This is a genomic window from Ruegeria sp. CDSB136, assembly GCF_059610965.1.
On the sequence record NZ_JBXWOP010000004.1, the window covers coordinates 166,915 to 224,367 of the forward strand.

A 57,453-nucleotide genomic window follows, 5' to 3' on the forward strand; every position below is an offset into this window, starting at 1 on the left:
GTGTGTGCGACGTAAAAACTGCGCGCCAGTCCGGCGCATCATCTCAAGTCTTGTGCGAATGTGATGCGGTTACGAGTAGAATGATACGTTATGTCCAACGTCGCGCCGATTTCGACAAGATCGTGGCACGACTTGGCGCTGAGTGTGCGCCTCTGGCTGCACTGCTTACGGATTTTCCAACAGCGTCTACCGGAACCTCAAATCAAAGATCCGGGGACGGTCACCCAGATGAAAACCGCGATACCGGTACTCCCGGCGGAGAAAGCTCGGGCGGCGGAGTTGAAGCGACCGGTCCAAGTGGTGGTCCAGAAACCACAGGAGTAGGAACTCCCGGTGGTGAGCAGCCGGGTGGTGAACAGCCCGGCGGTGAGCAGCCAGGTGGTGAAGAGCCAGGTGGTGAAGAGCCGGGTGGTGAAGAACCAGGCGGTGAAGAACCAGGCGGTGAAGAACCAGGCGGTGAAGAACCAGGCGGTGAAGAAGAGCCAACTTGAGGAACCACGGAAGTTACGGCCAGACGTCCGGGTTTGATCCTAGATAGCACAGTTAGCAGCGCACACGTAGCTCTTCGTGTTTTGAAACCTACCTGAAAAACATGGGTGCAAAGAATTTGCACCCATGCAACGTTTCTCAGCAACTCAAATACGATGCGTTGGGCTCAGCTATGACCGTAAACACCCACCCAGTGGCTAGGTCGTTTTGGGTCCTGCATGCGAAGAAACAGGTACCGCGTCGCTGTCCAGTGCTTGATCCGGTTTGTGAGGTTGTCCAATACCAAATCGCCGTTGGCTGAACGATAAACCAGAACTGCATGCGGCCCCCGGCGTCTGTCCAATACTGTAGCGATTAGCAGTTTGCTTGGATCTACCCCTGCGTGGATCAAATCTCTTTTCTTCAGCAGGGCAAAGTCTTCGCAATCACCGCCTCTTGCCGTTGGCAGTGCCCATTTCTCGCGGGTGTTATACTGGGACTGATCGGTCACTTCGCGGGTCGAGTTATTCACGCGCCGATTAACCTGCTCCACAACCTTCAATTCCTGTTGACTGGACATGGATACAGAACGTTTTCCTACACAGGCCCAATTATATTGACTGCAAAGATTGATGGCGCCGGAAGGTGGCGGTGAAGATGCGACACTTGGAATAAAGCCGCCCTCGGATGCGTGTGCTGTCGGGGCCGCGACAAACGTGCAGATACTCAAGATGCAAACGGTCGTGACGCCCGCCGATATTGGGAAAACTCTGGTGCGGAAGCGCTTCGCAAGTGTAATAAATAGTGACATTCCTACACCCCAATCCTGTGTTTTTTGCACGATCGCGCATTAAACAGGGCCGCACTCCGTCTTGCGAAACGACCTGCGAACATCCCAGCTTGGGCAATCACTTTAAAAAATTGGACAGAAAAAAGGGCGAAAATTCGATCTTCAATCTGACTTTTTCGCGCTAGAAATTAGATGGCGCGGTCACAATTGCGGCGCGAAACCCTTAAGACTGCGCAACTCCATATGATTAAGGTATTGTTATTATTAACTAAAAAAGCGCGACCCGCATAGGCGGGCCGCGCTTTTGAAATGGATTGTGGCATAGGCTGAAGATTGCCGATCTGTCGCCGTATCCTAGAGAAATCTACAAGACGAGCTTTGTAACCTGACAGTTACTCAGTGATTTCAACCACAACCAGCTCGCGCTCGCTCGCCTCACGGGCATGATTCAGCGCTTGCTGGTAGTCGTCCGAGTTGTAGCACTCGACCGCTGATTCTAGTGACGGGAAGCGGGCGACAACATTGCGAGGACGCTCTTTGCCTTCCAGTTGAACGTAACGCGCAGCACGGGCAATAAACTCACCCCCGTGCTTGGCGATGGCTGGGCCGGCCAACTCGGCGTATTTTCCATATGCCTCGGCATCAGTCACTGTTACGTGCGCAATCCAGAGTGCAGCCATTTTATCCTCCCAATACCTGTTCCGCAGCCTTGATCGCCGCATCCGAATTCGAGGCATCCTTGCCTCCGCCCTGCGCCATATCCGGACGGCCACCGCCGCCCTTTCCGCCCAGTTCAGCCACGGCAGCCCGCACCAAGTCGACTGCGGAGATTCGATCCGTCAGATCCTGCGTGACACCCGCCGCAACGGCCGCCTTGCCGCCGGCGTCGGCGATCAGCAGCACCGCCCCTGACCCGAGGCGGGTTTTGTGTTCATCAATCAGCGACGGAAGATCTTTCCCGGAAACGCCGCTCAAGGCCTGAGCCAGGAATTTGACGCCGTTCACCTGCTTGGCCTCTGCGCCACCGCCGGTCGACGGACCAGCCATGGCAAGATCACGGCGCAATTGAGCGACCTCATTTTGCAAGGACTTTCGTTCATCCAGCAGGGACTTCACACGCCCCACAACATCGTCAGGCTGAGCCTTCAGTTCCAACGCGATCTGGGCGACGCGGTGATCCTGTGCCGACAGATATCGGAACGCTTCATCCCCGGTCAGGGCTTCGATCCGGCGTACACCCGCACTACTGGCACTGTCACCAAGCACAACGAATGTGCCGATGTCCCCAGTCTGGCGCACATGCGTTCCGCCACACAGTTCGATCGACCAGGTTTCCCCGTCGCTGCCTTTGCCAGTCGGCGCCTTGCCCATCGACACCACGCGGACTTCATCGCCATATTTTTCGCCGAACAATGCCTGCGCGCCAAGTTCGCGCGCATCGTCGGGCGTCATGATCCGCGTTTCGACGGCCGAGTTCTGGCGAATGAAATCATTCACCTCTCGTTCGACTTTTTTAACCTCTTCCAGTGTCAGAGCCTTGGAATGGCTGAAGTCGAACCGCAGCCGATCCGCTGCGTTGAGCGAGCCGCGTTGCGCCACATGATCGCCCAGCGTTTCGCGCAAAGCCTCATGCAGCAGGTGCGTGGCCGAATGGTTCGCGCGAATTGCCGTGCGGCGGACGTGATCGACCTCAAGTTCGACTGCGTCGCTCTTGGAAAGCGTACCTTGATCCACGGTCACCTTGTGGGCGTAGACTTTGCCGTCGGCGAATTTCCTGGTATCTTCGACAAACGCCACATCATCACGGTCCTCCAGACGGCGAATTTCGCCTGTGTCGCCGACCTGGCCACCGGCCTCGCCATAGAATGGCGTCTGGTTTACAACGACCCAGCCGCTGCCGCCCTGCCCGATGGTGTCGACCAATGAACCATCAACAATCAGCGCAGCGATCTGACCTTCGGCCTTTTCGGTGTCGTATCCCAGAAAATCCGTAGCCCCGGCAGCATCGAGAACATCGAACCACACAGCCTGATCCGCCGATTCTCCGGACCCGGCCCAGGCGGCGCGCGCCTTGGCCTTCTGTTCGGCCATGGCCGCATCGAAACCGTCGGTATCGACTGTCCGACCCTTTTCGCGCAGCGCGTCCTGCGTCAGGTCAAGTGGAAAGCCATAGGTGTCATAAAGTTTGAACGCCGCATCGCCGGGCAGCGGTGCGCCTTCAGGCAGTCCGGACATCTCGTCGTCCAGCAACTTCAATCCGCGGTCCAGGGTTTGCTTGAAACGGGTTTCTTCAAGCAGCAAAGATTCCTCGATCAGCGATTGCGCCTGCCCCAGTTCGGTGTATTGCGCGCCCATCAGTTGGACCAGCGTAGGCACAAGGCGGTGCATAACCGGGTCCTTGGCGCCCAGCAGATGGGCATGCCGCATGGCCCGGCGCATAATTCGGCGAAGAACATATCCACGCCCGTCGTTTGAAGGCATTACGCCATCGGCAATCAGGAACGAGGTCGACCGCAGGTGATCCGCTATAACGCGGTGATGCACGTTCTGGTCACCGTACGGATCCACGCCGGTTGCCTCCGCGGACGCTTCGATCAGCGTCTTGAACAAGTCGGTGTCATAGTTGTCGTGGCTGCCCTGCAGAAGCGCACCAATCCGTTCCAGCCCCATGCCCGTGTCGATCGACTGCATGTCGAGTTCAACCATCGAACCGTCTTCGAACTGTTCGTTCTGCATGAAAACGATGTTCCAGATTTCGATAAACCGGTCACCGTCTTCCTCGGCCGAACCCGGAGGGCCACCCCAGATGTGATCGCCGTGGTCATAGAAAATCTCAGTGCACGGGCCGCACGGGCCAGTCGGCCCCATCTGCCAGAAGTTGTCATTGGTTGCGATGCGGATTATCCGGTCTTCGGGCACACCGACCTTTTTCCAAATCTCAAACGCCTCGTCATCGGTGTGATACACCGTTGCCAGCAAACGGCTTTTGTCGATCCCAAATTCCTTGGTGATCAACTCCCACGCAAAAGGGATTGCATCATTCTTGAAGTAATCGCCGAATGAAAAGTTCCCAAGCATCTCAAAGAACGTGTGATGCCGCGCGGTGTATCCCACATTGTCCAGATCGTTGTGCTTGCCGCCCGCACGCACACATTTCTGCGCAGTTGTAGCACGCTGATAATCGCGGGCTTCAACTCCGGTGAACAGGTTTTTGAACTGCACCATGCCCGAGTTGACAAACATCAGTGTCGGGTCGTTGCGTGGAACCAGTGGACTGGATGCCACCACTTCGTGCCCCTGTTTTGCAAAGTAGTTCAGGAAGGTGGATCGGATATCGTTCAGCGTGGGCATAAGGCTCTCTCAGCGCGCAATCATCTTGGTCTGCGAAGGTTTAGCCCCGTGCCCTCGCAGTGTCCACAGCATTGGTTTGGCGGAACGAAACAAGGCGACCCCGGAGGACCGCCCTGTTCCGTGCTTTCTACATCCTTCTGAAAGGAACCGTGGGATTTCTGTCGTTCGCTCCGGCGCGACGATTACGCTTCGAGAATATCATCCTCGTCCGCATTGGGGGGCATTTCGAAATCCAAGCCGTGAGCCGCCCGTATCTTATCCTCGATATCCAGGGCCACACGGGCGTTGTCACGCAGGAACTGCTTGGCGTTTTCTCGGCCCTGCCCGATCCGTTCGTCGCCATAGCTGAACCACGAACCCGACTTTTCGACCACACCGGCTTTGACGCCGAGGTCCAGCAATTCACCCATCTTGCTGATGCCTTCGCCATACATGATGTCGAATTCAACCTGCTTGAAGGGCGGCGCCACCTTGTTCTTCACGACCTTGACGCGGGTCTGGTTGCCAACCACTTCGTCACGATCCTTGATCGCGCCAATACGGCGAATATCCAGACGGACCGAGCTGTAGAATTTCAGCGCGTTACCACCAGTGGTGGTTTCCGGGCTGCCAAACATGACGCCGATCTTCATGCGAATCTGGTTGATGAAGATCACCATGCACTTCGAACGACTGATCGAGCCGGTCAGTTTACGCATTGCCTGGCTCATCAGGCGGGCCTGCACGCCGACACTGCTGTCGCCCATGTCGCCTTCGAGTTCCGACTTCGGCGTCAGTGCCGCAACCGAATCGACGACAACCATGTTCACGGCCCCTGATCGTACCAGCGTATCGGTGATCTCAAGCGCCTGCTCGCCGGTGTCAGGCTGCGAGATCAGTAGCTCATCAAGGTCGACTCCCAGCTTACGGGCATATTGCGGATCCAGCGCGTGTTCGGCATCCACAAACGCACAGACACCACCGCGCTTTTGCTGTTCGGCAATGCAGTGAAGGGTCAGCGTGGTCTTGCCCGAGCTTTCTGGGCCGTAGATTTCCACGATCCGGCCCATCGGAAGACCGCCAATACCCAACGCGATGTCCAGTCCCAGCGATCCGGTTGAGCTTGCTTCGATGTCCTGCCTGGCGTCTTCGCCCAGCTTCATGATCGACCCTTTGCCGAACTGGCGTTCGATCTGGGCCAGGGCGCTGTCCAGCGCCTTTTGCTTGTCTGCGTTTTTCTTGTCGCTCATCGTCAGAAGATCCGCCATTGTCCTGTCGCTTTCCCTTTTGTCACACCCTTGAACGGGCGGCAATCGCTGCTTTGTTCGCCTCTTGTTCCTTATGGGACCAAAAGTAGAACATTTCAACAAAAACTTATGTAACTCACTGTTCCGGAATTGTGTTAAAGATCCGTTTACGCCAATCTGCGTCAAAGCCGAACGTAAGAAGGACGCAGGTAAATGCTTGTTTTTTATAAAGAACGACTGGCTTTTTTGTCTGTCCCCAAAACCGGCAGCACCGCCTATCACACCGCCCTCCGGGATCATGCGGATATCGTCGTCACTGGCCCGCCTGAACTCAAACATGCGCCCGTTCGCCGCTACGATCGCTTTTTTCAGCACATTTTCCGCAAAGTGTTCGATACCGAGATGGAAATCATGGCCGTTGTACGCGAACCCGTAGATTGGCTGGGCAGTTGGTACAGGTTTCGCAGCCGCCAGGATCGCGTTGGTCATCCGCACTCAACACGTGGCCTGACTTTTGATGAGTTCGTGCAAGCCTACATGCAAGTTCCGCGACCTGAGTTTGCGGATGTCGGCAGTCAAAGCCAGTTCTTTCGCACCCGCAGCAATGGTTTCGGCGCACGTCACGTTTTCAAATACGAGCATCAGGACAAAATTCTGGACTTTCTTCAGGACCGTCTGAGCGTCAAAATTGATCTGCAGTGGGAGAATGTGTCTCCTCCTGGCGACCTGGCCCTGTCAGAAGAAACCGAACAGATGTTCCGCAACATACATGGCGCCGAGTTCGCCCTGCATGACTCCGCGCTGTAAGTCGTTCAATTCAGTTGCTGGAAGACCGCTTCAGTCAACTGATTCAACGAAAACGGCTTGGGCAGGAAGGTCGATCTGGCGATTTCGGGACCTGAACCGCTGAACGCGCCTTCGGTATAACCTGACATGAAGATCACGCTGACATCGGGCCGGGTTTCCATCGCTTTGCGCACCCACGTCGGACCGTCCAATCCCGGCATGACGACATCGGTTACGAATGCGTCGACTTTCAGAGTGGAATCTTCGAGCAGGCGCAAAGCTTCTTCTCCGGAATCCGCCTCGAGCACCTTGTACCCCTTCAACCTCAATGCGCGCGTGGCAAAAGCGCGAACGGGCGCTTCGTCCTCGACCAGCAAGACGACTCCGTCACCCTGTTTTGCATTTTGCGGAATCCGACTATCCTGCTGCGCTAGCACTGGCTCAGCCGGGGCAACCGAAACCGGCAGAAATACAGTGAACTCGGTTCCGAAGCCCTGCGCGCTGTCGACAAAGATGAAGCCGCCGGTCTGTTTTACGATTCCGTAAACAGTCGACAGGCCCAATCCGGTGCCTTCGCCAGTTCTTTTGGTTGTGTAAAACGGCTCAAAAACCTTTTGCAGCTTGTCTGCTGCAATTCCGACACCGCTGTCGATCACCTTGACCGTCACATACTCACCCGGCGGAACGGTCGCCCGGTCCCGCCTAAGCGGCTGGGCCATCTCGATCACTTCAGTTTCAATCCGGATTTCACCGCCTTCTGGCATCGCGTCCCGCGCATTGACCACCAGGTTCATAAACACCTGCTCAAGTTGCCGCTTGTCTGCCCGAACTGGCTTGAGCACCGGATCATGGCTGAGCGTCAATCGGATTTTTTCCCCGACAAGACGGTTCAGAAGATGGATGAGATCGGAAATCGTGTCGCGCAGATCCAACGCTTCGGGTCTGAGGGTTTGTTTGCGGGAAAATGCCAACAACTGGCTGACAAGCGCCGCAGCGCGATTGGCGTTCTGGTTGATCTGAACAAGATCACCGTAGTTCGGATCATTCTGATCGTGCCTCAATAACAGCAAGTCACAGTGACCCGAGATCGCCGTCAGAAGGTTGTTGAAGTCATGCGCAACGCCACCGGCCAGTTGTCCGACCGCCTGCATTTTTTGCCCCTGCACAAACTGGGCTTCAAGCGTCTTCAGTTCGGTCGCGTCGTTCAGAACCGCAATCAGGCAAACCTGCCCTTCATGCAGGACACGGCTAAGTGTAACCTGGATAAAGATATCCTTGTCCTTCCGCGTCAGTTTCAGGAACTCGGAACGCGGGCCATCCTCACCGGCGACCGTGCGTGACAGCCAATCGGGAACCGGCTGCCCCAGCCCCTGCATGATTGCGACGACATTGGTCACACCGGGCTCAATATCTCCGATCAGTTTGTTGGCCAATATGTTGGCTTCAAGAATGCATCCGTCAGGAGAGAGACAAAGAACCGGCACAGGCAAATCCGAGAATGTCATCCGGGTCCGGCTTTTGGGCGCGATTTTCAGCGGCAAAAGGGCAAGATCGCGCACCATACCCGATCGCGAAACCTGAACAAACGTTCCAGGGACAGCGCCCTCACCTGTCTTGATCTGCAGAATGCTGCCCGGCTCGGGAACGTCACCGGCAATGGCCTGATCCAACGTTTCGGGTTGTCCCCCCAACAGTGCCTGCGCAGCGCTATTGGCTTGCAGAACGGATCCGTTTCTACCTTCCGTCAGAACTGGAATATCCAAACCTTCCCAACGCGAACTTTCGTCCAATCCGAACCGCCAACAGTACAACCCATTGCCAAAGCCAAAAACGCTGACAGGGATGGTCGAACCCAGCGTCACGGCATCCTCGCGCGCACGGCCATTTTGGGCGACCTTCGATTGCAGCCGCAACAAGAGTGCTGCGGGGTTGGCAAAGACAGATCGCAGACAATGGTCGAGACGCTGCCCCTGCGTTGCACCAAACCGCCTGACGGCTGCCTGGTTGATGATCTGAATATTACCCTGACTGTCCGCGATCAGACATGGGGACAAGTCATTTTCAACAAACGCCGCCATAACGGATTTTGCGTTTCTTGCGCACCTGTCCGCCAACTGCCCGCGAAATAAGACAATACTTCCAGCAGCTGCCAAAGATCCGCCAACAACAATCAACCCAATCGACCATTCAGACGGAATCGCGTTTAGAAACGGTGCAAAGCACAATCCCAGCGCAACCAAGGCCAGCGCCAACAGGCGCGATACGTAAGGTGTGTGACGAACGGAAGGATCAGGAAAAAACTCAGTGGTGTCAGACATAAACGACTCGGAATGTTGGATACCGAGTATGACGGACCCAATACGGTTAATTCCCGCTTAACATAACATCAATGCAGGACTCTCTCGTTTAGGTTGTTAATGCTCCGTTTCTTGTCGCGTCAAGTGTGCCGTAAAAAACCCATCCGTTCCGTGTGTCACCTGCCATGACTTCTGAAACGCTAGGCGCCAATCCGGGTGCATTGTCTGAAACGCGTTCACAATTGCCTCGTTTTCGTCGACAAGCATAGAACACGTCGCATAAGCCAGCAGCCCGCCTGAATGGGCCAGTTGTGAAATCTGCTCGAGTATTTGTGCTTGAATGACGCAAAGATCCTGCAACTTTGCTTCGGTCAACGCCCATTTTCCAGCCGGTGCCCTGCGCCAAGATCCGCTGCCGGAACATGGCGCGTCCGCCAAGACGACGTCAAATGGGGCTTGCCGCAGGATGTCGTCAGCGGACAGTCGCTCGACGTTGACCCCTGCCCGTTCTGCCCGTGTTGGAATATCCTGCATCCGGGCTTCATTGATATCATGGGCATAAACCTGAACTCCGGGCCGGGCCGCCAATGCCAGTGCTTTTCCCCCGCCGCCTGCGCAATAGTCCAGCACGCGCATTCCGGGTTCAAGGTCGATCGATGCGGCGACTGCCTGACTCGCGGCATCCTGCAATTCGACCATCCCGGACGCAAATGCCCGGTTTTGCGAGATTCTGCGGGCACCCTCGATCACCTCAAGCGCAGTGTCGCAGGCCGGGTGCGGTCTGGTCAGGATGTCGTCCGACTCAAGCACTCGAACAGCCTCAGTCACATCGGACTTGACCAGATTAACACGCAATTGAACGGGGGCCCGGGACTGCAGGGCGTGGGCGGCAGGAATTGCATCCTCACCCAAAGAGGCGCTGAACCTTGGCCAAAGCCATTCCGGGATGTCAAATTCCTCAGCTTTCGAGGAAAAACCCCGGCTTGTCTCGTGTTCGGCAACAGGGGGAGGTGCATGGCGTGCACCGGAAAACAACCCGGCGATATCCTCGCCCTTGGCACGCGCCGACCCGATCATCAGACCCCGACCGGTTTCAGATCCGCCCAGTGCCGAAAACGAGCGCTTGCAGCGCAGGCCGTCAAACACGTGATCCCGCACCCCTGCCCGATCTTTCGAGCCTGCAAACCTGCTGCGCCGGGCCCATCCGGTCAATGCTTTTTCGACCGGTGCGCCATCCAGAATCTCATCCAGTATTTCGATGGCGGCCTGAATGCGGGCGGCAGGGGTCATAAGGCAACTCCGTCGTCAAACGAATGGTCGGAACAGATCATCGCAAAAACCAAAACGGCGCCCGGTAAAGGGCGCCACTTGTTGAACCATCGCAATTACATAACGCGATAATTTGGGCTTTCACGCGTGATCTGGACGTCGTGAACGTGGCTTTCCTTCAGCCCCGCGCCAGTAATTTTCACAAAGGTGCAGTTGCGGCGCATTTCTTCAACCGAAGCACACCCGGTATAGCCCATTGCGGCACGCAGCCCGCCCACAAGCTGATGCACGACAGCGCTGGCCGAACCTTTGTAGGGCACCTGCCCTTCGATCCCTTCAGGCACCAATTTGTCGTTGGCGGCGTCCTTCTGGAAATACCGGTCGGCTGAACCACGTGCCATTGCACCAAGGCTGCCCATCCCCCGATAGGATTTGAAAGAGCGTCCCTGATACAGGATCACCTCGCCGGGGCTTTCGTCGGTACCTGCAATCATCGAACCGACCATGGCGCAGGATGCGCCGGCTGCAATCGCCTTTGCGAAATCGCCGGAAAACTTGATACCGCCATCTGCGATCACCGGAACCTCGCCAGCGGCGGCGGCACAATCCATGATGGCCGTCAACTGCGGCACGCCGACCCCTGCGACCATCCGTGTCGTGCAGATCGACCCCGGACCGATCCCAACCTTTATGGCATCGGCCCCCGCGTCGATCAGTGCCTTGGTTGCCTCACCTGTCGCGACATTTCCCGCGATAATCTGGACTTCATTCGACAGGGCCTTAACGCGCTTTACGGCATCAAGAACGCCCTGTGAATGCCCATGCGCCGTATCTACGACGATGATGTCCGCGCCCGAGTCAATCAGCTCTCCGGAACGCTCGAAACCCGCATCTCCGACCGAGGTTGCGGCTGCAACCCGCAAGCGACCCAGATGATCCTTGCACGCCGTGGGGTTCAGAACGGCCTGCTCGGTGTCTTTCAGTGTCAGAAGGCCCGTCAGCTTGCCACTGCCATCAACAACCAGAAGCTTCTCGATCCGGCGCGCACGCATAAGGCTCTTGGCCTCTTCCAGGTCCGCAGGCTCTTTCAGCATGGCCAGATTGTCCGATGTCATCATCATGTGAATCGGAGTGTCCTCGGACGTAGCAAACCGCATGTCGCGGTTGGTCACGATACCAACAACGCGGCCATCGCCATCGACTACCGGAAATCCGGTGAAATTGTAGCGCTGGACCAACGCCTTGGCGTCCGCAAGCGTCTGATCCGCCCGCAGGGTTACGGGGTTGTACACGATGCCGGATTCAAACCGTTTGACACGCCGAACCTCGCGGGACTGTTCCTCGACTGACAGGTTCTTGTGAATGACGCCAATTCCGCCCGCCTGTGCCATTGCAATGGCCATACGCGCCTCGGTCACGGTGTCCATGGCCGAACTGAGCAATGGGATGTTCATGCTGATGTTGCGCGTCACACGCGTGGTTGTATCCGCCGTCGCAGGAAGGACACTGGATGCCCCCGGAACCAGAAGAACATCGTCAAAGGTGAGTGCCTCACGAATCTGCATTTGCTAACCCCATGCAAAACCCCGTTTGACGGCGACCCTATTGCACGGATTCAGCCCAAGGGAAAGCCCCGCGTGCCAATAGTTTGCCCCGGTTGGCGGGCGCTCTGGTAAAAAACGACGCAAGCTGCGCAAAACGTGCCGCTGAATGCCCTTTCCCTTTGCGCGCAAACTCATATCTTGCCCGGCATACGCGCGAACACAAAAGGCAGGCCTTCTATGACCACCGACCCACTTGTCGTCTTTACCCCATCGGGCAAACGCGGGCATTTCCCCGTCGGCACTCCGATCCTGACAGCGGCCCGCCAGTTGGGTGTGGACCTCGATTCGGTCTGCGGCGGGCGTGGCATCTGTTCCAAATGCCAGATCACACCCAGCTATGGTGAGTTTCCCAAGCACGGCGTCACCGTGTCCGACGGCGCGCTAAGCGAATGGAACGCGGTCGAGCAACGCTATGACGACAAGCGTGGCCTGAAACCCGGTCGCCGTCTGGGGTGCCAGGCATCGGTCCAGGGCGATGTGGTGATTGATGTCCCACCCGAAAGCCAGGTCCACCGTCAGGTTGTTCGCAAGGCAGCCGCCGCCCGCGCCATCATAATGGACCCCGCGACGCGCCTGTATTTCGTGGTGGTCGAGGAACCGGACATGCACTCTCCTACCGGCGATCTGGAGCGGTTGGAACGGTCCCTGCGTGAACAGTGGAAGATCGACGCCGTGACAGCAGACCTGTCGCTGATGTCCAAGCTTCAGCCTGTGCTGCGCAAGGGAAAGTGGGAAGTCACGGTCGCCGTCCACAAGGGCCACAACGATAGCGTCGCGCGTATCGTCGAAATCTGGCCGGGTCTGCACGAAAGCGGCCTTTACGGCCTTGCCATCGACTTGGGTTCGACCACCATCGCCGCGCACCTGACCGATCTGGAAACGGGCGAGGTCAAGGCGTCCTCGGGCCTGATGAACCCTCAGATACGCTTTGGCGAAGACCTGATGAGCCGGGTTTCCTATTCGATGATGAACCCAGGCGGCGATCGGGAGATGACGAAAGCCGTGCGCGAGGCGATCAATGACCTGACTACCTCGATCGCGGACGAGGCCGGGATCGACGCGGCCCTGATCGTGGAAACCGTGTTTGTCTGCAACCCGGTCATGCACCACCTGCTGCTTGGCCTTGATCCGGTCGAACTGGGACAGGCGCCGTTCGCACTGGCCACATCCGAAAGCATGTCCCTGCCTTCCCGCGAGATGGATCTGACCAACATGAACCCGCGCGCCCAGGTCTATATCCTGCCTTGTATCGCAGGCCATGTAGGCGCGGATTGCGCTGCGGTCGCGCTGTCGGAAGAACCCGGCAAATCCGAAGATCTGGTCCTGATCGTGGATGTCGGCACCAATGCGGAAATCCTTTTGGGCAATACCAGCCGTGTGCTGGCCTGCTCGTCGCCGACCGGTCCTGCTTTTGAGGGTGCCCAGATCAGTTCCGGCCAGCGCGCCGCCCCCGGTGCCATCGAACGCATTGAAATCGATCCCATCACCAAGGAACCCCGCTTCCGGATCATTGGATCGGAAAAATGGTCCGACGAAGACGGTTTCGATCTGGATGTTGCCACAACCGGCATCACCGGCATTTGCGGTTCCGGCATCATCGAGGCCGTGGCCGAGATGCGCATTGCAGGACTGTTGGACGAAGGCGGCCTGATCGGATCGGCCGAACAGACCGGCACGCCGCGCTGCATCCCCGAAGGGCGGACGCATTCGTACCTAATCCACGACGCCAGTGCCGATGGCGGCCCGCGCATTACTGTAACCCAGGGCGATATCCGGGCAATCCAACTGGCGAAATCGGCGCTCTATGCCGGTGCACGCCTTTTGATGGACGAAATGAAGGTCGACAAGGTCGACCGCGTGGTGCTGGCCGGTGCCTTTGGCGCGCATATCTCGACCAAACATGCGATGGTATTGGGAATGATCCCGGATGCGCCGCTGGAAAAGGTTTCCAGCGCAGGTAACGCCGCCGGGACCGGCGCGCGCATTGCATTGTGCAACATCTCATCCCGGTCCGAAATCGAACGGGTTGTGCGCGAAATCACCAAGATCGAAACCGCTATCGAGCCGAAATTCCAGGATCATTTCGTCGCCGCCAACGCGATCCCGCACAAAACAGATCCGTTCCCGGAGCTGGCGCAAGTTGTCACCCTGCCTTCGCCCTCGTTCAACACAGGTGGCGGAGATGACGAAAAATCTGGCCGCCGCCGCCGCCGGAGGTCATAATCCGGCCATTGACAGGGGGCCGACATGACCACAGCAAATGAGGAGCAAGCTGAGTATTGGGGAAAATCGGTTCTTGGGGCCAAATGGTTGATCCACGAGGACCAGCTTGACCATCTACTTGCGCCAGTTCTTGGTCTTGTGCTGGAGCGCGCAGCGCTGAAGCCGGGAATGCGGGTGTTGGACATCGGTTGCGGAACCGGTGCCAGCACAATTGCTTCGGCGCAAGAAGTCGGTCGGAATGGCCGCGTTCTGGCTGCCGATTTCTCACAACCCTTCGCCCATCGCACGCGCGAACGTTCCTTAGATCTGGGGCTGACGCAAGTTGAGGTCGAATGCGCGGACGTTCAGACTTTTGGATTTTCCGAAGGGACGCAGGACGCCGTGATTTCCCGTTTTGGCGTGATGTTCTTCGAGGACCCGGTCGCCGCATTCGCGAATATGGCACGTGCTCTGAAACCCGGCGGGCAGATGACGTTTGCAGCATGGGGGGCATTGTCGGACAACCCCTGGTTCAAGCTGCCTCACATAGCGGCCACAAATCAGCTTGGCCAACCCCCAAAAGTAGATCGCTATGCGCCCGGCCCCCTGGCCTTCCACGATATCGAACATGTGACAGATATGATGTCGCACGCCGGACTGTGCGACGTTCGCGGTGAAACCGTGTCCCTGTTCCTTCACGGGCCGGACACGCTTGAGGAAACTGCGGCACTGTGTATGCGCGTCGGCCCGGCCTCGCGGGTCATTTCTCATTTTGGCGCCTCAGACGAAGATATCGAAGCGATCCGGACCGCAGTCGCCGAAGCTTTCTCGACGTACGCCACAGATGATGGCATCCGCATCCCTGCTGCCATCAACCTGTTCCAGGCCCGCCGGGCCACTTGAAGGCCCGAGGATCGAATCCGGGGCAACGCGCAGCATATTGCTTGTGAACTTAGTGCCCTGACTGACAACGCAAACGGGCGATACCAGCGGGCCTGTCGTTTCACGATAACCGGAACATTTCTACTGTGAACGCTCAGCCAAATATCTACCTAGTTACGACATCTAGGACACTGAAGCGGTATCCACTCAGCCCTGAGAACGATCCGGCGTAGTGAGCATGGCGACCTACCGGACGCGTATTGTGCCGCGGCGAACAAAACCGATGGCCCCGTGTTCACGGTTCCCAATGGTCGCGGACAGGCAAGCAGTATAAGGCTGGCATTTTTCAACTGTCCTCCGAGCTCCGAACCGTCCGTCAAAGCAGTTTGCGACGCATCCCGGCTGCTCACTTGTCTTTGATCAGCATTTTTTATAACCTCTTCTCGTGTATTGTTAGATAATTAGAGACTGTGCCCAACGTCTTTTTTTTGCTCTTGTTTCAATAATGTAGAGCATAGCGCAATGACCGTTTTGGGGGTTGCTTATGTCAAAGGTTGGCGACACGAGTACGCTACCTGAAGTTGCTGGTGATGGCGGTGATGACGCGTCACAAATTCATGATTTTCTGCAGTCAGAAGAATGGCAGCAGAAGATTGAAAACGCGCGGAAACAGCGGAAGAAAAAACTTGCGGAACTTGATGGGAACCGCAATGAAAATTCGGGCCGCAAACCTGATCAATCGGGAAAGGATCACTCAACCAAAAGGGTGAATGACTCCGGACCACAGCACTTGTGGGACAGGCTGGAAGAAGCGCGCAGGCGAAGGCAGGCGGTGCTTGCGCGTCCCTCGGCTGAAGCCGAAAAGCATGCGCCAAGTGAGTCGGACGTCGGTGGTGGTGAGCAAGTCGGCTATGGTGCTGGAAGAGCAACTGCCGCGCCTCCTGAAGTCCTGCAAAAGAAAACAAGCTCAGCGGCATCCGGTCAAAAAAGACATCAACAGCTTGCGCCCAGTATTGCGTCTTTGAATGGCGCAAGTTCAGAAAGAAACAGTGGCTTTGAACGTTTGTTTCCGGTTGGGGATGTTCCCGCCAAAGACGACGAAACGAGTATCGAACTTGAGAGTCGTGTTCGCTCGCCCTTAAGTGCAGGCCAGCCGGTCGAAGATGCCGCTGAAAACATTCGCAGAAAGCTTAGTTTCCGCTGGCCCAAACAACAACAACCGCACAGAGGCCGATTTACTTCAATAGCCATTGGGTGTGGAATTGGTGTCGTATTTTCATTTTCGACAATGTTTTTATTGGCCCGGTGGGAATCAAATAGTGGAGAAAAATCATTCGCTTCCAGCAACTTGGATGTGGACACTTCCAGGACCACTACACTGCCGGAAAAGAGTTCTACGCAATCAACCAGTTTGCAAATAAAGGGGCCAGAATTCCCGCCACGTCTGATGGTTCGGTCGTTGACACAATCGGATGCGTCACCGAATGCGACTTCCTTCGGAAAAATTTTTGCAACGAATGAAAGCTCAAGCATAATCGCGTCTGCTCCACTCCCCATGAAGGAGATGTCATCTGATCCCAAGCTGTTCGAAGCAATGCTTCCACCGGTCGCTCCTTCGCTTCGTCCGGATCTGCTGACCCTTGAGACGCCAAAGCGGCCAACCGGAACTCCCGCCACACAGAATCCACAAAGTGCCTTCCCGAATTCTGCTTGGTCACACGATCAATTAGCGCAAGCGTCGTTAAATTTCAGAACGTCGATCATTTTGCCTGATGTTTCTGCGATCTTCGACAGTTTGAAAGCTGTTGTCGCAAATGCGACTGATCCAGGCTCAAGCGCTCCTGAGATTTCAGTCGAGCTGGTCTCATTGGTCTATGCCGAAGACCAACCTTCAACGCTGAAACAAGCTGTAGCGTTTCGGTCTGCACCGAGCGAAACAGAATTTGCACTGAAAAGCCTTGATAATCTACCGAAATTTAACCTCGTCATTCCAGGCAAGGTAAGTCCGCCGGACGCGCCTGATTCAAATGATCGAACAGGAATTGATCTAAGAGAGCTTTCAAAAGCCCCCTTACCAAGAACAGAAGAAGTGTCGCCAAAATCAATTGCCAGACTGCATGACAATTTGGAACCACCTTTAACGTCGTCTGAGACGACAGATGGCGCAGCAAAGCCGCGTGAGGACACTGAATCAGCGGAAGAGATTGCCAGCAGCGGCGGCGCAGAATTTAAGCTGTTTATACCAAACAGCCTTGGCGCACGGACAGTGAACTCAGTGGTCAATAACCTCGTAGCGGCAGGTCATGAGTTAAGTGGAACAGCGCGCGTTGGCTTTGGGGTTAAACAATCCAACGTCCGGTTCTATCACAAGGAAGATGCCGCTCAGGCAACAGCGCTTGCGGAAGATGCCGGTGCTTTGTTGCGCGATTTCACGGGCTCTAAGTCCAAGACGCAAAACGGCGTCGTGGAATTATGGTTGGCCGGCAATAGTGCTACGAAATCCAAAGTGAAAAAGGTTCGTCGCAGCGCTTCTGCGACAGATCAAGTCGATCAGCTAAAAAGGCAAGTTTTGAGCAAACTAAAAACGGCGACAAACCAATGAATACCGGCCAGTTTCTGGCTGTAAGAGGCAAAACGATGTAGGTTAACAATCGGAGATCGGGGTTTAAGATGCCTAACTCTAAACTTGTTGCGATAGTAACTGCCCTATTGTTCTTACTGCCATCTCAGCATGTGCGTGCCGAAATTACATTGGAGCATTTGCTGACGATAGATCAGTTTTTGTCCGAGAATAACATCCAGGCTTTGTGGGATTATCTTCAAAAGAACCCAGACTTGCTATTGGGTGATGACGAATTATCACTTGAGTTGCGCAGTTTTTTTGACACCGTTTCACGGGGACAGGTGGATTACGGCTTTGCTGGCAATGCCGCAAACAGTGCAGAGGTTTCACAAGTTGGCAGCGCAGCGCTTGCCGCTTCTTCCCTGCACTGAAGTCATGACGCAATTTCCAAACATTCGATATCCTAAGAAAGTGAAGATCGCGTATGTTATTGAGCCCCGGTTTTTAGGTGGCACTTCCATGGCCGTCGCTGCCGAACTGCGCGTGGCCGCCGAGTTCGCTGATCTGGTGGTGCATGCGAGGACCTCCATTATGTTTGGCAGCAGTCAGCATGTCGCGCCGGTGCTGCAGCGAGTGTTGGACGAACTTCGTATTCCAATGGTTTGGGACGCCCCCCGGATATGCGCTGATTTTGTTATCTTGCACAATCCGTCTTTCCTGAAGTTTCAAAACTCTTTGAGCGCAGAGATTTATGCGCAGGAAATAGTCGTTGTAACCCACGAAAACTTCTTGCGTCCGGGCGACGAAGAAGGCTTCGACGTTTCAAACTGTCTGGATCAGATAGACTTGTCGACCCTCGCGCTTAGGAAAACGCTTGCGCCAATTTCGTCGTATAACCGTGAGACCGTCACAGGCTGGTTGTCCAAATTTCGCAAGGCCCGCCATTGGACTGTCCTGGAAGATGACTGGTTCAACATCTTTTTCAGTGACAAAGGCGAACCATGCGAAAAGCCAGAGGACCGACGCGGTCGACATTCGCGACCTGGCTTCGAAAAGTTTCCATCTGTCGCCGATCTTGATTTGTGTTTTCCCAAACACGCGCAGGCCAATGTCATTCTTGGTGCGAACGCGTTGATGGACACGGACATCGTTCGTCCGCATTGGACTTTGTTTCCATTTGACGCGATCAGTCTGGAAGATTTTTTTGAGATGATAGATTTTTTTGTCTACTTTACAGCGCCGACTTGGCGAGAGAGTTTCGGGCGCGTAATTGCGGAGGCTATCGCAGCCGGCAAGGTCGTCTTGACGGATCCGGAAACCGCACAGACATTCGGAAATGCCGTAATCCCCTGTAGCCCCGGGGATGTGGACCGGATCATTTCTGACCTGATTTCTTCCCCCGACCGGTATCATGAGAAAGTTGCTGAGGCACAGCCGCTGCTTGAGCGCTACTCGGGCCAAAAATTCAAAGAGCGATTGGGCGCCATTCTGACCGCGGACAGAGAGGCGCTGACATGATTTTTGTTGAAGCGGGTACACTTTCAGTTCGGTCTTTTGACGCACAATTGATTTTTGCTCTGAAACTCCGAAAGCGTGGTTTCGATGTTTGCATCGATGCAATCTATTTTCCTGAGGATGCAGGGCGCGGAAGACACTACGAGGCTGCGACACTTCTCGCCGATACCGAAGAACTCGAAGCGGAAGCCGTGTTTGTCCTCGGCGCTGAAGAAGTAGATGACCGGCTGCTTGCCTCATTGCGACAAAAGCAACTCGGGACGGATGTTCCGGTAATCGCAACTGGCCGGTTCAGTACTCAGCAAAGCTACATTGGTGCAAAAGCCCGTCTCGCGTTTGCACTGGGGCGCGAAGCAACGGTCATTGATCTATCGGACCTTCAGCCGCGTTCCATTTCACCTTCAGCTATCAGCCCCCTGGTAACTGAAACTCGACCGATCACCCGGCCAATTGGTGAATTGGCGAACGTAACCGTCGTGTTGGGTTCCTTGGAGTTGGACGACTCTGAAACGTTGTCCTGTCTTTCCCGGATGAGCAATCAGGGCAGCTATGGCTTTAAGATGGTTGTGAGCGGTGCGCAGAATGAGTTCCTAAAAGCCTCAAAATTCAACGATCTCCCCAGAGTTCTTTATACTGATCTTTCGCCTCTAACCCTCGCAAATTCAACGGATATCCTCGCGATGTTTGGGCATGGCATCGCAGGCGATCGGATGGCCGAGCTTGCGCTTGAAGTGATTGCAGCCGGTGGAGTCGTGATCGACTGCACCGAAGACGAGGTTTTGATATCGTCCGGAGCGCCGGCATTACTTGGACCCAAGACGCTTTTTGCTTTGGATGGATACCTGATCGGCAAAATTATCGGGAATACACCACACATCGCTGACCAAACACGAAAGTCTCCGTGGCTGCGGACAGTAGATATATCCCGGCTCGAAACCGCCGCAGGGCTTAGCGCCAAACCGCGACCACCCAAACGGACGTCGCCGAGAACCTTGTTCTTGCCAACTAACGGAGTTGGGTTGGGTCATGCGCAGCGGTGCACTGTGATCGCCAAGGCTTTGCCAAAACACATGTCCCCGGTGTTCGCGGCCTTCCCAAGTTGTGTTCCTATGGTTCGACGCGAGGGGATCGACTGTATACCGCTGGTCGCCCGATCAGACGTAAACGACAGTTCCAACGCGAATGACATCCTGACCTACCGGCGTCTGAACGCCGCATTACAAGAAGGCGACCGGTTCGTTTTTGACGGTGGCTATGTGTTCGATTCCGTCAATCGCGTAATCCGGGAACACAGATTATCCGCAGTCTGGATCCGCCGTGGCCTTTGGCCCAAGGGTCGGTCCCGACATATCATGCTTCGTCGTGAGGGCATATTCGACCGGGTCATCGTGCCGTCAGAGGCTTTTGAGGAGCTTAACGACGCTTACAGTTACGGTGAACATGTTCACAACATAGGGCCAATTTTTCGGCAGGTAGTGCAGTCGCCCGAGGACTCCGAAAACCTCCGGACGCGCCTGGCCGAGCGGTTTGGTCACGATTTTAAGCTACTGATTGTCAGCATGTTAGGCGGAGGAGTTGCCTCTGACAGGTCCGCTCAACTGCAAGCTATCTCAGGAATGCTTGAGTGCCGCGCAGACTGCCTTCACCTGGTCGTAACCTGGCCCGGTAGCGCGGTTCAGGCAGCCGCGTTTGGTTGGAAAAATTCAAAGGTGGTTAATACTTTAGAGGCTACAAAGCTATGTCTATCCGCCGACTTGGTAATATCTGCCGCCGGGTACAATTCGGTCCACGAGATCCTCTACCACAAGATTCCCGCAATACTTATCCCACAGTCTGCGCCTTATTTGGACGACCAGGAACGACGCGCAAGAGCACTATCTGACCGCAATCTTTGTGCAACCATTACGGAAGCGGAATTCATGAAGCTGGAACGAACGGTACAGGTTTGTCTGGATGACGGGGGCGCGGAAGACTTTCGTACAACACTGCAACAAATTGAGCTGCCTGAATCCGGTGTGTCCGCAGCTGCAGATATCATAGCGACGAGCTGAAAAAATGGCTGAAAACAACTGGTACAAGATAGTCAACACCTTCACGCCGGAAGTACCGGTTGATTTGGATGATGTTATCCTTCGAGATCGAGCTACGCGGCAATTTGGAAAAGTTCTGTTCCCCGATATGGACTTACTTCCGTCAACCGCACTTTGGGAACGCGAAGTTGAGGACCACACATATATTGGCGTCAGGATCGTTGAGCCCTCGAAGTCTCCATATACTGTTGCAAGATTACTCGCCGCCGCAGCAATCGAAAGAAATGTGGTTCCGATCATTCTGAGCCGAGTAGACTATTGTGGGCTCGAACAGTTTGGTTTTCGAATTGAACGCATCCCTGACGAGGAAACAGCGGCACGAACCGCTGAGGAAGAGGTCAGGAAATTCTGGAACTTTGCTATTGTTATCGACGGTCACGACGTTGCCAGATTGAGTTAGGCAGTGTTGAAAACATGCCGATGTTCCTGATCTGAACATCTGGTGCAGAAATTCAAAGGGCTTCCGAGACTACCTCCAAAACAGGATCGTCAGGCTGGTTCAAAGCCCCAAAGATTGGTGTCACTGTGCCTATTTGACGACCAGGTTTATTGCGGCACTCGATCAATCGGGCCAAAAGAGGTAGCTGGTTGAAGACCACAGGTCAGCGGCGCAGACACCGTCAAATTGAAGAACCAGAGAATCTGATCGAAGATAACGCTGCATAATCTGCGTTTATCAAAACTCAAAATTTGCGCAGTGAAGGCGCACTTTATTAAAATTTTATAGACGCTTATAGTATTTTCTTGGAGCGGGTAACGGGAATCGAACCCGTAACAAGAGCTTGGGAAGCTCGTGTGATACCTTTTCACCATACCCGCCTCTTTGGCTGGCATAGCATCGTCGCCGGATCGGGATCAAGCAGGATCGTTACTCGGTGCGGGCACGCAGGCTTTCAATCAGCGATTGATCTACGTCTAATGCCTTGCCCGCCGCGTCCAGTGTTTGCCGGTCAAGGTGTTGCGGGTTCAGATCAACATCTTCTGCAAACGCCTTAACAATGACGTTCATAGCATTGATTCTTGCGTATTTCTTGTTGTTCGCGGGGATCACATGCCACGGCGCTTTCAGCGTCGAGGTTTTGGCCAACATTTCATTCACGGCGACCTCGGTTATCTCCCATTTCTCACGATTACGGAAATCTTCGTAGGTCAGTTTCCAGCGTTTCAGCGGGTTTGTCAGCCGTTGGGTGAAACGTTGCATCTGCTCATCCTCTGAAATGTGAAAGAACAGCTTCACAATCCGGGTCCCGTCATCCACCAACATGCGTTCGAAATCGTTGATCTCCTGATATGCTTCGCGCCAGCGTTTTTCAGGTGTAAGCTCCTCGATCCGTTCGACCAGGACCCTGCCATACCAGCTTCGATCAAATGCGGAAATTGCGCCCGAAGGTGGCAGACGTTCCCAAAACCGAAGCAGGTAGTGCCGGTTGAGATAGTAGTTTCGAGGCGCTCCGATCGGCCAGACCTTGAAACTGCGCGGGTCCAGCGCCTGACTGATCCGACGAATGGTTCCGCCCTTCCCTGCGGCGTCCCAGCCATCGAACACAATCACGCCTTTCAGGTCGTGGAACAAAAAAGCCTGCTGTATCTTTGCAAGCTGCGCCTGAAGCCCCTCAAGCCGCTCGAAATACTCCTTTTTGGTCAGTCTCTTGCTGAGGTCCGCATCGGACAGTTTTGGTGGAATATGTTTGGTCATGAAATCACCTGATCGCAGCGTTCCGATCACGATATTCTGCGGCAGCATGGAAAAACAGCATTGATCAATATCAAAAAGAAAAGGCCGGGTGGAGAACCCGGCCTTTTGAAAAAAGTCGCAAACGGTTCAGGCGCGGCGACGACGGCCACCACCGCGACGGCCACCTGCAGCACCGGCTGCACCGGCTTCTTCCGGGTCTTTGTTGAACCGGATCCACTCTCCGCCATGCGCGTCATTGTTGGTCAGCAGGTTGGCAGCACGAATGGCCTCCATTTCCTTACCAGCGCGTGGCTTGGTCGAGCCCAGACCGAACATCTGAACAAAGGCCTCATCATCCATGCCCTCAGGCAGGATGATTCCAGCCGCCGTGACCTGCTCTTTCTTCTCTGCGATCTTCTTCTGCGTCACCGGCAGCGCGACCGGGTTCATGATCGCCGAAGTCATGCCAGCGCCCATCGCCATCGGCAGGAACGCGTTGTTGATGCCGTGGCGGTTCGGCAGACCGAACGAGATATTCGACGCACCGCAAGTGGTGTTCACGCCCAGTTCCTCGCGCAGGCGACGGACCAGAGCGAACACCTGCTGACCAGCAGTTGCCATCGCGCCGATGGGCATGACCAGCGGGTCGACGACGATGTCATGCGCAGGGATGCCGAAATCGGCGGCGCGCTCAACAATCTTCTTGGCCACTTCGAAACGGACATCGGGGTCTTCCGAGATGCCGGTGTCATCATTCGAGATCGCAACAACCGGAACGTTGTATTTCTTGACCAGCGGCAGAACCAGTTCCAGACGCTCTTCTTCGCCAGTGACCGAGTTCAGCAGCGGGCGGCCCTGAGCTGCCTCAAGACCGGCTTCCAAGGCTCCGGGAACCGACGAGTCGATGCACAGCGGCACTTCGACCAGACCCTGCACCAGTTCGACGATCTTGCGCATCAGCGGCGGCTCGGTCTCGTTCGGGTTGGGGTTCGAGTTGTAGACAACGCCTGCGTTGATATCCAGAACGGTCGCGCCTGCAGCAACCTGAGCGATGGCGTCCTTCTCAACGGTCGAGAAGTCCCCCGCTTCCAGTTCAGCGGCCAGTTTCTTGCGGCCGGTCGGGTTGATCCGCTCACCGATCACACAAAACGGTTCATCAAAGCCCAGAACGGCGGTTTTTGTTTTTGATTCTACGACTGTACGGGTCATGTCCGTTCCTTAGGAGTTTACAGGCTGTGCCGAAGCGCCGCCGTTGTCGATTGCCCAGTTGGCGTTGGTCTTGATACCACCAAGCGGGAAGAAATGTACGTTGGTGATGTTGAAGTCAGGGTTGGCGGCCTTGTGGTTGGCCAGCTCGGTCACAACATCGGTCGGCTCATAGGGCAGCAGAAGCTTGGAGACATCCATGGCACGCTTCTGCAGAACCTTCAGAGACGGACCAACACCACAGGCAATCGCGAATTTGATCAGCGTCTGCAACTTGGCTGGTCCAGCGATACCAATGTGGATCGGCAGATCAATGCCCGCCGCTTTCAGACCGTCGGCCCATGCGATGATCGGCTTGGCGTCAAAGGCGAATTGGGTTGCCAGCGCCATCTCCGCGTCGGTGGTTTCACTGAACTTCTGTTTCCAGCGCAGCGCGTCGTCGACATTCTTGGTCGAACCGTCCGGGTCGATGTCCTTGTTTCCCTCGGGGTGGCCGGCAACGTGCAGACGTTTGAAGCCTGCCTTGTCGAACAGGCCAGTTTCCAGCAGCTGCATCGAGCTGTCAAAATCGCCGTGCGGCTTGGCAACACCACCGGCCAGCATCAGCGCCTGATCGACCCCTGCTTCGCCCTGGTACATCGAAATCCAGTTCTCAAGCGTCGCGGCATCCTTGATGATGCGCGCCGGGAAGTGCGGCATCACCGGGTACCCCTCGGCCGCAATCCGCTTGGCGGTCTGGACCATGTCTTCGATCGGTGTGCCCTCGATATGGGCGATGTAGACGCGGGTGCCTTCGGGCAGCAACGCGCGGAAATCCTCGACCTTCTCGGCGGTGCGAGGCATCACCTCGATCGAATAACCTTGCAGAAAGGCTTCGACGGTCGGATTCACCGGGGCCTTCTCGGCCACATCACGTTTCTTGAAATTCAGCAAAGCCATTGAGGCCTCCCTTTATTAAAACCGGGCCTATGCCCAACCGTCGTTGGCGATCAGGGCCTTGATGCGGTCCTGATCGTATTCCGTTTCAAGGCGCACGGCCTGAGCTTCCGCGATTTCTGCCGGATCACCCTCGACCTCGAACGGGTCGGCCTTGCGCCATTCGGCCAGGTAGGCATCACTGTCCTTGGCATTTACCTTCATCGCAGCCCGGTCAATGGCTTGCTCGAACCGCTCCTCCAACTGCCGCTTGGCGCCACGCCGGCCTTTGCCAACGATGACCTGAGCGGGGATGTCGCGCCAAAAAACGATTGTGACGTCAGGCATCGCCTTTGATTCCTCCTTACCAGATGGACCGGTTCTAAACTTCAATATGGGCTCGGGTCGGTCGGTTTTCGACACACAACGCTTTTCAAGCGACCTTTTCGGCCCACAACGGGATACCGCGGGTTCTAACCCGTTTCGGTGCTCTGCGGGCACCTCAAAATTCTCAAGTTCTCGATGAAAACGGCACATAAACAGAAATTCCCCGGACCACACCTGCCGTCCGGGGAATGATTCAACTCAGACGCGGGGCTTAACCGACCAGGCCACCGTCCTCGCGCGTGATGGCGATGATCGCCGAACGCGGCACCGAGTCACCGCCTTCGGGCCAGTGGCTGTTTCCATCCTCACCCGGGTGCTGAATGCCGACAAACATGGTTCGGCGATCCGGTGACCAGCTCAGACCGGTGACCTCGCATTCATTGGGGCCAACCAGAAAGCGGCGGATCTCACCTGTCACTGGGTCCCCTGCCAGCATCTGGTTGTTGCCATGGCCTGCAAAGTCACCGTCGTTGCCGTATTTGCCGTCAGTCTGGATCCAAAGCAGGCCATTGCTGTCAAACTTGAGGCCATCGGGCGAGTTGAACATGTTGTCGGCGTTCACGTTGCCGGATCCGGCATAAGCGTCACTGTGCACCGTGGGGTTGCCCGCCAGAACATACAGATCCCAGCCAAATCCAGCGGCGGTGTGGTCCCCGCCATCCGGACGCCAGCGAACGATCTGACCATAGTTGTTTTTGTCCCGCGGGTTCGGGCCATTGGCGGATGTGTCGTCGCCCCCAGCATTCGGTTTGACGCCTCGGTTCTTGTTGTTGGTCAGGCAGCAGTAGACCTCCGGCGCATTCGGGTTCGAGGCGACCCATTCCGGGCGGTCCATCGTGGTTGCGCCCACCGCCGAGGCGCCCAGGCGGGTGTGAATACTGACCTCGGCCTGTGAAGCCAGTCCGGTGGTCTCGGGCGTCAGCTCCAGCCACTCGCCGGTACCATCGTCGTTGAACTTAGCGACCGAAAGCGTCCCGTTTTCAAGCAGCGCATTGGTATCTACTCCAGCCGCATAGACGCCGTCGGATACAAAGCGATACAGGAACTCGCCACGTTCGTCATCGCCCATGTAAACTACGATGCGACCATCGTTGTTGACCACGGTGTCAGCGTTTTCGTGTTTGAAACGGCCCAGGGCGGTCAGCTTACGTGGGGTCGAGTTGGGATCTCTCGGATCGATTTCGACGACATAACCTGCGCGGTTTGGTTCGTTGGGGTTCTTTGCGACATCGAACCGGTCGTCGATCCTTGCCCAGCCGTAACCCCAATCTTTGGCGGACACGCCGTAACGCTTAAGCTCGGCACTGGTTTCGTGGTTTTCATCTTCGGCCGAGAAATAGCCGTTGAAGTTCTCTTCACAGGCCAGATAGGTGCCCCACGGTGTCAACCCGTTGCCGCAATTGTTCCATGTCCCTTTGCAAGCTGTGCCCGATGGATCGGCTTCGGTTTTCATCAGGTCATGACCAGCGGCGGGCCCGGTGATCGTCATGTCGGTCTGCGGAGTGACGCGGCGGTTATACGGGCTGTCCTTGACAATGCCCCACTTGCCGTCGGTGTTGGCAATCTCAACAACGGTGACACCATGTGCCATCATGCCTTTGGCCACGTCATCGTCAGATGCCGGCTTGGCGTCAGGGTTGTTGCCCCAAATGATATCGCGATTGGTGTATTCATTGTTCACCACCAACAGCACGTGTCCATCATGGAAGAATACATCCTGTCCGTCGGTATTGTCGCCGAAGGCGCGTTCCTGACTTGCACCAGTGCCGCGCGTGGCGTGATCAAACTCGGGCGCATCCGACCACAGCGGATCGCCCCAGCGCACCATGACCTCTGCCCTGTAACCGGCGGGCACAACGACATCGTCCGCTGTGGATACAGGGATCGCTTCGAACGAGAAACGGTTGGCAGCGGCCCTTGCGCCTGTCGGCAGAATCGAGCCCCCGACCGCAGCAAAGCTGCCCATCGCCAGAACACTTCCCATAAATCCACGGCGCGACAGGGCGCGTTCGACGACGCGGTCAAAATCACATTCCTCAGGGCGTGGGTTTATGAGTTCATCATACTCGTCAAAAGAAAGGGTGCGCTCGTCTTTCATTGCAGACTCCGTATCTGGCTGTAAGCTTGTAAAGAACCCCGAACAGGGTTCTGACAAGACAGGTTGCACTTCAGTGTGAACGATGCGTGACATTCACCTTAAATTGAGTTTTGAAATCACTTGCACGACGGCGATGTGCCGCCTAGGGTCAGATTAACTCGAAAATCGGAGGGCGTGAAGATGGCGCCCAAGCGTCCCAAAGGTGCGGGCGCGTTCCCGAAAGCGGTCGAAAGCCCCGCGCCGGCAAAACCCGATCCGGATGCACTATATGCGGCACTGGATCTGGGAACGAATAGCTGCCGCATGCTGATAGCCCAGCCCAAGGGCAGCGGGTTTCATGTGGTAGACAGTTTCTCCAAGTCCGTGCAACTGGGTGCGGGACTTGAACGCACCGGACGTCTGTCTCGGGCGTCTATGGCGCGTACCGTTCAGGCGCTCAGGATTTGTCAACAGAAGCTCAAACGGAACCGGGTCAAGCGAATGCGCCTGATCGCGACCGAGGCTTGTCGGCGCGCCAAGAACTCGCGCGAGTTCATCCGCCAGGTCAAGCGCGAAACCGGATTGACGCTGGAAATCATACAGCCCGAGGAAGAAGCCCGTCTGGCAGTCATCTCCTGCGCTCCGTTGGTATCGACCAAGACTGAGCAGCTGCTTGTTGTAGACATCGGTGGCGGTTCGACCGAGCTGGTGTGGATCGATATCTCATCCGTGCCGCGCCGGGATCGCCCTGCTGCAATCATGCGTCTTCACAACGGCTTTCACGCGGCTGAAAGCCCCTTTCCCGCTGCCAAGGTGGTGGATTGGATCAGCGTTCCGCTGGGCGTCGCCACTTTGCGCGATCAGTTTCACGACGTCGAAGACGACTCGGCCCGCTTTGCCCTGATGAGTTGGTTTTTCGAGGAAAACCTTGCCGACTTCGCGCCCTACAAGGACGAACAGGCGCGGGAAGGCTTCCAGATCGTCGGCACCAGTGGCACGGTGACAACCGTTGCGGCCTCGCATCTTGGTCTTAAACGGTATGACCGGACGAAAGTGGACGGTCTGCGCATGACCAGCGATCAGATTGACAAAGTCATACGTGGGTATCTAGAACTCGGCCCTCAGGGTCGGCGCCGGGATCCGCGCATCGGCGATGACCGGCAGGCCCTGATCATGTCCGGCTCGGCCATTTTGCAGGCTTTGTTACGATGCTGGCCCACCGACCGTCTTTCCGTGGCGGACCGGGGACTGCGCGAAGGTCTGCTATATGCACAGATGAGCGCGGACGGCGTATTGGAAGACGGACCGTTCTGATGGCGAAGACACCGACTGGCAAAAATACCTCAGGTCGCGGACAGCGCGACCTGAAGGTCAAGGTCAAGACTGCGCGCGGGCGCAAGCTCAGCTCGACCCGCTGGCTCGAGCGGCAGTTGAACGACCCTTATGTTAAGCGCGCCCAAGCCGAAGGTTATCGTGGGCGTGCCGCATTCAAGATATTGGAGCTGGACGAGAAATTCCGCTTTCTGGTTCCGGGAGCCCGTGTCGTGGATCTGGGCTGCGCGCCCGGCGGCTGGCTGCAGGTCGCGGTCAAACGGGTCAACGCGCTGGGCGAGAAAAGCGGCAAGCGGATCGGTACTGTTCTGGGTGTCGATTTACAGGAGGTGGAACCGGTCGCCGGTGCGACAGCTCATGTGCTGGACTTCATGGAGGACGACGCTGACCAGAAGGTCAAAGACTGGCTGGGCGGCAAGGCTGACGTGGTAATGTCAGACATGGCCGCTGCATCCTCGGGGCACAAACAGACCGACCATTTGCGGATCATGGCGCTGTGCGAGACCGCAGCCTATTTCGCATTTGACGTTCTCGAGGAAGGCGGCACCTTTGTCGCCAAGGTTCTAGCCGGCGGCGCTGAGGGCGATCTACAAAAGCTGTTGAAACAGAAATTCGAGAAGGTGGCTAATGTCAAACCACCTGCATCGCGGTCAGATAGTTCGGAAAAATTCGTTGTCGCAACTGGATTTAGGGGCTGAACTCAATCGTCCAGGAGTATCCGGTTTCCGCTTAGGCGTTGTTCGCGGAAGGAGGCGGTGGCCATCCCCTGAATAAGCAGAGCTTCACCGTGATTGATGTAAACGGGCGGTCTGGCCTGTAGTTCCGCAATCCGCTGATCGATTGTGACGCGGCGTGTGCGCTTTGGTTCGGGCGCTGGTTGTTCTGGCATGGCTGACCTCATGAAGAATGCCGGGATTTGTACCCTGCCCTGAGATTGCCAGCGGAATTTGCCATCAACATGGCGCAATACAGGCGCTGACATGCCGAACAAAGCGGCATTTCACGCCAAATGCCTCCTATATGCGAGCAAACAGGTCGCCGGCAGCGCGCCCTTCTTTTGTTAGTCTTTCGCTTGGGACTCGTTTTCAAGATCCATCAATGCACCGTTGAATTCCGCCCCCAGGATCAACATGGCGGCGCACAGGTACAGGAAAATCAGGGCCGCCATAGCCCCAGCAAGACCGGCATAGGTCGCGCTGTAAGTCGCGAATTTGCCGATATAGATGGAGAAAGCCCATCCGCCTGCGGCCCATAACGAAAGGGTCAGAAATGCGCCCGGCAGAATCTGGGTCAACCGATGCCGACGTGTGGGCAACACCAGATGTGCGATGATCACCAAGCCCGCAGGCACGGCAACTGTAAAAATCCAGCCCAGCCTGTCCACGGACAACCACCCTGATACATCAACGGCCGTGTTTTCCGTCACCAGCCTTGTGTAAAAGGGAAGCACAACTTCTACCATTGCGATGATCAGAACCGAGGCACCGCCGAGGATGACGAGGCCGATACACAAAAGCCGGGTCTTCCAGAACGGCCAGCTGTCACTGTCATGATAGGCTTGGTTCATAGCGGCGCGCACAGCGGCCACCCCGTTTGACGCAAAATAGATGGCGAGCAAACCGCCCAGCGTTATGACGCCCGAGCCGGCGTTGTCCAGCACCGCGCGCAGTTCGGCAACGATCGGTTTGGCCACATCTTCAGGCCACGCTCCGAAAATCAGGTCGATCAGATCGTCAGTGACGTAGCCCTCCGACAACGAACCAGCCAACGCGACGGTGAAAAGGACAAAAGGAAACAACGCCATCATCAAAGACATGGCGACATGGCTGCTCATCACAAAACCATTCTTGTCGACGAAACGCCGGATTGCCAACCACAGGGCACGAAGCGGACGATCAAACGAGGGAATCATGAACGCGTGCATGTCGCGAGTCTAACCCGCATAAGTCTTGCAAAGAACCCGCGTGCAGGCCTGTGTTGCCGAATAGACGCGTATAAATGCCTGAGCGCATTGCATAAACCCGCCGCGCTGTGCAGAATCGGACCGTGACCCTTAACAAATGCACCGGAAACTGTTCGTTCCATGGATCTGAAAGCCCAAGAATCGAGTGACCGCCCCATGCTCAGGCTGTCGGTTCTGCGAGACATTGTGATTGTCATCACTCTGATCGTGGTTGGCCTATATGCCGGTTCCGCATTCCTGATTCCGCTGACCATGGCGTTGCTGATAAACGTTCTGATCATTGCCCTCAGCGACCGGGTGATTGCCGTTACCCGCGCACCGGTCTGGCTGGCCAACATTGCCGGTGTGACCGTGGTTTTGGCAGGTCTGTTCATGATCATGTACATTGTGGGCAGCCAGGCCACGCAGTTCGCCCGTTCTGTCACCACATACGAAAGTCAGTTCGACGGCGCGGTAGAGCGCGTCACCGGGTTGGTCGGCAACGATGTCACGAAATTCATTCGGGACAATCTGGTCAGTCTGGACATGACTTATGTGGCCCGGATTCTGCTGGGCAGCGCTACCTCTCTGCTCAATCACTTCTTTCTAATCAGCCTATACGTCGCCTTTCTGATGGCCGAACGACTTGCTTTTCGCAAAAAGATCCAACTGGCCGCAGGCAACCCGTTGGCCGGGGCCGAGTTCGCCGCAATTCTGGACGCAATTACCGACAGTCTTCAACGCTATGTCGGTGTCAAAACCTTTATCAGCCTGATTACCGCCGGCATCAGCTATGCGGTGTTCCGGCTTCTTGGCCTCGAATACGCTGAAACCTGGGCCGTTTTGACATTTGCGCTGAATTTCATTCCCTCGATCGGATCCATCATCGCCGTTGTCTTCCCGGCCATGATTGCGCTGGTTCAGTATGAAACCATCGGCCCGTTTCTGATTATCGTTTTTGGCTGCGGCACCATCCAGTTTCTGATTGGCAACTTCCTGGACCCTGCCCTGCTGGGAAGATCGCTCAATATGTCCACGTTTCTGGTGATACTGGCGCTGACCTTCTGGACAACTGTTTGGGGCCTGATCGGAGCCTTCCTGAGTGTGCCGTTGACCGTATGCATTTTGATCGTTTTCAGCCATATTCCCGCATTGAGACCGGTTGCAATTCTGATGTCACTGGACGGGCAATTGGGTGAAGATGGGTCCGACGAAAAGTAGTTAACTTGGTCCGGTCACCCTTCGCTAAGTTTAACCTGAAATTAGTATATTTTAATCTTCCTATGTGATAGTTCTGCCCTCGCAGGTACAGTTATTCAATCATTTCCCGAGGCTCTCTCAGAAAAAGAATTCAATCCGAGAATCAGCGCCTTACACATGATGTTTCAGCAGTTTTTCGGCTGAGCCGTCAATTTCGAAACGACCGGGTTCCAACCCGCCATTTCAGGAGCGTAAGATGTCATCAGAAGAACTCAGACCAACCCCACTATTGCGCAGGCTGGCTGCGGCCACATTTGCCGCGTGCCTTGCAATTCCGGCATGGGCACAGAATGAAAAGCCCAATATCCTTGTGATATGGGGTGACGATATCGGTCAATCCAATATCTCGGCCTATACGATGGGATTGATGGGTTACAGGACACCCAATATCGACCGCGTTGCCAATGAGGGTATGATTTTTACCGACTACTACGGTGAACAGTCCTGCACCGCAGGCCGGTCATCTTACATCATGGGTCAATCGGTGTTTCGCACCGGCCTGTCCAAGGTTGGGCTGCCTGGCGCAAAAGAAGGGATGCAGGTCGAAGACCCGACAATTGCGGGTTTGCTGAAGGACCACGGGTACGTCACCGGCCAGTTCGGCAAGAACCACCTTGGCGACCGGGATGAGCACCTTCCCACAAACCACGGTTTTGATAAGTTTTTTGGGAATCTCTATCACCTGAACGCCGAGGAAGAGCCCGAACATGAAGACTATCCCGGAGACGCGGTTTTACCCGACGGACGCACCTTCCGCGAGGCTTATGGCCCGCGCGGTGTCATCCGCTCAACCGCAGGAGGTCCGATTGAAGACACTGGTCCACTGACGAAAAAGCGCATGGAAACGGTGGACGAGGAAACGCTCGAGGCTGCCATAGAGTTCATTCGCAAGGCCAATCAGGATGGAACACCCTTCTATGTCTGGTGGAACGGCACCCGCATGCATTTCCGCACCCATGTAAAAGAGGAAATGCGCAATCAGGCAAATGAGATCATGGGCGGCGTGGCCGATGAATATACAGCCGGCATGATCGAACATGACATCCAGGTCGGTCAGTTGCTGGACCTGTTGGACGAACTCGGCATCGCCGACAATACAATCGTCCACTATTCCACCGACAATGGCCCGCACTACAACACCTGGCCTGATGCGGCGTCGACCCCGTTCTGGGGCGAAAAGAATACCAACTGGGAAGGCGGATGGCGCGTGCCATCAATGGTGCGCTGGCCCGGCAAGATTGAGCCGGGTTCTGTGACCAATGAAATCGTGCACCACATGGATTGGCTGCCGACATACCTTGCTGTCGCCGGTGATCCGGAGATCAAGGAAAAGCTGATGGCCGGCTATTCCTCGCCCGCGATGGGCCGCGATTACAAGGTGCATCTGGATGGCTACAATATTCTTCCGCTGTTGACAGGTGAAACCGCTGAAAGTCCGCGCCGGGAGGTGTTCTATTTCACCGATGACGGCGACCTTTCGGCTTTGCGGTTCGATGACTGGAAGCTGATCTTTCTCGAGCAGAAAGCATGGGCAACCCTGCGCGCCTGGATGGAACCCTTCACCCCGCTGCGCGTCCCGATCATCGTGAACCTGCGCCGCGATCCGTACGAACGCGGTTATCGCACGTCCAACACATATTACGACTGGATGATCGACCGGGTCTATTTCCTGGTGCCTGCCCAGCAATATGTCGGGCAATTCCTGAGCACGTTCCAGGAATTCCCGCCGCGGCAGAAAGCTGCCAGCTTCAGCCTGGATCAGGTGATGGACAAACTGTCAACTCCAACCAGCAACTAAAACTGCAAACAACTCGGGGCCGCCTGCAAGGGTGGCCCCAGTCATTTTGAACGGAGTGTTGTGTAATGCTGCGATTGTCTGCCATCGTCTTTGCCTTGACCTTTCCTGTCACCGGCAGTGCTGATCCCCTGCCAAGCTGGCAAGACACCGAGACCCGCGATCAGATTATTTCATTTTTAGAATCGGTAACGGATCCGTCCGGGCCAGCATATGTCACTCCTGCAGACCGGATTGCTGTTTTCGACAATGATGGCACCCTTTGGGCCGAGCAACCTGTGTATTTTCAGTTTATTTTTGCTATGGACCGTCTGGCCGAAAAGGCAGAACAGGATCCCTCGATCCTCACAACACCCATCCTGAAGGCGGCAGCGCAAGGAGATCTAGCGGCTGTCTTGGAAGGTGGGCATGATGCATTAATCGAAGTCGTCAACGCCTCGCATTCGGGCATGACCGTCGCCGAGTTTCAGGAAACGGTCGCACATTGGCTCGACGAGTCTCGCCATCCGCAAACTGATCTCCGCTATGATCAGATGACCTATCAACCCATGATCGAGCTGTTGCGCTACCTGCGTGATGAAGGGTTTAAGACATACATCGTTTCCGGCGGCGGCCTTCATTTCATGCGTGTTTTTGCCGAAAGCGCCTATGGCATTCCGCCCTGGCAGGTCCTCGGAACTTACGGCAATACAAGCTATGAAACGGTCGATGGCTCGCCAGATCTGGTCAAGGCACCGGGCATCGCCTTTATCGACGACAAGGAAGGCAAGCCAATCAACATCGAACGCACAATCGGCAAACGCCCGATTTTGGCAGGAGGAAACTCGGACGGAGATTTCGCCATGATGGAGTGGACGACGTCGGGCGAAGGACCACGACTGGGCATCCTGATACATCACACGGATGACAAACGCGAATGGGCTTATGACCGCGAAAGCCAGATTGGGAAACTGGCCGATGGTCTGGACAAAGGGCCCGGGATGGGATGGGTCATTGTTGATATGGCGCAAGACTGGTCGCGCATCTACACTGGGGCGAACTGAACAGGTTCGGAGCTTTCAACCTCATGTGGACACTGCTTGTTTCCGCGTTTCTGATATTTCTCTACGTCACCGCTGTGGTGTTCTCGATACGGGCTGCACAGACAGCCCGTACGCCACAAGGTGCAGTCGGCTGGGTGGTTTTTCTGATCGCAACCCCCATGCTGGCAGTGCCTATGTACCTGTTTCTGGGTCATCACCGATTTCGCGGATACCGCATTGCCCGAAAGGAAAGTGAACGGGTTGTCGAGGGCATCAAGACCTTTGCAGACTTCTCAAAGCCGGACCGAGAAAGCATGCAGATTAATCCACGCCCCTTCGAAGCCTTGGCGCATCTGCCGGTGTCCCGTGGTAATGGCGCGTCGTTGCTGATCGACGGTCAGGCAACCTTTGACGCAATTTTTGAGGCAATCGATGCCGCCAAGAATTATGTCCTGATCCAGTTCTACATCGTGCGTGATGACGCGTTGGGCCAGCAACTAAGGGATCGGCTGGTTGCGGCGGCTGAACGTGGGGTGCACGTACGCTTTCTGACTGATTCCGTGGGCAGCTATGGCCTGCCCACCGCATATCTTGAATCGCTGCAGCAAGCAGGAATAGATGTCGCAAACCCCAAGGAACGCCGTGGTCCAAAGTTCCGGTTTCAGTTGAATTACCGCAATCACCGCAAAACTGTAATCATTGATGGCGAGACCGGATTTATAGGCGGGCATAATGTCGGCGTGGAGTATCTGGGTCAGAACGCGCATTTTGGCCATTGGCGCGATACGCATGTCCGGATTACCGGTCACATCGTCCGCCAGTTGCAACTGATCTTTACCGAAGACTGGCACTGGGCCCATGAAGAAGACCTGATCGACCATCTGGATTGGGCCGGCAGTGAATCCGATCAGGACATGAACGCCCTGCTGGTTGCCACAGGCCCGGGGGACGAGACCGAGACCGGCGCGATGATGTTCTTTGCCGCCATCGCCGAGGCGAAAGAGAGATTATGGATCGCCTCGCCGTATTTCGTCCCGGACATTGACATCATGACGGCCCTTCAACACGCCGCCCTGCGCGGCGTGGACGTGCGGATTCTGGTCCCCGACATGATCGACCATCGCCTGCCCTGGCTTGCAGCCTTTGCCTATTTTGACGAAATCCGTGACTGCGGCGTTCGTGTGTTTCGATATGCCGACGGGTTCATGCACCAGAAGGCTTTCGTGGTTGATGATACTTTGGCAGCGGTGGGAACGACCAATCTGGACAATCGGTCCTTCCGCCTGAATTTCGAAGCGATGGCCTTGTTCTTCGACGCCCGGGCCGCTGAAGCTGCTGCAAGTATGCTGCGCACAGACTTTGAGAAAAGTTACGAACTGACCCGCACCCTGCAACAACAACCGGCACATATCCGCTTTGGAGCTCCTCTGGCGCGTCTATTCGCCCCTATCCTTTAACAACAACTCCTCCTGAAACACCCGAGTCATCAACGCGACCATGAAAGCGGTGGACAAGCCAAACGCCAAAAGGCCGGTCACGGATGCGAATGCCCCGAAGATACGCAGTTCTTCACCCAGAACGATGTCGCCGTATCCAAGCGTCGTGAACGTCACCAACGAGAAGTAGAGAGCCGAGTTCCAGTCGGGCAAGACATCACCAAAGACCCAGACAATGGCCCAAAGCCAGACTTGAAGGGTGTGAATCAGAACGATGAACACCAGCGCCACGCTGATCGGCGCGGCAGTAGTGAAAAAGCGGTGCGTGTCCTGCCACTTTTCAGTCAGTTTTTCAATCAACTGCGTGCACCATGTCAGCAAAGCAATCTCGATCAGAAAGCATATGCCCAGATAGATGCTGCCCCAGATGATCTGGTCGGATAAGGACATCCGCTCGCGCCTCGTGCCGAAGGGTGAAACCGTTGGCACAGCATGGACTTTTGCCCGGCCGGGAACAACCCCGGCCATCGACCAGTGCCGCACCTGCGGCGAAAGGAACCGGGAAAGCATGCGCACTGGACACTGGCGCGTCCCGTTGCACATTGTGACAGGAACCAGTCAGGATGCCCGGATGTTGCTTGTAGTTGATCAGGTCAGGAAATCGTACCCGGGTGGCCGCCCGGTTCTGAATGGCGTTTCTCTGTCACTTGATGCAGGCCAGACATTGGCGCTGACCGGGGAAAGCGGCAGCGGCAAAAGCACCTTACTGAACCTCGCTGCCGCGTTGGACAGTTTTGATAACGGCGAAATAACTCTGGACGGCACAGCGCTGTCGGCACTGGACGATCCGGGACGCGCCGCTTTGCGGTGCGACAGTGTCGCGCTGGTTTTTCAGCAGTTCAACCTGATCCCTTCGCTGACCGTCGGGCAAAACCTGTCCTTTCACGCCCGGCTGGCCAATCGCCACGACCCGGACTGGATTGCGCATCTGGCCGACAGGCTGGGGCTGACCGATCTGGTGCACCGCTATCCGGAAAACTTGTCCGGCGGACAGCAACAAAGGGTCGCCATAGGGCGCGCATTGGGCGTTCGGCCCAAGCTTTTGCTGGCGGATGAGCCAACGGGCAATCTGGACGAGACCGCCAGCGCGGCGGTACTGGATCTGATGCTGTCACTGGTCGCAGATACTGGAACGGCACTGCTGCTGGTCACCCATTCCCATGCCATTGCCGCGCGACTGGACCAGCACGCCCACCTTGCTGGCGGACACATCGCATGACCTTTGTGGTCGTTCAGGCGCTGTGGTCTCACTGGCGTAGGCATCTGTTGCAACTGGCAACGCTGCTGATTGGAATTGCGCTGGCAACCGGTCTTTGGTCAGCAGTGCAGGCCATCAATGCCGAGGCGCGGGCCAGTTATGATCGCGCCAATTCACAACTGGCAATTGGCCAGTATGACATTCTGAGAAACCCAGCGGGCCCGATCCTCATCGAACGCTATGTCGCGCTGCGCAAGGCCGGGTGGCAGGTTGCAGCGGTTCTGGAAGGGCCGTTTCGCATCGCTGATCGAACGCTGCGCCTGATGGGCGTGGACATGATCTCCTACCCCGCCCTGCCCGCAATTACGCAGGCAGAACAAAGCGCCGAGCCGCCCGAACCGGTCGACGTGCTGACAGCCCCGGGGGTGCTTTTGATCTCGCCGGTGTTGGAACCTGTGATCGCTGAACACTCCGGACTGCCCAAAGCGATCACGAGCGCGTCTCTGCCACCGGACGTTATCCTGACCGACATCGGCGTTGCCGAAACCCTTATGAACAGACGGGGTGAAATAAGCCGGTTGGTCATATTGCCCGTTCAACCCCGCACGGTCCCGCCTTTGTCGGAACTCGCACCCGAACTGGAACGGATCAGCCCGTCATCGCAGCTGGATACTGCGCAACTGACCGAAAGCTTTCATCTCAACCTTGCGGCCTTTGGCCTGCTGTCTTTCGCCGTAGGTCTGTTTATCGTTCACGGTACGGTTGGACTGGCTTTTGCCCAGCGACGCGGCATGATCCGGACTTTGCGGGCCTTGGGCGTCTCCATGCGTCGATTGGTTTGCCTGATCTTCGCAGAGTTGACCATGCTTGCTCTGGTCGGCGGCGGGCTGGGCCTTTTGCTCGGCTTCTTTCTGGCAGGTGCACTACTTCCTGACGTGGCAGCCACCTTGCGCGGTTTGTATGGCGCCCCTGTCAGCGGACAGTTGTCGTTGCAGCCTCAATGGGCCGCTGCAGGCATCGCCATGGCCGTTGCCGGTACGCTGATGGCCAGTGGACACGCGCTATGGCGGCTGTCTCGAATGCCACTTCTTGCGGGTCCGGGCCTGCAGGCGTGGGGCAAGGCCACAAGCTCACGCCGGATTGCGGGCTTCACCGGCCTCGGGTTGATCGTTGCGGGTTGCCTCGCCTTGTTGGTTTTCCCCGGGCTGATCGGCGGGTTTGCCCTGTTGGCTGGTATCCTGACCGGATCGGCCCTGCTGCTGCCTGCGTTTCTTTCAGCAATCGTTCATGTCCTTGAGCGCAAGGCCCGCAGTCCTGTCGCGCAATGGGTCTGGGCGGACATGAGGGCGCAGCTTCCCGGCCTTTCACTTGCCTTGATGGCTTTATTGCTGGCGTTGGCCGCGAATATCGGTGTCGGGACGATGGTGTCCAGCTTTCGGCTGACATTCACCGGCTGGCTGGATCAGCGCCTGACGTCCGAATTGTACGTCACGGCCATAGACGACCAACAAGGCCAGGAAATCGTCGACTGGCTCTCCCCACAGGTGGATGCCATCCTTCCGATCCGCCGGGTCGAACTGCCCCATGAAACTGGTCCCTTGTTCCTATACGGTGTGATCGATCATGCGACATACCGGAAGCACTGGCCGCTGATCGCTTCGTCGCAGGATGTCTGGGATCGCGTCATGGCCGGAGAGGTTGTTCTGATAAACGAGCAACTGGCCCGCCGTTCCGACCTGTGGCCCGGAGATCAGTTGGCCCTAACACCCGGTCGGATGCTGGAAGTTGCTGGTGTCTATTCCGACTACGGCAATCCGACGGGTCAGGCCATCGTGTCGATGGAACAGCTAAATGCCATCGCGCCCAATACTCCGGCTCGGCGTTTTGGTGTCCGCGTTTCCCCAGAAACCGCAGGTCAACTGGCGCAGGCGGTCCGAGACCGTTTCGAATTACCGCGCGAAAGCGTTGTCCAACAGGCAGCGATGAAGGCGCAATCCATAACTGTGTTCGAGAAGACATTCGTTGTGACTTCGGCGCTGAACATTCTGACACTCGGCGTTGCCGGATTCGCTATCCTGACCAGCCTTCTGACATTGTGGACACAACGGCTGCCGCAGATCGCGCCGGTCTGGGCCCTTGGGTTGAGCCGCGCACACCTGGCCCGGCTGGAGTTGCTGCGCAGCGGGTTGTTGGCCATCCTGACGGCCTGCCTGGCGCTGCCGCTGGGCCTTGTTCTGGCCTGGGTTCTGCTGACTGTCATCAATGTGCAGGCTTTTGGCTGGCAGTTGCCGATGTTCCTGTTCCCAAAGGAATGGTTGGTATTATTCGGATTGACCGTTACCGCCGCGCTTGCCGCCGCAGCCCTGCCCGGCTTGCGCTTGCTACGCCTGCCCCCGGCGGACCTGCTGAAGGTGTTTGCCAATGAACGTTAGGACCTTGCTTTTCATGTTGCTATTGGCGCTTCCCTGTCCGGCTTTGGCACAGGGCTATGCCGGGTTGGGCGGCTCCGCCGAGGGCTTTGATGTTCCTGAACCCGGCTACCAATTCAATTTCCCGCAGGATCACGGCCCGCATCCGTCCTTTCGCATCGAATGGTGGTACCTGACGGCAAATCTGCGCGGTAAAGATGGGCTGGATTACGGTGTACAGTGGACCCTGTTTCGCTCAGCGCTGAAACCGATTGAAACTGGTGGCTGGCAGAGCCCTCAGATCTGGATGGGGCACGCCGCTGTCACAACGCCCGATGACCACTATTTTGCCGAGCGCCTGTCGCGTGGCGGTATCGGGCAGGCTGGTGTTTCCCCGCACCCCTTCGAGGCATGGATTGACGAGTGGCGAATGGATGGTCCGGACCTGAATACCCTGTCGTTGACAGCAAACGGTGAAACCTTTGGATATGACCTGTCGCTGACGGCCGATGGACCGCTGATTTTTCACGGTGAGGATGGGTATTCGGTCAAATCCGCAGATGGTCAGGCCAGCTACTACTATTCTCAGCCCGCCTACACGGTCCGGGGCACTCTGCACTTGCCGGACCGGGATGTGGAAGTCACCGGTCAGGGATGGCTGGACCGCGAATGGTCCTCGCAACCATTGGCTGCGGACCAAAGCGGTTGGGACTGGTTCTCGCTCAGCTTTGAGGGCGGCGACAAGCTCATGGCGTTCCGTCTTCGCGGCACGCGCGGAGACTTCACCTCGGCCACCTGGATCGGCGCGGACGGAGAGGCTACCAGCCTGCCGAATGGGTCTGTTTCGATGACGCCGCTGGAAACCGCAATCGTCGCAGAACGCGGTATTCCGTTTCGGTGGCGTGTCACGTTACCGGATCGTGACCTGGATGTCGAAGTATCAGCTCTGACACCAAAAGCGTGGATGGGCACCCGGTTCGAGTACTGGGAAGGCCCGATCAAAATAAATGGCACCCACGAAGGTCGTGGGTACCTTGAGATGACAGGCTACTGAAGCAGCGCTGACCTAGCGGACGACATAAACTGAAACGTTCGCGTGCCGCACGACGCGGGCGGCATTGGGCCCCAGCAGATAGTCCTTGAGATCGGGCTTATGCGCGCCGATCACGATCAGATCGCTGCCCGCGCTTTCTGCTGTCTTCAGGATTTCCTGATAGGCCGTTCCGGTTGCCACCACGTGACGCACTTTTTCGTTGCGTTCTTTGCCTAATGTGGCCTCGCACATTTCCCACAATCTGGCATGGGCGTCCTGTAGCGCCTTCTCGTGATGATCGGGTTCGAAGAAACCGGACACCCAGGTTTCACCAAAATCCGGAACGATCGACACGACATCCAGTTGCGCGCCCTCCATCTCGGCCAGTGCACCGGCTTTTTTCAGGACCGGGACATCCAGATCCCCGTTGCTGATATCAACAGCGCAAAGAACAGAACGTATCATGCGGGCACCTCTTGTCTTGCGGCGCGGCCGCGTTGCAGGAAGGCGATCAGACCCAGCAGGATCATCGCCGGGATGTAGACCAGTTGTTTCGGCGGCTGGCTGGACGGCAGACTGACCGAGGACAGGCGCACGGCCTCGTCCCCGTAATAGTCGAAATTGCCCAGATCATCCGCCACAGGCGAGCCGAACAGGGGTTCTTCCAGTTTGACCAGCCCGTCTTCTTCGATCAGCAGCAAGCCCATCGCCTCGACACGCGCGGCACCGCCTTCTTCACTGCCGACCGGGACGACGATTGTTGTGTCAACCATCTGCAAGGTGTCGAAATCCGGCCCGCTGATGACCATCCGAACCTCGGTTCCCGGTGCAGTTTCACCCATCGCCTCGACAAACGCGGAAGGTTCGACCGTTTCGAATGGCGGTGAAAAGCGATCCATGAAGAAGTCCGGCCGGAACAGTGCGAAAGCAACAAAGATCAGCGCAACGCTTTCATAGATGCGGCTGTGGGTCAGGAAGTACCCCATCGTGCCAGCCGTAAATACGAGGATCGCTATCGTCGCAAATATCGCCACGATAATGCCTTCGACCCAAGTGACATCGATCAACAGAAGATCGGTATTGAAGATGAACACGAATGGCAGAGCCACGGTGCGCAAACTGTAAAAGAACGCGGTGAATCCGGTCTTGATTGCGTCGCCCCCTGACACGGCGGCAGCGGCAAAGCTGGCCAGACCAACCGGCGGCGTCACGTCGGCCATGATGCCGAAGTAGAACACAAACAGGTGCACGGCGATCAGCGGTACGATCAGGCCGCTTTGAGCGCCCAGTTCAACCACGACACCCGCCATCAGCGAGCTGACGACGATGTAGTTCGCCGTGGTCGGCAGGCCCATGCCCAGGATCAGGCTGAGAAGCCCCACCATCACCAGCATCAGGATCAGGTTGCCGCCCGAAAGGAACTCGACCAGATCAGCCATGACCTGCCCAACTCCCGTCAGCGTCACAGTCCCCACGATCACACCCGCAGTGGCCGTCGCCAGCGCGATACCGATCATGTTGCGCGCACCGTCGATCAGGCCCTGCCACAGGTCAGCAACACCTTCCTTGAATGTCGCGGACATGTTGGTTTGTCCCCGGAACAACGCCTTCAGCGGTTTCTGCGTGAGAAGGATCACAAACAGCAGAGCCGTGGCCCAGAAAGCCGACAGACCGGGCGACTTCTGTTCGATCATCAGGAAATAGACCAGAACGATGATCGGCAGAAGGTAATGCAGACCGGCCTTGTAAATCTCGCCAATGACCGGCAGCGTGACTTCCTTGGCATTGGGATCATCAGGCTCCAGGTCCGGAACTTGCGCCGCCAGATACAAAAGCCCGACATAGATCGCGCAGACAATCAGGCTGAGGATAAGCCCGGCTTGCGTCGGCACCCAGCTGGTCACGGCATCGACCGGAAATTGCGAGCCATAGCAGAGCCCCGCAAAGATCAGGAAGAAGGACAGCATCCCGACTACGGTTCGCGCCAGATGCACGTCGCGGTCGCCCAGCGTGGGCATGTTCCGCTTCACCGCCTCAAGATGAACGATGTATACCAGTGCGATGTAGGAAATCGCGGCAGGCAGGAACGCGTGGGTGATCACCTCGACGTAAGAGATGCCCACATACTCCACCATCAGGAAGGCTGCGGCCCCCATCACGGGCGGCATGATCTGACCATTGACCGAACTGGCGACCTCGACCGATCCGGCCTGTTCGCTGGAAAAGCCGACGCGCTTCATCAGTGGGATAGTGAATGTTCCGGTGGTCACGACATTGGCGATGGACGAGCCCGAAATCAGGCCGGTCGCCGCCGAACCCACCACGGCCGCCTTGGCCGGGCCACCGCGCAGGTGGCCAAGCGCGCCAAAGGCCATTTTGATAAAGTAGTTCCCTGCCCCGGCCTTATCCAGCAATGCACCGAACAGCACGAACAGGAACACGAATTTCGTCGAAACACCAAGGGCGATGCCAAAGACACCTTCGGACGTGATCCACATGTGGCTCATCGCCTTCTTGAGGCTCGCGCCTTTCCAGCGGATTACTTCGGGCACCCATTCGGAAGAGCCGAAGAATACATAGGCAAGAAAGATTGTGGCAATGATCGCCATCGCCGGGCCAAGCGCGCGGCGCGCGGCCTCGAACAGCAGCAATAGACCACCCAGAGCGACCCATTTGTCCGTGTCGTCTGCCAGACCGCCCGCATTGACGATCTTGTCGTAGAAGAAGAAACCGTAAAGCGCGACAAACGCGCCCAGAATTCCCATGATCCAGTCCTGGATCGGGATGTAGTTTCTGGGGCTGGATTTCAACGCAGGATAGGCCGCGAAGGCCAGGAACATCGCAAAAGCAAGATGGAACTGCCGTGCGTTATTCACAATGCTGCCGGGAAGAACATAGTTTGCGATCGGTGACGCCAGAAGCACCTGAAAAATCGACCAGATCGCGGCGACAATTGCCAGAAACAGGCCCACGTTTCCGGCTGGATCACGGGCCCCTGCATCCGAAGATGCGACCAATTCCTGAAGTTCTTCTTCGGATAGCGGACGATTGCCCTGCTGATCAGCGCTCATCAAATCTCTCCCCGTTCAGCGGCCGGTTTCCGGCGCGGTTTTTTGTTCCGGTGTTTCACCGGTTGAAAAACGAGGCGCCGAAAAGCGCCTCGTCAAATTGTTTAGGACGGATTACTGAATCCAGCCTTTTTCTTTGTAGTACTTCTCGGCACCCGGATGCAGCGGAGCCGACAGACCGTCCGCAATCATCTCTTCCGGCTTGAGGTTGGCAAATGCGGGGTGCAGCTTTTTGAAGTCATCGAAATTCTCGAAGACCGAGCTTACAACTGCATATACAGCGTCTTCCGAAACGTCAGCCGATGTGACGAATGTCGCGCCCACACCAAAGGTCTGGGTGTCGCCATCCGATCCACGATACATCCCGCCGGGGATTGTAGCAGTACGATAGAACGAGTTGTTTTCAACCAGCTTGTTGACCGCATCGCCGCTGACATTCACCAGAACTGAGTCACAAGCGGTGGTTGCTTCCTGGATCGAACCCGACGGGTGACCAACAGTGTAGACCATCGCGTCAATCTGGTTGTCGCACAGGGCAGCAGACTGTTCGGCTGCCTTCAGCTCGGTTGCCAGCTCGAAATCGCCGGTGGTCCAGCCCATTTCGCCCAGAAGGACTTCCATGGTGCCGCGCTGACCGGAACCGGGGTTACCGATGTTGACGCGCTTGCCCTTCAGGTCCTCGAAGTTGGTGATACCGGAATCGGCACGCGCAACAACGGTGAACGGCTCGGGGTGAACCGAGAATACGGCGCGCAGGCCTTCGAACGGGCCAGCCTCTTCAAATTTAGAAGAACCGTTATATGCATGGTACTGCCAGTCGGACTGGGCCACACCGAACTCCAGCTCGCCTTCGCGAATGGTGTTGATGTTGTAGACCGAACCGCCGGTCGATTCGACCGAGCAGCGCACCCCGTGTTCCTTGCGGCCCTTGTTCACCAGACGGCAGATTGCGCCCCCGGTCGGATAGTAAACGCCGGTCACGCCACCGGTGCCGATTGTGATGAATTCCTCCGCAAAAGCAGCAGGCGCCATCAGCGCTGCGGTAACAAGCGCGCCGAGGCCCAGTTTGCTGTTGTTTTTCATTTTCGTGATCTCCCAAATCTTTATTGTGGTCGGAAGATCCGTAAACAACCCCTCCTAAGAGCTTGTCAACACAGCAAGTTCCCCCGTCGAAAAAACGGGTTCACGCACCTGAATTTCAAAAATCTCCCAACACTTACGACGTTTCATTCCAATACATCGCTTGTCAACCCCCGCGTCCCGCAAGCCCGTGCAAAGCCGCATATCTGACGGTGTTCCCCGAACTTTCCCCCCGAACAATCCGAGGACAGTCCCGTTCAGCCCCACAGATGCGGTTCCGCAAACTCGACCGAATTGCCAGCCGGGTCCCGCACATACAGCGAACGGGCCCCGTTCGGCCAATCAAACTCGGCATCCAGCGGTACGTTCCAGTCAAGCAGATGCTTGCGCATTGTGTCCATTTCGACCCGCGAAAGGGCAAGGCACACATGCCCCGGCCCGCGCGCGCCATGCGGCGGCACCGGCAAGTCAGGATTTCGCGGTGCTTGTTCCGTTTCCTCGGCGTTGAACAACAACAACACGGAACTGCCCACGCGGAAGAACACGTGCCGGTTGTCCACGCGCTGGATTTTCTCCAACGCCAGAATGTCGCCGTAAAAACGCTCTGCCGCGTCCAGATCATTGACGTAAAGCGCCGCCTCCAGAACTGCCGACGGGCGCGGTATGTCCGGTGTGACTTTCATGAGTCCAGTGTACCTCAGGCCATGCCCTCTGTCACCGTCGCGGTCTGCGGTCTCTCTTTCGTTGCGGGGCTGCGGAAATCTCAGGCATCGGCAGGCTTTCCCATTGTCCCGGCTGCAATCCCTCCAGCGTCCAATCCCCGATCCGGGCGCGAACCAGACGCAATGTGGGATGTCCGACCGCTGCCGTCATCCGGCGCACCTGCCGATTGCGCCCTTCGCGCAGGGTCAGTTCGATCCAGCAATCAGGAACCGTCTGACGCACCCGGATTGGCGGCGTCCTGGGCCAAAGACTTTCCGGTTCGTCAATCACCCGCGCCTTTGCGGGCCGGGTTGACCCATCATTCAGTTCGACCCCTTCGCGCAGCGCCTTCATCGCGGCAGCGTCCGGAATACCCTCGACCTGAACCCAGTAGGTCTTGGCCATCTTGTGTTTCGGGTCGGAAATCTGCGCCTGCAGCTTTCCGTGATCCGTCAGCAGCAGCAAACCCTCACTGTCCCGATCCAGTCGTCCGGCCGGATAGACACCGGGCAGATCGATGTAGTCGGACAGCGTGCTGCGCGGCGAATCTCCGTTCGCCCTGTCGGTAAACTGCGGCAGGACATCGAAAGGTTTATTGAAGCGAATGAACCAGGACATGAACTACGCCATAGCGCGCAGAAACTACCTAGCGCAAGCTGTGGATAACTGTCACGCGATTGTTACGGATTCGCATTAATCAATCCCCGAGATATTGTGGAAAATCAGGGCTTGTCAGAGTTTTAACACGATATATAGTTAAGTTAAGGCCGGGGCGGGTGTTCCCCGCTCTGATGTCAAAAAACGGGCAGTGCAGAGCGAGGAGCGATTCTGTTATGGACGGAGACTTCAGGACCGAATTTGTCAGGGAACCCGGTGCACTCAGGCGTCATCCGGCACTGGTCCTGAACGCTGATTATCGCCCCCTGTCCTATTATCCTCTGTCTCTTTGGCCATGGCAGGAGGCGATCAAGGCCGCCTGGCTGGATCGAGTCGACATCGTGGCCGAATATGACGAAGTTGTTCGCAGTCCCAGTACCGAGATACGAATACCTTCGGTCGTTGTTCTGAAAGACTATGTAAAACCCAGAAAGCGCGTGGCCTTCACGCGCTTTAATTTGTTTCTGCGGGATGAATTCTGTTGCCAGTACTGCGGCAGCCGAGGCGACCTGACATTTGACCACGTTGTTCCGCGCGCAGCGGGCGGTGTGACCAGCTGGCAGAACGTGGTGGCAGCATGCAGTCCATGCAACCTGCGAAAAGGGTCAAAATCGCTGCGGCAAGCTGGCATGTCTCTGCGCAAGCCACCCCGCCAACCCGATGCCGAGGCGCTGCGCAATATCGGGCGCAAGTTCCCGCCCAACCATCTGCACGACAGCTGGATCGACTTCCTGTACTGGGATGCGGAACTGGATCAGATCTGACGTTTACCGGGCCCGCCAAGCTGCAAGCCAGACCAGAACCAAACCGGCCGACAATACGGCATTCCATCCTGCCATGGACAGACTAAGCATTTCCCACGGGATGTCGTCACAGCGCACCAGCGGCGCATTCATGATCTGATCCATCAACTCGGTCGTCGACAACCCACCAATGTCGCTGGACGTGCAGCTGCTGGGACCTTCCCACCACTTCTGCTCGACGCCGGCGTGATACACACCGATACCCGCCGTGGTCGCGGCGGCCAAAGCCCCCAGAAGCGGCAGAACCGAGACCCGTGGCACAGCAATCGCCACGGCACCAATCAACGCTGCGGCGGCGTGCGGATACCGCTGCCAAATGCACATCTTGCAGGGTGCCAACCCGCCAAGGTACTGGAATCCCCATGCCCCCAACAGCAAGGCGACAGACCCTGCGGCCGCAATCAGCACTAATCTGTTTTGGTTAGTCATAGATACTTCACCGCGAAAAATCCGCCGAACAACAGCAAGATGAACAGGGTAAACATCAGGCCCAGGCGCTTTTCAATGAAATCGCGGATCGGCTCGCCGAACCCCCACAAAAGCCCTGCAACAACAAAGAACCGCAAGGCCCGTGCCAGAATTGAGGTCGCAACAAAAGTACCAAAGGGCATCCCGGTCCAGCCGGACATGATCGTGATGACCTTGTAGGGGAATGGCGTAACACCTGCGGTCAGCACAGCCCAGAATCCGAAATCGTTGAAACGCTCGTTGAACTCTTCCATGGCATGGCCTTTGCCCATCGCCTCAAGGACCGGTTGGCCGATGCTTTCATAGAAGAAGGCTCCGATCGCGTATCCCAGCATCCCCCCCAGCACCGAAGCCACGAGGGCAACGGTCGCGATGAGCCATGCCCGCGACGGCCGCGCCAGGATCATTGGAATCATCAGCACATCCGGCGGGATCGGAAAGAACGAGCTTTCCACAAATGCCACAATGGCCAGCGCCCAAAGAGCATGCGGATGTTCGGCCAGACGGATGGTCCAGTCATAAAGGGATCGCAACATAAAACACTAAGGTCCAAATCTCACACCCGGCAAGGCAAACCATGCACCCATCGGGGCGTCAACCGTTCAAAGGCAAACAATCCGGATACTGGTTGTTTTTTGCCTCTGGACCTTCCCCGCGTTGGGCGATAATCCAGTGTTCGTGGCCCAAGTGGCGGAATGGTAGACGCAGGGGATTCAAAATCCCCCGCCTTCACGGGCGTGAGAGTTCGAGTCTCTCCTTGGGCACCACCAGCCAAATAACGATAGTACCGACCAGGAATTATCCATTAGGATATTTGCGTATTATCCTGTTCCTTAAAGATAAATTCCGGAAGCCACTTCATCATACAAGTGTTCGCCTGAACGTAAATATAAGAGACCGAAACACTTCCAACCCGACTCGCATCTACCGTCAGCAGTTAGGTTGCTGGTAACGAGCTTACCCACATAATCGGATTCAGCAACCAAAACACTAGGTGGCCGGTGTTGAGTGGAAAGAAACAAGAAAATGGGATGAACAAAGTGTATTATGCGAGTTCACCTTGGGCCGGACGAACTGTTTCCAAACGACTGACAATGAGCTTCCCAAAACTCTACAGAGGGTTTTGCGCTAGCTTTGCCGTTTTCGGCTCAGAAGACCGTATTTGACAGCCCAGGCCCGAAAGGATCGGCGTTTTCCACCCTCGCGTTTCACAGCTTGCTTTGAGTGCGCACCTCCCATTCTGTTGAACTCGAAGACATCAATAATGCGTTCGGCGCAGCCACAAGCCTCGCCCATCCCGACTTTGGCGAAGTAGAACTTTTCAAAGGACTCCGGATTCTTCATGGCAAACCTCCCTGACCTCATTGAAGCGCGTCTATTGGGGTTTGCCAAATCACTTCTTCGCGGCTCAAGGCGCGAATAATTGACTGTTAGGCTTTGATCCGCGAGGTGTGATCGCCCAGACAAAGCAGTGGCATACAAAACGCAGCTAATCTGCAAAGCAGGATGGTTCCATGCAGCCGTGTTGCAATCTCAGAAAACTGGGGGCGGAGAAACCCGCGCCCACTACTTCGTTATTTGGCTCTCAGAAAGGCTTACAAGCTCAACTTGTCGCGCATGAACGCCAAGGCCACGCCAAGGCCGTCAGGATCGATTCCGTGGCCTGTGCCCTTCATGACATGTGCGTAAATCTCTTTGAAACCAGCCCCTTGCAAAGCTTCCGCCGCCTCGGGAAGCGATTGCGGAGGCACGACATCATCAGAATCGCCGTGGACCAGTAGAATCGGCATGCGGCTGACGGTCTCCTCCGCCAGCATGTCAGGCTCCAGCAACCGGCCCGAGAAGGCCACGATACCGGCAACCGGGTCTTCGCGCCGGGGGGCGACGTGCAGGCTCATCATGGTGCCCTGCGAAAAGCCGAACAGCACCACCTGTTCGGGCAGCACGTCCTCGTCCACCATCAAAGCATCAAGAAAGGCGTTGAAATCCTCAACCGCCATCGCCATCCCCCTGCGCGCCTCTTCTTCGGACGAGCCGTCAATCCAGGGGATCGGAAACCACTGATACCCATTGGGCATGCCGGAGATCTGTTCGGGTGCATCGGGTGCCACAAACAGCGTGTCAGGCAGATGGTCACCCAGCACGTCCGCCAGCCCCAAAAGGTCAGCCCCGTTGGCACCATAGCCGTGCACGAACACCACAACCGAGCGTGTGTCGCCCGAGACCGGCTCTTTCCGGAGCGCATTCAAAACCCGTGTCATCTGATCCCTTCTCGTTCTTTCGCGACCCGGTAATAGGCCCACAATACCCGCGCCGCAACCGACCGCCACGGTGACCAGGCTTCGGCCATTTGACGCAACTCCTTGTCCGTCGGGCGTTTTGGCAGGTCGTACAGAATTCGCGCAGCCTCCTGCAATGCCAGGTCCCCAGGCGCGATCACGTCCGCGCGGCCCAACGAGAACATCGCGTAGATCTCGGCGGTCCAGACGCCGATGCCCGGCACTTCTGTCAATGTGGCCACAACATCCGCGTTAGGAGCATCGCGCAATGCCCTGTAATCAATACGTGCTTCGGCCAGCGCGCGGGCGTATCGGATTTTCTGACGGCTCAGCCCCACGGCGCGCAGATCGTCATCAGTCGCCCACATGATCTTGCGCGGTCCAGTGAGCTTGGCATCCTGCAGCCGTTTCCAGATCGCATTGGCCGAGGCCACGCTGACTTGCTGGCTGACAATCGCACTGAGCAGCTGCGCAAATCCATCCGGGCGACGACGCAAGGGCAATGGCCCGGTTTGGTCCATCGCGTAGGTCATGCGCGGACAGGTTTCTGCCAGCCACCCTGCCCCTTCGGCAACGCATTCGGGCGTTTCGATGATGCGTCCGACGGACATGGCCTCTCCATAATGTGATACGGGCCGCACGTTAGGCACATATGCCGCATATGCAACCCGCTTGTGTGCCGGGGATTTCACCGATACCCATGCCCCATGACGATGATCACTGCCTCTCCCGACAATTCTCAGGCCAAACGCAACGTAGCGGTTCTGGTTGCCGCGCAGGCCATTCTGGGCGCGCAAATGCCGATGATGTTCATTGTCGGCGGGTTGGCGGGGCAGTCGTTGGCCAGCAACCCCTGCCTTGCAACATTGCCTATCTCACTGATCGTGCTGGGGTCGATGCTGGCCGCCACACCGATCTCGGCGATCATGCAGAAATGGGGTCGCCGGGTGGGTTTTCTGGTTGGTGCGACTGCCGGAGCTTGTGGTGGCGTTGTCGGGGCGTACGGCCTGTACCTGGGGTCTTTCCCGATCTTCCTGCTGGGCAGCCTGTTGACCGGTATCTATATGAGCGCACATGGCTTTTACCGTTTTGCCGCCGCCGATACTGCGTCAGACGGCTTTCGTCCGAAGGCGATTTCCTACGTCATGGCCGGTGGGCTTGCCGCTGCAATCATAGGACCCCAGATCGTCAAGCTGACGGCGCAAGCGTATGTCATTCCATTTCTCGGCACCTATCTGGCCGTGATTGCCGTAAACGTATTCGGGTCGGCCCTGTTCTTTTTCCTCGATATTCCCACACCGGAAAAACCCGCCGAAGACGCGCCGAAGGGCAGAACGCGGATCGAAATGCTCCGGACGCCGCGCATTGCGGTGGCGGTGATTTGCGCCATGGTGTCCTATGCGCTGATGAACCTTGTAATGACATCCACTCCACTGGCGGTTGTAGGTTGCGGTTTCAGCCCGAATGATGCGGCGGATATCGTTACCAGCCATGTTCTGGCGATGTATGTCCCCAGCTTCTTCACCGGCCAACTGATAGCACGGTTCGGGGTTGAAAAGATCGTCGCGCTCGGGCTGGCCATTCTGGCAGCGGCCGGCGTCGTTGCCCTGCAAGGCGTTGAGCTTGGCAATTTCTTTGTTGCCCTGATCCTGCTCGGGATCGGCTGGAATTTCGGCTTTATCGGCGCGACCAGCATGCTCGCGGACTCGCACGACGTAAACGAGCGTGGACGGATGCAGGGACTGAACGATCTGCTGGTATTTGGCGGTGTTACTCTGGCGTCGCTGGCATCGGATGGATTGATGAACTGTTCGGGCGGTTCACCGGTCGAGGGGTGGACGGCCGTCAATCTCGCCATGATCCCATTGTTGACGCTGGCCGGTGGCGCATTGTTGTGGCTGGTTCTGAAACCGGCCGAGGCCGAAACAGCCTGATCGGCGCATTACCAGCGACCGCTGACGGACCGCCACATCAGTGACGCGCGGCGCCTGACTTCCCCTTGCCACAATGTGCCATTGGCGACGCGTTCAGGCTGTGCCAGCGCCTGCTTCAACACCCAGTCCGCCTGCCATCCCGCAAACAACGCGGGTCTGGCCTGCACTGAAACATCCGCCCGCCTTGCGCGCGCGCTGTTCAGCCGATCCAGCCCAGCCTGCGCCAATGCGCGTACGGCATCGGGTGTTCCATTCAACAAAGGAATGCGGCCGCGCGCCTCAAGCTCGGGGATGGCGCGGAACCAGTTGGCGACCCCGACGCCATAGCCAAAATCGCGCAAAACGGCTTCATCTGCAGCGCCAAGCGCCTGCGCTGACGCGACCATCAATGTCCCCGCACTCTGGCCGATATAGGTATCGAAGTGCTCTTCATCTTCGAAAGGGTCTTTGTAGATATCCCAACGCCTTACCGCCACATATTCATCCATAACCGAGGCCAGATGAGGGTTGAGAACCCTGGATAGCGGCGTCACGACCTCATGCCGTCGCACCGTCGGGCCTTGGGCGATTTCCTGAAGCGCATCTCGCCACCATTGCAGGCGCATTTCCGCGATCATCGGCTCTTGCGTCACCCACGGCGCCCTCGCAACTTCGACATTCAGTGCGTAGATAGGAAACAGTACCGCGCGTGCAGGAACCGGGGCAGCCATTGCCGCCATGAATCGATCCGGATCCGCCCGGTGCACCAGTTGCGCACAGGCCTTGAGATCGTCGTCGAATTTCACGCTCACTCAGCTGCTTCCGAGCGCGGATTGCAGTCGCGCACCAGTTTCCACTGGATCGCATCCAGCAGGGCCTCAAACGAGGCATCAACTATGTTGGCACTGACACCAACAGTCGACCATCGGCGTCCCTGCCCGTCTTCGCTGTCGATAATGACCCGCGTGACCGCCTCGGTGCCGCCCTGAGTAATGCGCACCTTGAAGTCGACCAGATGCATGTCATTCAGTATCCGCGAATACTGACCCAGATCTTTGGCCAACGCCTTGGCGAGGGCGTTGACCGGGCCCCGGTCGCTGCCGTCGCCGTCCAGCGATTCACTGACCGACAGTTTCTTTTCCCCGTCGACCTTCACTACAACGACGGCCTCGGAGAGGCTGACCATCTTATTGTATTTGTTCTTGCGCCGCTCAACCGTGACTTTGTAACGCTTGACCTCGAAGAACTGAGGCAGTTGCCCCAGTTCCGCCCGGGCCAGCAATTCAAAGCTCGCCTGCGCGGTGTCGTAGGAATACCCGACCGCTTCGCGCTGCTTGATCCGCTCCAGTATGCGCCCCAGCGCCGGATCGCCGGCTTCGACCGTCAGCCCGGCTTCGGTCAGGCGTTTGCGCAGGTTCGATTGCCCGGCCTGGTTCGACATCGGAATGATGCGCGAATTGCCAACAGTCGCCGGGTCGACATGTTCATAAGTCGACGGGTCCTTAAGAATCGCGCTGGCATGCAGCCCTGCCTTGTGCGCGAAGGCCGAGGCCCCGACATAAGCCGATTGCTTGCTGGGCACCCGGTTCAATATGTCGTCCAGCATCCGGCTGATCCGCGTCAGACCTGACAAGGCTTCGCGACTGACACCGACCTCATAGGCCGAGGCATAGGGTTCCTTCAGCAACAGGGTCGGAATCAGAGCAGTCAGATTGGCGTTGCCGCATCGCTCGCCCAATCCGTTCAGCGTACCCTGTATCTGGCGCGCGCCTGCATCTACCGCGGCCAGCGAACAGGCCACGGCGTTTTCCGTGTCGTTATGGGTGTGAATACCCAGACGATCCCCAGGCAGCCCGGCGGCAATCACCTCGGAAACGATGCGCCCGACCTCCGCAGGCAAGGCACCACCATTAGTGTCACACAACACAACCCAGCGCGCACCGGCGTCCAGTGCTGCGCGACAAACCGAGATCGCATAGTCCGGATTGTCCTTGTATCCATCAAAGAAATGCTCGGCATCGAACAAAGCCTCGCGACCCTGCGCCACGACATGCGCGACCGAGGCGCGTACGTTCTCGGTGTTTTCCGCAAGGTCGATGCCAAGCGCGTCGGTCACGTGATAATCATGTGATTTCCCCACCAGACAAACCGCCTGCGTCCCTGCGTTCATCACCGCCGCCAGAACGTCATCATTGTCTGCGGACCGACCCGAGCGTTTGGTCATCCCGAACGCGGTCAGACAAGCCGAAGTCTTTGGTGCCACATCGAAAAACGCACTGTCCGTCGGGTTGGCACCCGGCCAGCCGCCTTCGATATAGTCAATCCCCAGCGCATCCAGCGCCTGCGCGATCTGGACCTTTTCGGCGGTAGAGAACTGAACGCCCTGTGTCTGCTGCCCATCGCGCAGGGTGGTGTCATAAAGATAGAGCCGTTCCTTGGTCATCACACACCTTCCAGCTTGGATGCATCAAAGCCCGCGCCGGGGACCAGTTCGACACCGTCCTTGCTCATCCGAACTTCAATGCCTGCGGAAACGTACAAGGCTTTCAGACGATCCACTTCAGCGAAATCCTTGCTCTGCATGGCAGCAGCCCGCGCCTGAACAAGCTTTTCGGCATGGCCGGACAAATCGACGCTATCTGTATGCGCCCAGTCTCCCATCTCATCCGTCAGTAGCCCAAGAAGACGAGCACCAGCCAACAAACCAGCAGCGTCCCCGTTCGCTGCGAGCCGGTGCAGTTCCGCGACGGCACCCGCAGTATTCAGATCATCGGCCAGCGCCTCCACAAACGCGGGTGTCACGCTGCCGGCGGGCTCGATGCCCGCTGTCAGCGTCCGCCATTTGCGCAGCGTTCCCTCGGCCTCGCGCGCCTTTTTCTCCGTCCAGTCCATGGGCTTGCGGTAGTGAGTTTGCAGGAACACAAAGCGGATCACCTCGCCCGGCACACCCTGCTCCAGCAGATCATGTACGGTAAAGAAATTGCCCAGCGATTTGGACATTTTCTTCCCTTCGACCTGCAACATCTCATTGTGCAGCCAGACCCTTGCGAACTCACCATGCGGATGCGCGCACTTGCTTTGGGCGATTTCGTTCTCATGATGCGGGAACATAAGGTCATTGCCGCCCCCATGAATGTCGAAGCTTTCGCCCAAGAGTTCATAAGCCATGGCCGAGCATTCGATATGCCATCCCGGACGTCCACGGCCCCAGGGTGACTCCCAACCAGGCAACTCATCGGTCGAGGGCTTCCACAGCACAAAATCCATCGGATTCTTCTTATAGGGCGCAACCTCGACACGCGCGCCTGCGATCATGTCGTCGACCGACCGCCCAGACAGGTTTCCGTATTCTTCCTTCCAACTGTCCACCGCGAACAGCACATGACCTTCGGCGGCATAAGCGTGCCCCTTTGCGATCAGGTCTTCGATCATTGCAATCATCTGCTCGACAAATTGTGTCGCTCGCGGCATCTCGTTCGGCTCCAGCGCCCCCAGGGCGCCCATGTCGTGCAGATACCAGCCGATGGTTTCATCCGAACGCTCCTGCACCAACTGCTCAAGCGACCCGAACGCGCCTGCCTGCTTTCGGGCCAGCGCCGTCGCATTTATCTTGTCATCCACATCCGTGAAGTTGCGCACATAGGTCACATGTTCCGGGCCGTAGACATGCCGCAGCAATCGATAAAGTACATCGAACACCACCACGGGCCGGGCATTGCCCAGATGCGCACGGTCATAGACGGTCGGGCCGCAGACATACATCCGCACATTGTCGGCATCGATCGGCACGAAATCTTCCTTCGTCCGCGTCCGTGTGTTGTGCAGTCTGATGGTCGTCATCTGGTGGGCTCCTAAGAAACAGCAGTAGCTTGCGCGTTGGCGCGGGCTTAGCAACTTGTCTCAGGGATGAAAACGAAAGAAACCGGCCCGCTTGAGAAATCAGCAGGTAATGCAGCAGATAATGATGCAGGTCATCCGGTTCATGAGGACCGATTACCACGTAAAGCACGACAAGCCAAGGCTTGTGATCGCGCGGATGGCGGGGCACTCTGCCTTGTATGAGCCGAGATCTCGTGAACTCCATATGCCGTGACCTACCCGGAGCGGAAGTGTCCGACCCCTGGGGTGGCGGTCATGACGCGTGGAAGATTGGCGGCAAGATGTTTGCCTGCATTGGCACGGCGGGCACCGGCGTTTCAGTAAAAACCCCTGATGTCGACACTGCGCAGATGCTGATCGAAGCGGGCGTCGGCACCAAAGCGCCCTATTTCCACCGCAGCTGGTTGCTGCTGCCATGGGAAACGGATGCCGACGAGATGCGCCACCGGCTGACCGCTTCCTATGACATTGTGCGCAAATCGCTTACCAAAAAAGTACAGGCTGAGTTGCCACCTCGTAGCTGATTGACAATACAACGCCATTCAGACCCGGCCGAAAAACGAGTTCCCGCCAAGCGCAGAACGGAGCGATACCGCAGCCGACTGGGGCGTTGTCCTTGCAGATCAACCTTGCCCACCAATCCAACCGGAGCGGTCTTTTCCGCCGACCCGTTTCAAAGCATCTCTGGTATTTGCCGAACACGCGACCTTTGACTGATTTCGGACGAAGTCGATGATACTCAGGTTTGGGGTGGCGTCCATATTTCGCCTCATACTAAGCCGGGTATGGCCGAACGCATCTTGGTCGTCGGCTCAATGTCCAAATCACTTTTTACGACAGGTTCGCGCCGCAGTTGGATCGTCGAGATTGAAGACGTCAACTCCCAACTGGTTAATCTGGCAACACACACCATGAATGGTGTTCCCGGGTCTATTCAGGACGCCGTGAGTATTGCGTTGAACTCGGGCAGTGATATGAAACAGGAATTCTCGGAACTCGTCCGCAATCGGCGAACCTTGGCTATCAAACTGTTGAGCACTCGGAACGTTGTCAGGCTGGTGCCCAAACAGGGGACATGTATTTGATGCTGAATGTTCGTATCAACAGGCGAAGTGGTGAGGCATTTGCAAAGGCGCTGCTCGAAACGCATTCCATTGCGGTGAGGCAAGGTGAGAGCTTGGGCAGCGTTGCGGCTGGTTACATCCGGGTTGCGATGACGATCGAAAACGACCTCTTCATTGCAGCGCTGCAAACACTGCTTGATTTGGCAATGAACGCTCCCGGGAGAAGCCGAACCAGTGATCAGAACCGGAAGGTCGTTCGCAGATTGAACGTGTTGGCGCCGAGACTGCCATTTGATCGGGTCACATTGTCAAAATTCTGACGTAGCGCCTCGCCACTGATGATAAATCTGTCATTGACCGGATAGGCAACGCCAATTCCGTAGACCGCCGCCGTGTCATTGTCGGCGGACGTATCGATCCGTGCGGCCCCGACCACCACATACCCCAGCGCCGGTCCGAAGTCGTACCCGCCGCGCAGTTTCAGCCGTGTCAGACTGTCTAATGTCCCTTCCCCCTGACCGAGGTTCAGCGACAGGTGATTGTATTCCAGTTCGCTTCCCAGAACGAAGCTTCCGAAATCGTGGTCATAGCCGACATGGAGTCCAAAACTGGAATCGTCACCGCTGGATCCGTTGGGGCCGTCCGCTTCAGTATACCCAAAGCTGAATCCTGCATAACCCCCGGTCCAATCCTCGGCGACTGCCGGGACGGCGCTTAACATTGTCACTGCGACAATGAGGGCCGTGCTGAA

General features: G+C 56.8%; 51 protein-coding genes and 2 tRNA genes (1 of these 53 only partly in view). 23 read left to right on the forward strand and 30 right to left on the reverse strand.

Annotation, left to right across the window (positions count from 1 at the left end; all coding sequences use genetic code 11):
- The first annotated feature begins 80 nt into the window (after positions 1-80).
- Positions 81-491 (forward strand): hypothetical protein, encoded by a 411-nt coding sequence (locus AC2FIR_RS06360; protein ID WP_496744053.1) that lies wholly within the window; start codon positions 81-83, stop codon positions 489-491.
- Positions 492-655: 164 nt separating this feature from the next.
- Here the strand turns inward: AC2FIR_RS06360 and AC2FIR_RS06365 are convergent, their stop codons facing one another.
- From AC2FIR_RS06365 to recA, 4 genes are all read right to left on the reverse strand, one after another.
- A complete protein-coding gene (locus AC2FIR_RS06365; RefSeq protein WP_496762052.1) occupies positions 656-1,279 on the reverse strand; it encodes a transglutaminase-like cysteine peptidase in 624 nt (207 codons plus the stop codon).
- Between the two features lie 371 nt (positions 1,280-1,650).
- Complete coding sequence (locus AC2FIR_RS06370) at positions 1,651-1,938, reverse strand: DUF1330 domain-containing protein (protein WP_170614990.1); 288 nt, start codon at positions 1,936-1,938, stop codon at positions 1,651-1,653.
- 1 nt (position 1,939) lies between these two features.
- Positions 1,940-4,609, reverse strand: a complete 2,670-nt coding sequence (gene alaS / locus AC2FIR_RS06375) for an alanine--tRNA ligase (RefSeq protein ID WP_496762054.1) — start codon at positions 4,607-4,609, stop codon at positions 1,940-1,942.
- Positions 4,610-4,791: 182 nt separating this feature from the next.
- Positions 4,792-5,856 carry a recombinase RecA gene (recA, locus tag AC2FIR_RS06380; protein WP_170614988.1) on the reverse strand — a complete coding sequence of 355 codons (1,065 nt, stop codon included), beginning with the start codon at positions 5,854-5,856 and terminating at the stop codon, positions 4,792-4,794.
- Between the two features lie 192 nt (positions 5,857-6,048).
- Between recA and AC2FIR_RS06385 the strand changes: the two genes are divergently transcribed.
- On the forward strand, positions 6,049-6,642 hold the full coding sequence (locus AC2FIR_RS06385) for a sulfotransferase family 2 domain-containing protein (protein WP_170614987.1): 594 nt from the start codon (positions 6,049-6,051) through the stop codon (positions 6,640-6,642).
- A 5-nt stretch (positions 6,643-6,647) separates the two neighbouring features.
- On the opposite strand, the gene AC2FIR_RS06390 is transcribed toward AC2FIR_RS06385, so the two are convergent.
- From AC2FIR_RS06390 to guaB, 3 genes are all read right to left on the reverse strand, one after another.
- Positions 6,648-8,939: an ATP-binding protein gene (locus AC2FIR_RS06390; protein ID WP_496762057.1), complete on the reverse strand. Its 2,292-nt coding sequence runs from the start codon at positions 8,937-8,939 to the stop codon at positions 6,648-6,650.
- Positions 8,940-9,035: 96 nt separating this feature from the next.
- On the reverse strand, positions 9,036-10,208 hold the full coding sequence (locus tag AC2FIR_RS06395; protein WP_496744045.1) for an RsmB/NOP family class I SAM-dependent RNA methyltransferase: 1,173 nt from the start codon (positions 10,206-10,208) through the stop codon (positions 9,036-9,038).
- A gap of 95 nt (positions 10,209-10,303) precedes the next feature.
- Complete coding sequence (gene guaB, locus AC2FIR_RS06400) at positions 10,304-11,752, reverse strand: IMP dehydrogenase (RefSeq protein WP_170614984.1); 1,449 nt, start codon at positions 11,750-11,752, stop codon at positions 10,304-10,306.
- Between the two features lie 216 nt (positions 11,753-11,968).
- On the opposite strand from guaB, the gene AC2FIR_RS06405 reads away from it, so the two are divergent.
- From AC2FIR_RS06405 to AC2FIR_RS06435, 7 genes are all read left to right on the forward strand, one after another.
- Entirely contained in the window at positions 11,969-14,014 is a 2,046-nt protein-coding gene (locus AC2FIR_RS06405; protein WP_496744043.1) for an ASKHA domain-containing protein, read from the forward strand.
- A 24-nt stretch (positions 14,015-14,038) separates the two neighbouring features.
- Positions 14,039-14,896, forward strand: a complete 858-nt coding sequence (locus tag AC2FIR_RS06410; RefSeq protein WP_496744041.1) for a class I SAM-dependent methyltransferase — start codon at positions 14,039-14,041, stop codon at positions 14,894-14,896.
- 523 nt (positions 14,897-15,419) lie between these two features.
- Complete coding sequence (locus AC2FIR_RS06415) at positions 15,420-17,477, forward strand: hypothetical protein (RefSeq protein ID WP_496744040.1); 2,058 nt, start codon at positions 15,420-15,422, stop codon at positions 17,475-17,477.
- Between the two features lie 68 nt (positions 17,478-17,545).
- The gene (locus AC2FIR_RS06420; RefSeq protein WP_480522313.1) at positions 17,546-17,869 is read left to right on the forward strand and encodes a hypothetical protein; all 324 of its coding nucleotides are present in this window, start codon (positions 17,546-17,548) and stop codon (positions 17,867-17,869) included.
- Positions 17,832-18,956 (forward strand): hypothetical protein, encoded by a 1,125-nt coding sequence (locus tag AC2FIR_RS06425; RefSeq protein ID WP_496744038.1) that lies wholly within the window; start codon positions 17,832-17,834, stop codon positions 18,954-18,956. The genes AC2FIR_RS06420 and AC2FIR_RS06425 overlap by 38 nt, the downstream gene beginning before the upstream one ends.
- Positions 18,953-21,004 carry a glycosyltransferase gene (locus AC2FIR_RS06430; protein ID WP_496744036.1) on the forward strand — a complete coding sequence of 684 codons (2,052 nt, stop codon included), beginning with the start codon at positions 18,953-18,955 and terminating at the stop codon, positions 21,002-21,004. Before AC2FIR_RS06425 ends, AC2FIR_RS06430 begins: the two co-directional genes overlap by 4 nt.
- A 4-nt stretch (positions 21,005-21,008) precedes the next feature.
- Positions 21,009-21,443 (forward strand): hypothetical protein, encoded by a 435-nt coding sequence (locus tag AC2FIR_RS06435; protein WP_496762060.1) that lies wholly within the window; start codon positions 21,009-21,011, stop codon positions 21,441-21,443.
- A 345-nt stretch (positions 21,444-21,788) separates the two neighbouring features.
- Here the strand turns inward: AC2FIR_RS06435 and AC2FIR_RS06440 are convergent.
- From AC2FIR_RS06440 to AC2FIR_RS06465, 6 genes are all read right to left on the reverse strand, one after another.
- A tRNA-Gly gene (locus tag AC2FIR_RS06440) sits at positions 21,789-21,862 on the reverse strand.
- Between the two features lie 49 nt (positions 21,863-21,911).
- Complete coding sequence (locus AC2FIR_RS06445) at positions 21,912-22,739, reverse strand: polyphosphate kinase 2 family protein (protein ID WP_496762065.1); 828 nt, start codon at positions 22,737-22,739, stop codon at positions 21,912-21,914.
- 126 nt (positions 22,740-22,865) lie between these two features.
- Positions 22,866-23,927, reverse strand: a complete 1,062-nt coding sequence (locus AC2FIR_RS06450; protein ID WP_170614975.1) for a methyltetrahydrofolate cobalamin methyltransferase — start codon at positions 23,925-23,927, stop codon at positions 22,866-22,868.
- 9 nt (positions 23,928-23,936) lie between these two features.
- Positions 23,937-24,863 carry a methylenetetrahydrofolate reductase gene (locus AC2FIR_RS06455; protein WP_170614974.1) on the reverse strand — a complete coding sequence of 309 codons (927 nt, stop codon included), beginning with the start codon at positions 24,861-24,863 and terminating at the stop codon, positions 23,937-23,939.
- Between the two features lie 27 nt (positions 24,864-24,890).
- Positions 24,891-25,187 (reverse strand): virulence factor, encoded by a 297-nt coding sequence (locus tag AC2FIR_RS06460; RefSeq protein WP_321252861.1) that lies wholly within the window; start codon positions 25,185-25,187, stop codon positions 24,891-24,893.
- Between the two features lie 250 nt (positions 25,188-25,437).
- Positions 25,438-27,324, reverse strand: coding sequence for a PhoX family protein (locus tag AC2FIR_RS06465; protein ID WP_496762067.1), 1,887 nt, complete (start codon positions 27,322-27,324; stop codon positions 25,438-25,440).
- Positions 27,325-27,504: 180 nt separating this feature from the next.
- Between AC2FIR_RS06465 and AC2FIR_RS06470 the strand changes: the two genes are divergently transcribed.
- Both AC2FIR_RS06470 and AC2FIR_RS06475 read left to right on the forward strand, forming a co-directional pair.
- A complete protein-coding gene (locus tag AC2FIR_RS06470) occupies positions 27,505-28,617 on the forward strand; it encodes a Ppx/GppA phosphatase family protein (protein ID WP_170614971.1) in 1,113 nt (370 codons plus the stop codon).
- A complete protein-coding gene (locus AC2FIR_RS06475; RefSeq protein ID WP_170614970.1) occupies positions 28,617-29,333 on the forward strand; it encodes an RlmE family RNA methyltransferase in 717 nt (238 codons plus the stop codon). The genes AC2FIR_RS06470 and AC2FIR_RS06475 overlap by 1 nt, the downstream gene beginning before the upstream one ends.
- 2 nt (positions 29,334-29,335) lie before the next feature.
- Here AC2FIR_RS06475 and AC2FIR_RS06480 read toward each other — a convergent pair whose 3' ends face one another.
- On the reverse strand, positions 29,336-29,524 hold the full coding sequence (locus tag AC2FIR_RS06480; RefSeq protein ID WP_170614969.1) for a hypothetical protein: 189 nt from the start codon (positions 29,522-29,524) through the stop codon (positions 29,336-29,338).
- 171 nt (positions 29,525-29,695) lie between these two features.
- A complete protein-coding gene (locus AC2FIR_RS06485; RefSeq protein ID WP_496744028.1) occupies positions 29,696-30,547 on the reverse strand; it encodes a YihY/virulence factor BrkB family protein in 852 nt (283 codons plus the stop codon).
- A 171-nt stretch (positions 30,548-30,718) separates the two neighbouring features.
- Here AC2FIR_RS06485 and AC2FIR_RS06490 point away from each other — a divergent pair, with 171 nt between their 5' ends.
- The 4 genes from AC2FIR_RS06490 to cls all read left to right on the forward strand — a co-directional run bounded on the left by AC2FIR_RS06490 (position 30,719) and on the right by cls (position 36,111).
- The gene (locus AC2FIR_RS06490; protein WP_170614967.1) at positions 30,719-31,798 is read left to right on the forward strand and encodes an AI-2E family transporter; all 1,080 of its coding nucleotides are present in this window, start codon (positions 30,719-30,721) and stop codon (positions 31,796-31,798) included.
- Between the two features lie 235 nt (positions 31,799-32,033).
- Positions 32,034-33,635, forward strand: a complete 1,602-nt coding sequence (locus tag AC2FIR_RS06495) for an arylsulfatase (RefSeq protein ID WP_321252850.1) — start codon at positions 32,034-32,036, stop codon at positions 33,633-33,635.
- A 65-nt stretch (positions 33,636-33,700) separates the two neighbouring features.
- Complete coding sequence (locus AC2FIR_RS06500; RefSeq protein WP_496744026.1) at positions 33,701-34,675, forward strand: HAD family hydrolase; 975 nt, start codon at positions 33,701-33,703, stop codon at positions 34,673-34,675.
- Between the two features lie 23 nt (positions 34,676-34,698).
- Positions 34,699-36,111: a cardiolipin synthase gene (gene cls / locus AC2FIR_RS06505; protein WP_496744024.1), complete on the forward strand. Its 1,413-nt coding sequence runs from the start codon at positions 34,699-34,701 to the stop codon at positions 36,109-36,111.
- Here cls and AC2FIR_RS06510 read toward each other — a convergent pair.
- Complete coding sequence (locus tag AC2FIR_RS06510) at positions 36,091-36,540, reverse strand: ion channel (protein WP_170614964.1); 450 nt, start codon at positions 36,538-36,540, stop codon at positions 36,091-36,093. The two genes, cls and AC2FIR_RS06510, sit on opposite strands and share 21 nt — an antisense overlap.
- Before the next feature lie 181 nt (positions 36,541-36,721).
- Here AC2FIR_RS06510 and AC2FIR_RS06515 point away from each other — a divergent pair, with 181 nt between their 5' ends.
- The 3 genes from AC2FIR_RS06515 to AC2FIR_RS06525 are packed head-to-tail and all read left to right on the forward strand — an operon-like array spanning position 36,722 to position 40,810.
- Positions 36,722-37,369: an ABC transporter ATP-binding protein gene (locus AC2FIR_RS06515; RefSeq protein WP_480910672.1), complete on the forward strand. Its 648-nt coding sequence runs from the start codon at positions 36,722-36,724 to the stop codon at positions 37,367-37,369.
- Positions 37,366-39,780, forward strand: a complete 2,415-nt coding sequence (locus tag AC2FIR_RS06520) for an FtsX-like permease family protein (RefSeq protein WP_496744022.1) — start codon at positions 37,366-37,368, stop codon at positions 39,778-39,780. The genes AC2FIR_RS06515 and AC2FIR_RS06520 overlap by 4 nt, the downstream gene beginning before the upstream one ends.
- On the forward strand, positions 39,770-40,810 hold the full coding sequence (locus tag AC2FIR_RS06525; RefSeq protein WP_496744020.1) for a lipocalin-like domain-containing protein: 1,041 nt from the start codon (positions 39,770-39,772) through the stop codon (positions 40,808-40,810). The genes AC2FIR_RS06520 and AC2FIR_RS06525 overlap by 11 nt, the downstream gene beginning before the upstream one ends.
- Positions 40,811-40,822: 12 nt before the next feature.
- Here the strand turns inward: AC2FIR_RS06525 and AC2FIR_RS06530 are convergent, their stop codons facing one another.
- The 5 genes from AC2FIR_RS06530 to AC2FIR_RS06550 all read right to left on the reverse strand — a co-directional run bounded on the left by AC2FIR_RS06530 (position 40,823) and on the right by AC2FIR_RS06550 (position 46,257).
- Positions 40,823-41,254 carry a universal stress protein gene (locus AC2FIR_RS06530; RefSeq protein ID WP_496744018.1) on the reverse strand — a complete coding sequence of 144 codons (432 nt, stop codon included), beginning with the start codon at positions 41,252-41,254 and terminating at the stop codon, positions 40,823-40,825.
- On the reverse strand, positions 41,251-43,860 hold the full coding sequence (locus AC2FIR_RS06535) for a TRAP transporter permease (RefSeq protein ID WP_321252834.1): 2,610 nt from the start codon (positions 43,858-43,860) through the stop codon (positions 41,251-41,253). The genes AC2FIR_RS06530 and AC2FIR_RS06535 overlap by 4 nt, the downstream gene beginning before the upstream one ends.
- A gap of 111 nt (positions 43,861-43,971) precedes the next feature.
- Complete coding sequence (locus AC2FIR_RS06540; RefSeq protein WP_170614958.1) at positions 43,972-44,940, reverse strand: TAXI family TRAP transporter solute-binding subunit; 969 nt, start codon at positions 44,938-44,940, stop codon at positions 43,972-43,974.
- Between the two features lie 254 nt (positions 44,941-45,194).
- A complete protein-coding gene (locus tag AC2FIR_RS06545) occupies positions 45,195-45,620 on the reverse strand; it encodes a VOC family protein (protein WP_496744014.1) in 426 nt (141 codons plus the stop codon).
- A 31-nt stretch (positions 45,621-45,651) separates the two neighbouring features.
- Entirely contained in the window at positions 45,652-46,257 is a 606-nt protein-coding gene (locus tag AC2FIR_RS06550) for a pseudouridine synthase (protein ID WP_496744012.1), read from the reverse strand.
- A 215-nt stretch (positions 46,258-46,472) separates the two neighbouring features.
- Between AC2FIR_RS06550 and AC2FIR_RS06555 the strand changes: the two genes are divergently transcribed.
- Positions 46,473-47,060 carry an HNH endonuclease gene (locus AC2FIR_RS06555; RefSeq protein ID WP_170614955.1) on the forward strand — a complete coding sequence of 196 codons (588 nt, stop codon included), beginning with the start codon at positions 46,473-46,475 and terminating at the stop codon, positions 47,058-47,060.
- Positions 47,061-47,063: 3 nt separating this feature from the next.
- Here the strand turns inward: AC2FIR_RS06555 and AC2FIR_RS06560 are convergent, their stop codons facing one another.
- Both AC2FIR_RS06560 and AC2FIR_RS06565 read right to left on the reverse strand, forming a co-directional pair.
- On the reverse strand, positions 47,064-47,528 hold the full coding sequence (locus tag AC2FIR_RS06560) for a disulfide bond formation protein B (RefSeq protein ID WP_496744010.1): 465 nt from the start codon (positions 47,526-47,528) through the stop codon (positions 47,064-47,066).
- Positions 47,525-48,103, reverse strand: a complete 579-nt coding sequence (locus tag AC2FIR_RS06565; protein WP_170614953.1) for a YqaA family protein — start codon at positions 48,101-48,103, stop codon at positions 47,525-47,527. Before AC2FIR_RS06565 ends, AC2FIR_RS06560 begins: the two co-directional genes overlap by 4 nt.
- A 145-nt stretch (positions 48,104-48,248) precedes the next feature.
- Between AC2FIR_RS06565 and AC2FIR_RS06570 the strand changes: the two genes are divergently transcribed.
- Positions 48,249-48,334, forward strand: a tRNA-Leu gene (locus AC2FIR_RS06570).
- Positions 48,335-48,695: 361 nt separating this feature from the next.
- On the opposite strand, the gene AC2FIR_RS06575 is transcribed toward AC2FIR_RS06570, so the two are convergent.
- The 3 genes from AC2FIR_RS06575 to AC2FIR_RS06585 all read right to left on the reverse strand — a co-directional run bounded on the left by AC2FIR_RS06575 (position 48,696) and on the right by AC2FIR_RS06585 (position 50,457).
- On the reverse strand, positions 48,696-48,911 hold the full coding sequence (locus AC2FIR_RS06575) for a hypothetical protein (RefSeq protein ID WP_170677246.1): 216 nt from the start codon (positions 48,909-48,911) through the stop codon (positions 48,696-48,698).
- 251 nt (positions 48,912-49,162) lie between these two features.
- Positions 49,163-49,828 carry an alpha/beta hydrolase gene (locus tag AC2FIR_RS06580; protein WP_496744006.1) on the reverse strand — a complete coding sequence of 222 codons (666 nt, stop codon included), beginning with the start codon at positions 49,826-49,828 and terminating at the stop codon, positions 49,163-49,165.
- On the reverse strand, positions 49,825-50,457 hold the full coding sequence (locus AC2FIR_RS06585; protein ID WP_496744003.1) for a DNA-3-methyladenine glycosylase family protein: 633 nt from the start codon (positions 50,455-50,457) through the stop codon (positions 49,825-49,827). The genes AC2FIR_RS06580 and AC2FIR_RS06585 overlap by 4 nt, the downstream gene beginning before the upstream one ends.
- A gap of 96 nt (positions 50,458-50,553) precedes the next feature.
- Between AC2FIR_RS06585 and AC2FIR_RS06590 the strand changes: the two genes are divergently transcribed.
- The gene (locus AC2FIR_RS06590; protein WP_496744001.1) at positions 50,554-51,780 is read left to right on the forward strand and encodes an MFS transporter; all 1,227 of its coding nucleotides are present in this window, start codon (positions 50,554-50,556) and stop codon (positions 51,778-51,780) included.
- A gap of 8 nt (positions 51,781-51,788) precedes the next feature.
- On the opposite strand, the gene AC2FIR_RS06595 is transcribed toward AC2FIR_RS06590, so the two are convergent.
- From AC2FIR_RS06595 to cysS, 3 genes are read right to left on the reverse strand one after another with little or no spacing between them, the layout of a single operon-like run.
- Complete coding sequence (locus tag AC2FIR_RS06595) at positions 51,789-52,565, reverse strand: squalene/phytoene synthase family protein (protein ID WP_321254928.1); 777 nt, start codon at positions 52,563-52,565, stop codon at positions 51,789-51,791.
- A gap of 2 nt (positions 52,566-52,567) precedes the next feature.
- Positions 52,568-54,202, reverse strand: a complete 1,635-nt coding sequence (gene cimA, locus AC2FIR_RS06600) for a citramalate synthase (protein WP_496743999.1) — start codon at positions 54,200-54,202, stop codon at positions 52,568-52,570.
- Positions 54,202-55,599, reverse strand: coding sequence for a cysteine--tRNA ligase (cysS, locus tag AC2FIR_RS06605; protein ID WP_496743998.1), 1,398 nt, complete (start codon positions 55,597-55,599; stop codon positions 54,202-54,204). Before cysS ends, cimA begins: the two co-directional genes overlap by 1 nt.
- Positions 55,600-55,817: 218 nt before the next feature.
- On the opposite strand from cysS, the gene AC2FIR_RS06610 reads away from it, so the two are divergent.
- Entirely contained in the window at positions 55,818-56,162 is a 345-nt protein-coding gene (locus AC2FIR_RS06610; RefSeq protein ID WP_170614945.1) for an MmcQ/YjbR family DNA-binding protein, read from the forward strand.
- A gap of 261 nt (positions 56,163-56,423) precedes the next feature.
- Positions 56,424-56,723, forward strand: coding sequence for an aminotransferase class I/II-fold pyridoxal phosphate-dependent enzyme (locus AC2FIR_RS06615; RefSeq protein WP_496743997.1), 300 nt, complete (start codon positions 56,424-56,426; stop codon positions 56,721-56,723).
- Between the two features lie 217 nt (positions 56,724-56,940).
- Here AC2FIR_RS06615 and AC2FIR_RS06620 read toward each other — a convergent pair whose 3' ends face one another.
- Positions 56,941-57,453: the 3' portion of an outer membrane protein gene (locus tag AC2FIR_RS06620; protein ID WP_170677256.1), read on the reverse strand. The gene runs 6 nt beyond the window's last position; only the last 513 of its 519 coding nucleotides appear in the window; its start codon lies off the right edge, out of view; it ends in the stop codon at positions 56,941-56,943.

Bases quoted from the DNA above. Each gene is read 5' to 3' on its own strand.
- AC2FIR_RS06475 (WP_170614970.1), top strand. From the start codon at position 28,617: ATGGCGAAGACACCGACTGGCAAAAATACCTCAGGTCGCGGACAGCGC.
- AC2FIR_RS06555 (WP_170614955.1), top strand. From the start codon at position 46,473: ATGGACGGAGACTTCAGGACCGAATTTGTCAGGGAACCCGGTGCACTC.
- cimA (WP_496743999.1), bottom strand. From the start codon at position 54,202: ATGACCAAGGAACGGCTCTATCTTTATGACACCACCCTGCGCGATGGG.
- AC2FIR_RS06470 (WP_170614971.1), top strand. From the start codon at position 27,505: ATGGCGCCCAAGCGTCCCAAAGGTGCGGGCGCGTTCCCGAAAGCGGTC.
- AC2FIR_RS06445 (WP_496762065.1), bottom strand. From the start codon at position 22,739: ATGACCAAACATATTCCACCAAAACTGTCCGATGCGGACCTCAGCAAG.
- AC2FIR_RS06535 (WP_321252834.1), bottom strand. From the start codon at position 43,860: ATGAGCGCTGATCAGCAGGGCAATCGTCCGCTATCCGAAGAAGAACTT.
- AC2FIR_RS06480 (WP_170614969.1), bottom strand. From the start codon at position 29,524: ATGCCAGAACAACCAGCGCCCGAACCAAAGCGCACACGCCGCGTCACA.
- AC2FIR_RS06465 (WP_496762067.1), bottom strand. From the start codon at position 27,324: ATGAAAGACGAGCGCACCCTTTCTTTTGACGAGTATGATGAACTCATA.
- AC2FIR_RS06460 (WP_321252861.1), bottom strand. From the start codon at position 25,187: ATGCCTGACGTCACAATCGTTTTTTGGCGCGACATCCCCGCTCAGGTC.
- AC2FIR_RS06565 (WP_170614953.1), bottom strand. From the start codon at position 48,103: ATGTTGCGATCCCTTTATGACTGGACCATCCGTCTGGCCGAACATCCG.
- AC2FIR_RS06385 (WP_170614987.1), top strand. From the start codon at position 6,049: ATGCTTGTTTTTTATAAAGAACGACTGGCTTTTTTGTCTGTCCCCAAA.
- AC2FIR_RS06420 (WP_480522313.1), top strand. From the start codon at position 17,546: ATGCCTAACTCTAAACTTGTTGCGATAGTAACTGCCCTATTGTTCTTA.
- AC2FIR_RS06390 (WP_496762057.1), bottom strand. From the start codon at position 8,939: ATGTCTGACACCACTGAGTTTTTTCCTGATCCTTCCGTTCGTCACACA.
- AC2FIR_RS06450 (WP_170614975.1), bottom strand. From the start codon at position 23,927: ATGACCCGTACAGTCGTAGAATCAAAAACAAAAACCGCCGTTCTGGGC.
- AC2FIR_RS06530 (WP_496744018.1), bottom strand. From the start codon at position 41,254: ATGATACGTTCTGTTCTTTGCGCTGTTGATATCAGCAACGGGGATCTG.
- AC2FIR_RS06365 (WP_496762052.1), bottom strand. From the start codon at position 1,279: ATGTCACTATTTATTACACTTGCGAAGCGCTTCCGCACCAGAGTTTTC.
- AC2FIR_RS06575 (WP_170677246.1), bottom strand. From the start codon at position 48,911: ATGAAGAATCCGGAGTCCTTTGAAAAGTTCTACTTCGCCAAAGTCGGG.
- recA (WP_170614988.1), bottom strand. From the start codon at position 5,856: ATGGCGGATCTTCTGACGATGAGCGACAAGAAAAACGCAGACAAGCAA.
- cysS (WP_496743998.1), bottom strand. From the start codon at position 55,599: ATGACGACCATCAGACTGCACAACACACGGACGCGGACGAAGGAAGAT.
- AC2FIR_RS06590 (WP_496744001.1), top strand. From the start codon at position 50,554: ATGACGATGATCACTGCCTCTCCCGACAATTCTCAGGCCAAACGCAAC.
- AC2FIR_RS06580 (WP_496744006.1), bottom strand. From the start codon at position 49,828: ATGACACGGGTTTTGAATGCGCTCCGGAAAGAGCCGGTCTCGGGCGAC.
- AC2FIR_RS06405 (WP_496744043.1), top strand. From the start codon at position 11,969: ATGACCACCGACCCACTTGTCGTCTTTACCCCATCGGGCAAACGCGGG.
- AC2FIR_RS06490 (WP_170614967.1), top strand. From the start codon at position 30,719: ATGGATCTGAAAGCCCAAGAATCGAGTGACCGCCCCATGCTCAGGCTG.
- AC2FIR_RS06540 (WP_170614958.1), bottom strand. From the start codon at position 44,940: ATGAAAAACAACAGCAAACTGGGCCTCGGCGCGCTTGTTACCGCAGCG.
- AC2FIR_RS06550 (WP_496744012.1), bottom strand. From the start codon at position 46,257: ATGTCCTGGTTCATTCGCTTCAATAAACCTTTCGATGTCCTGCCGCAG.
- AC2FIR_RS06510 (WP_170614964.1), bottom strand. From the start codon at position 36,540: ATGTCCTTATCCGACCAGATCATCTGGGGCAGCATCTATCTGGGCATA.
- AC2FIR_RS06415 (WP_496744040.1), top strand. From the start codon at position 15,420: ATGTCAAAGGTTGGCGACACGAGTACGCTACCTGAAGTTGCTGGTGAT.
- AC2FIR_RS06560 (WP_496744010.1), bottom strand. From the start codon at position 47,528: ATGACTAACCAAAACAGATTAGTGCTGATTGCGGCCGCAGGGTCTGTC.
- AC2FIR_RS06455 (WP_170614974.1), bottom strand. From the start codon at position 24,863: ATGGCTTTGCTGAATTTCAAGAAACGTGATGTGGCCGAGAAGGCCCCG.
- AC2FIR_RS06610 (WP_170614945.1), top strand. From the start codon at position 55,818: ATGAGCCGAGATCTCGTGAACTCCATATGCCGTGACCTACCCGGAGCG.
- AC2FIR_RS06495 (WP_321252850.1), top strand. From the start codon at position 32,034: ATGTCATCAGAAGAACTCAGACCAACCCCACTATTGCGCAGGCTGGCT.
- alaS (WP_496762054.1), bottom strand. From the start codon at position 4,609: ATGCCCACGCTGAACGATATCCGATCCACCTTCCTGAACTACTTTGCA.
- cls (WP_496744024.1), top strand. From the start codon at position 34,699: ATGTGGACACTGCTTGTTTCCGCGTTTCTGATATTTCTCTACGTCACC.
- AC2FIR_RS06500 (WP_496744026.1), top strand. From the start codon at position 33,701: ATGCTGCGATTGTCTGCCATCGTCTTTGCCTTGACCTTTCCTGTCACC.
- AC2FIR_RS06515 (WP_480910672.1), top strand. From the start codon at position 36,722: ATGTTGCTTGTAGTTGATCAGGTCAGGAAATCGTACCCGGGTGGCCGC.
- AC2FIR_RS06360 (WP_496744053.1), top strand. From the start codon at position 81: ATGATACGTTATGTCCAACGTCGCGCCGATTTCGACAAGATCGTGGCA.
- guaB (WP_170614984.1), bottom strand. From the start codon at position 11,752: ATGCAGATTCGTGAGGCACTCACCTTTGACGATGTTCTTCTGGTTCCG.
- AC2FIR_RS06485 (WP_496744028.1), bottom strand. From the start codon at position 30,547: ATGATTCCCTCGTTTGATCGTCCGCTTCGTGCCCTGTGGTTGGCAATC.
- AC2FIR_RS06410 (WP_496744041.1), top strand. From the start codon at position 14,039: ATGACCACAGCAAATGAGGAGCAAGCTGAGTATTGGGGAAAATCGGTT.
- AC2FIR_RS06525 (WP_496744020.1), top strand. From the start codon at position 39,770: ATGAACGTTAGGACCTTGCTTTTCATGTTGCTATTGGCGCTTCCCTGT.
- AC2FIR_RS06615 (WP_496743997.1), top strand. From the start codon at position 56,424: ATGGCCGAACGCATCTTGGTCGTCGGCTCAATGTCCAAATCACTTTTT.
- AC2FIR_RS06435 (WP_496762060.1), top strand. From the start codon at position 21,009: ATGGCTGAAAACAACTGGTACAAGATAGTCAACACCTTCACGCCGGAA.
- AC2FIR_RS06520 (WP_496744022.1), top strand. From the start codon at position 37,366: ATGACCTTTGTGGTCGTTCAGGCGCTGTGGTCTCACTGGCGTAGGCAT.
- AC2FIR_RS06395 (WP_496744045.1), bottom strand. From the start codon at position 10,208: ATGACCCCTGCCGCCCGCATTCAGGCCGCCATCGAAATACTGGATGAG.
- AC2FIR_RS06430 (WP_496744036.1), top strand. From the start codon at position 18,953: ATGATTTTTGTTGAAGCGGGTACACTTTCAGTTCGGTCTTTTGACGCA.
- AC2FIR_RS06370 (WP_170614990.1), bottom strand. From the start codon at position 1,938: ATGGCTGCACTCTGGATTGCGCACGTAACAGTGACTGATGCCGAGGCA.
- AC2FIR_RS06545 (WP_496744014.1), bottom strand. From the start codon at position 45,620: ATGAAAGTCACACCGGACATACCGCGCCCGTCGGCAGTTCTGGAGGCG.
- AC2FIR_RS06585 (WP_496744003.1), bottom strand. From the start codon at position 50,457: ATGTCCGTCGGACGCATCATCGAAACGCCCGAATGCGTTGCCGAAGGG.